The sequence below is a fragment of the Streptomyces sp. NPDC091271 genome (genome assembly GCF_044757505.1).
In the GTDB taxonomy this organism is placed as follows: domain Bacteria; phylum Actinomycetota; class Actinomycetes; order Streptomycetales; family Streptomycetaceae; genus Streptomyces.
This window is the reverse complement of sequence record NZ_JBIVVD010000002.1, coordinates 415,850-473,520: the sequence shown is the minus strand read 5'-3', so window position 1 is coordinate 473,520 and position 57,671 is coordinate 415,850. Positions and strand designations below refer to the sequence as shown.

43 protein-coding genes and 3 pseudogenes (1 of these 46 cut by a window edge) are annotated in these 57,671 nt (G+C 71.0%); 24 read left to right on the top strand and 22 right to left on the bottom strand.

Features of this window, described 5'->3' with window-relative positions:
• The 3 genes from ACIQM3_RS09540 to ACIQM3_RS09530 form a co-directional block, all read left to right on the top strand.
• Positions 1-7,102, top strand: the 3' portion of a protein-coding gene (locus ACIQM3_RS09540) for an amino acid adenylation domain-containing protein (RefSeq protein WP_401621174.1). Its footprint begins 2,873 nt before the window's first position; only the last 7,102 of its 9,975 coding nucleotides appear in the window; the start codon falls outside the window, past its left edge; its stop codon occupies positions 7,100-7,102.
• Positions 7,099-8,499: an MDR family MFS transporter gene (locus ACIQM3_RS09535; RefSeq protein ID WP_401621172.1), complete on the top strand. Its 1,401-nt coding sequence runs from the start codon at positions 7,099-7,101 to the stop codon at positions 8,497-8,499. Before ACIQM3_RS09540 ends, ACIQM3_RS09535 begins: the two co-directional genes overlap by 4 nt.
• 205 nt (positions 8,500-8,704) lie before the next feature.
• Complete coding sequence (locus ACIQM3_RS09530; RefSeq protein WP_401621169.1) at positions 8,705-11,713, top strand: family 16 glycoside hydrolase; 3,009 nt, start codon at positions 8,705-8,707, stop codon at positions 11,711-11,713.
• A 56-nt stretch (positions 11,714-11,769) separates the two neighbouring features.
• Here the strand turns inward: ACIQM3_RS09530 and ACIQM3_RS09525 are convergent, their stop codons facing one another.
• Positions 11,770-12,531: a hypothetical protein gene (locus ACIQM3_RS09525; RefSeq protein ID WP_401621166.1), complete on the bottom strand. Its 762-nt coding sequence runs from the start codon at positions 12,529-12,531 to the stop codon at positions 11,770-11,772.
• A 298-nt stretch (positions 12,532-12,829) separates the two neighbouring features.
• On the opposite strand from ACIQM3_RS09525, the gene ACIQM3_RS09520 reads away from it, so the two are divergent.
• Entirely contained in the window at positions 12,830-14,098 is a 1,269-nt protein-coding gene (locus tag ACIQM3_RS09520) for a family 16 glycosylhydrolase (RefSeq protein ID WP_401621163.1), read from the top strand.
• A gap of 74 nt (positions 14,099-14,172) precedes the next feature.
• On the opposite strand, the gene ACIQM3_RS09515 is transcribed toward ACIQM3_RS09520, so the two are convergent.
• The 4 genes from ACIQM3_RS09515 to ACIQM3_RS09500 form a co-directional block, all read right to left on the bottom strand.
• Positions 14,173-15,996 carry a glycoside hydrolase family 2 protein gene (locus ACIQM3_RS09515; protein WP_401621160.1) on the bottom strand — a complete coding sequence of 608 codons (1,824 nt, stop codon included), beginning with the start codon at positions 15,994-15,996 and terminating at the stop codon, positions 14,173-14,175.
• A 79-nt stretch (positions 15,997-16,075) separates the two neighbouring features.
• Positions 16,076-16,975, bottom strand: coding sequence for a carbohydrate ABC transporter permease (locus tag ACIQM3_RS09510; RefSeq protein ID WP_401621157.1), 900 nt, complete (start codon positions 16,973-16,975; stop codon positions 16,076-16,078).
• Between the two features lie 3 nt (positions 16,976-16,978).
• Positions 16,979-17,911, bottom strand: a complete 933-nt coding sequence (locus tag ACIQM3_RS09505; protein WP_401621154.1) for a carbohydrate ABC transporter permease — start codon at positions 17,909-17,911, stop codon at positions 16,979-16,981.
• A 22-nt stretch (positions 17,912-17,933) separates the two neighbouring features.
• Complete coding sequence (locus ACIQM3_RS09500; protein WP_401621151.1) at positions 17,934-19,304, bottom strand: extracellular solute-binding protein; 1,371 nt, start codon at positions 19,302-19,304, stop codon at positions 17,934-17,936.
• Between the two features lie 273 nt (positions 19,305-19,577).
• Here ACIQM3_RS09500 and ACIQM3_RS09495 point away from each other — a divergent pair, with 273 nt between their 5' ends.
• Positions 19,578-20,636, top strand: a complete 1,059-nt coding sequence (locus tag ACIQM3_RS09495; RefSeq protein ID WP_401621149.1) for a LacI family DNA-binding transcriptional regulator — start codon at positions 19,578-19,580, stop codon at positions 20,634-20,636.
• A gap of 147 nt (positions 20,637-20,783) precedes the next feature.
• On the opposite strand, the gene ACIQM3_RS09490 is transcribed toward ACIQM3_RS09495, so the two are convergent.
• Complete coding sequence (locus tag ACIQM3_RS09490) at positions 20,784-21,587, bottom strand: sulfite exporter TauE/SafE family protein (protein WP_401621146.1); 804 nt, start codon at positions 21,585-21,587, stop codon at positions 20,784-20,786.
• 85 nt (positions 21,588-21,672) lie between these two features.
• Here ACIQM3_RS09490 and ACIQM3_RS09485 point away from each other — a divergent pair.
• The 4 genes and pseudogenes from ACIQM3_RS09485 (at position 21,673) to ACIQM3_RS09470 (ending at position 25,159) form a co-directional block, all read left to right on the top strand.
• Positions 21,673-22,478: pseudogene (locus ACIQM3_RS09485) on the top strand (AraC family transcriptional regulator).
• Positions 22,479-22,637: 159 nt separating this feature from the next.
• Positions 22,638-23,558 carry an AEC family transporter gene (locus ACIQM3_RS09480; RefSeq protein ID WP_401621143.1) on the top strand — a complete coding sequence of 307 codons (921 nt, stop codon included), beginning with the start codon at positions 22,638-22,640 and terminating at the stop codon, positions 23,556-23,558.
• Between the two features lie 164 nt (positions 23,559-23,722).
• The gene (locus tag ACIQM3_RS09475) at positions 23,723-24,517 is read left to right on the top strand and encodes a MerR family transcriptional regulator (RefSeq protein WP_401621140.1); all 795 of its coding nucleotides are present in this window, start codon (positions 23,723-23,725) and stop codon (positions 24,515-24,517) included.
• Between the two features lie 76 nt (positions 24,518-24,593).
• Positions 24,594-25,159 (top strand): annotated as a pseudogene (locus ACIQM3_RS09470) (GNAT family N-acetyltransferase).
• A gap of 52 nt (positions 25,160-25,211) precedes the next feature.
• On the opposite strand, the gene ACIQM3_RS09465 reads toward ACIQM3_RS09470, so the two are convergent.
• From ACIQM3_RS09465 to ACIQM3_RS09455, 3 genes are all read right to left on the bottom strand, one after another.
• Complete coding sequence (locus ACIQM3_RS09465; RefSeq protein WP_401622379.1) at positions 25,212-26,285, bottom strand: polyprenyl synthetase family protein; 1,074 nt, start codon at positions 26,283-26,285, stop codon at positions 25,212-25,214.
• A gap of 47 nt (positions 26,286-26,332) precedes the next feature.
• Entirely contained in the window at positions 26,333-27,421 is a 1,089-nt protein-coding gene (locus tag ACIQM3_RS09460) for a tetratricopeptide repeat protein (protein WP_401621137.1), read from the bottom strand.
• 207 nt (positions 27,422-27,628) lie between these two features.
• Positions 27,629-28,174 (bottom strand): TetR/AcrR family transcriptional regulator, encoded by a 546-nt coding sequence (locus tag ACIQM3_RS09455; protein WP_401621134.1) that lies wholly within the window; start codon positions 28,172-28,174, stop codon positions 27,629-27,631.
• Positions 28,175-28,265: 91 nt separating this feature from the next.
• Between ACIQM3_RS09455 and ACIQM3_RS09450 the strand changes: the two genes are divergently transcribed.
• Together ACIQM3_RS09450 and ACIQM3_RS09445 are read left to right on the top strand one after the other, a co-directional pair.
• Positions 28,266-28,973, top strand: a complete 708-nt coding sequence (locus ACIQM3_RS09450; RefSeq protein WP_401621132.1) for an MBL fold metallo-hydrolase — start codon at positions 28,266-28,268, stop codon at positions 28,971-28,973.
• Positions 28,974-29,069: 96 nt separating this feature from the next.
• Positions 29,070-29,288 (top strand): MbtH family protein, encoded by a 219-nt coding sequence (locus ACIQM3_RS09445; RefSeq protein ID WP_401621129.1) that lies wholly within the window; start codon positions 29,070-29,072, stop codon positions 29,286-29,288.
• Positions 29,289-29,362: 74 nt separating this feature from the next.
• Here ACIQM3_RS09445 and ACIQM3_RS09440 read toward each other — a convergent pair whose 3' ends face one another.
• From ACIQM3_RS09440 to ACIQM3_RS09430, 3 genes are all read right to left on the bottom strand, one after another.
• A complete protein-coding gene (locus ACIQM3_RS09440; protein ID WP_401621126.1) occupies positions 29,363-30,433 on the bottom strand; it encodes a bile acid:sodium symporter family protein in 1,071 nt (356 codons plus the stop codon).
• A gap of 41 nt (positions 30,434-30,474) precedes the next feature.
• Complete coding sequence (locus ACIQM3_RS09435; RefSeq protein WP_401621123.1) at positions 30,475-32,097, bottom strand: ABC-F family ATP-binding cassette domain-containing protein; 1,623 nt, start codon at positions 32,095-32,097, stop codon at positions 30,475-30,477.
• 242 nt (positions 32,098-32,339) lie between these two features.
• Entirely contained in the window at positions 32,340-32,972 is a 633-nt protein-coding gene (locus ACIQM3_RS09430; protein ID WP_401621120.1) for a DUF4232 domain-containing protein, read from the bottom strand.
• A 228-nt stretch (positions 32,973-33,200) separates the two neighbouring features.
• Here ACIQM3_RS09430 and ACIQM3_RS09425 point away from each other — a divergent pair, with 228 nt between their 5' ends.
• The 7 genes and pseudogenes from ACIQM3_RS09425 to ACIQM3_RS09395 all read left to right on the top strand — a co-directional run bounded on the left by ACIQM3_RS09425 (position 33,201) and on the right by ACIQM3_RS09395 (position 40,421).
• Positions 33,201-34,334, top strand: coding sequence for a PP2C family protein-serine/threonine phosphatase (locus tag ACIQM3_RS09425; RefSeq protein WP_401621117.1), 1,134 nt, complete (start codon positions 33,201-33,203; stop codon positions 34,332-34,334).
• Positions 34,335-34,449: 115 nt separating this feature from the next.
• On the top strand, positions 34,450-36,081 hold the full coding sequence (locus tag ACIQM3_RS09420) for an MFS transporter (protein ID WP_401621115.1): 1,632 nt from the start codon (positions 34,450-34,452) through the stop codon (positions 36,079-36,081).
• A 71-nt stretch (positions 36,082-36,152) separates the two neighbouring features.
• Positions 36,153-37,082 (top strand): oxidoreductase, encoded by a 930-nt coding sequence (locus ACIQM3_RS09415; protein ID WP_401621113.1) that lies wholly within the window; start codon positions 36,153-36,155, stop codon positions 37,080-37,082.
• A 13-nt stretch (positions 37,083-37,095) separates the two neighbouring features.
• Positions 37,096-37,530: pseudogene (locus ACIQM3_RS09410) on the top strand (class II aldolase/adducin family protein); the annotation flags it as partial.
• 96 nt (positions 37,531-37,626) lie between these two features.
• Positions 37,627-38,193, top strand: coding sequence for a PadR family transcriptional regulator (locus ACIQM3_RS09405; protein WP_401621110.1), 567 nt, complete (start codon positions 37,627-37,629; stop codon positions 38,191-38,193).
• 47 nt (positions 38,194-38,240) lie between these two features.
• On the top strand, positions 38,241-39,959 hold the full coding sequence (locus ACIQM3_RS09400; protein WP_401621107.1) for an acyl-CoA dehydrogenase family protein: 1,719 nt from the start codon (positions 38,241-38,243) through the stop codon (positions 39,957-39,959).
• A 105-nt stretch (positions 39,960-40,064) separates the two neighbouring features.
• Entirely contained in the window at positions 40,065-40,421 is a 357-nt protein-coding gene (locus ACIQM3_RS09395) for a hypothetical protein (protein WP_401621105.1), read from the top strand.
• A 61-nt stretch (positions 40,422-40,482) separates the two neighbouring features.
• Here ACIQM3_RS09395 and ACIQM3_RS09390 read toward each other — a convergent pair whose 3' ends face one another.
• The gene (locus ACIQM3_RS09390) at positions 40,483-41,112 is read right to left on the bottom strand and encodes a TMEM175 family protein (protein WP_401621102.1); all 630 of its coding nucleotides are present in this window, start codon (positions 41,110-41,112) and stop codon (positions 40,483-40,485) included.
• Positions 41,113-41,215: 103 nt separating this feature from the next.
• Positions 41,216-41,479, bottom strand: coding sequence for a DUF5133 domain-containing protein (locus tag ACIQM3_RS09385; RefSeq protein ID WP_401621099.1), 264 nt, complete (start codon positions 41,477-41,479; stop codon positions 41,216-41,218).
• A gap of 203 nt (positions 41,480-41,682) precedes the next feature.
• Here ACIQM3_RS09385 and ACIQM3_RS09380 point away from each other — a divergent pair, with 203 nt between their 5' ends.
• Complete coding sequence (locus tag ACIQM3_RS09380; RefSeq protein ID WP_401621096.1) at positions 41,683-42,348, top strand: DUF998 domain-containing protein; 666 nt, start codon at positions 41,683-41,685, stop codon at positions 42,346-42,348.
• Positions 42,349-42,373: 25 nt separating this feature from the next.
• Here ACIQM3_RS09380 and ACIQM3_RS09375 read toward each other — a convergent pair whose 3' ends face one another.
• From ACIQM3_RS09375 to kdpF, 8 genes are all read right to left on the bottom strand, one after another.
• Positions 42,374-42,601, bottom strand: coding sequence for a ferredoxin (locus tag ACIQM3_RS09375; RefSeq protein ID WP_401622376.1), 228 nt, complete (start codon positions 42,599-42,601; stop codon positions 42,374-42,376).
• Complete coding sequence (locus tag ACIQM3_RS09370; protein ID WP_401621093.1) at positions 42,598-43,791, bottom strand: cytochrome P450; 1,194 nt, start codon at positions 43,789-43,791, stop codon at positions 42,598-42,600. Before ACIQM3_RS09370 ends, ACIQM3_RS09375 begins: the two co-directional genes overlap by 4 nt.
• Positions 43,792-43,930: 139 nt before the next feature.
• The gene (locus tag ACIQM3_RS09365) at positions 43,931-44,746 is read right to left on the bottom strand and encodes an SAM-dependent methyltransferase (RefSeq protein WP_401621090.1); all 816 of its coding nucleotides are present in this window, start codon (positions 44,744-44,746) and stop codon (positions 43,931-43,933) included.
• A 190-nt stretch (positions 44,747-44,936) separates the two neighbouring features.
• Entirely contained in the window at positions 44,937-45,923 is a 987-nt protein-coding gene (locus ACIQM3_RS09360; protein WP_401621088.1) for a glycoside hydrolase family 11 protein, read from the bottom strand.
• 529 nt (positions 45,924-46,452) lie between these two features.
• Positions 46,453-47,130 carry a potassium-transporting ATPase subunit C gene (locus ACIQM3_RS09355; protein ID WP_401621086.1) on the bottom strand — a complete coding sequence of 226 codons (678 nt, stop codon included), beginning with the start codon at positions 47,128-47,130 and terminating at the stop codon, positions 46,453-46,455.
• 21 nt (positions 47,131-47,151) lie between these two features.
• Positions 47,152-49,251 (bottom strand): potassium-transporting ATPase subunit KdpB, encoded by a 2,100-nt coding sequence (kdpB, locus tag ACIQM3_RS09350; protein ID WP_401621083.1) that lies wholly within the window; start codon positions 49,249-49,251, stop codon positions 47,152-47,154.
• On the bottom strand, positions 49,248-50,912 hold the full coding sequence (kdpA, locus tag ACIQM3_RS09345) for a potassium-transporting ATPase subunit KdpA (protein ID WP_401621080.1): 1,665 nt from the start codon (positions 50,910-50,912) through the stop codon (positions 49,248-49,250). Before kdpA ends, kdpB begins: the two co-directional genes overlap by 4 nt.
• 8 nt (positions 50,913-50,920) lie before the next feature.
• Positions 50,921-51,010 carry a K(+)-transporting ATPase subunit F gene (gene kdpF / locus ACIQM3_RS09340; protein ID WP_351274347.1) on the bottom strand — a complete coding sequence of 30 codons (90 nt, stop codon included), beginning with the start codon at positions 51,008-51,010 and terminating at the stop codon, positions 50,921-50,923.
• A gap of 390 nt (positions 51,011-51,400) precedes the next feature.
• Here kdpF and ACIQM3_RS09335 point away from each other — a divergent pair, with 390 nt between their 5' ends.
• From ACIQM3_RS09335 to ACIQM3_RS09315, 5 genes are all read left to right on the top strand, one after another.
• Positions 51,401-51,949, top strand: coding sequence for an AAA family ATPase (locus ACIQM3_RS09335; RefSeq protein WP_401621076.1), 549 nt, complete (start codon positions 51,401-51,403; stop codon positions 51,947-51,949).
• A 108-nt stretch (positions 51,950-52,057) separates the two neighbouring features.
• On the top strand, positions 52,058-52,627 hold the full coding sequence (locus ACIQM3_RS09330) for a TetR/AcrR family transcriptional regulator (protein ID WP_401621074.1): 570 nt from the start codon (positions 52,058-52,060) through the stop codon (positions 52,625-52,627).
• A gap of 51 nt (positions 52,628-52,678) precedes the next feature.
• A complete protein-coding gene (locus ACIQM3_RS09325) occupies positions 52,679-53,863 on the top strand; it encodes a GDSL-type esterase/lipase family protein (RefSeq protein WP_401621071.1) in 1,185 nt (394 codons plus the stop codon).
• 126 nt (positions 53,864-53,989) lie between these two features.
• Complete coding sequence (locus tag ACIQM3_RS09320) at positions 53,990-56,155, top strand: SpoIIE family protein phosphatase (RefSeq protein ID WP_401621068.1); 2,166 nt, start codon at positions 53,990-53,992, stop codon at positions 56,153-56,155.
• 274 nt (positions 56,156-56,429) lie between these two features.
• Entirely contained in the window at positions 56,430-57,449 is a 1,020-nt protein-coding gene (locus tag ACIQM3_RS09315; protein ID WP_401621065.1) for an alpha/beta hydrolase, read from the top strand.
• Positions 57,450-57,671 lie beyond the last annotated feature (222 nt).

Sequence of the window (57,671 nt, the reverse complement as noted above, 5' to 3'; positions counted from 1 at the left end):
GCAGGAGCGCCTGCTCTGCGCCGTGCTCGCCGACGCGCTCGACGTCGAACGGGTCGGCGTGGACGACGACTTCTTCGCCCTCGGCGGGGACAGCATCACCGCGATCACCGTCAGCAGCAGGCTGCGCGCCGTGGGCCTCGGTCTGCGGCCGCGAGACCTGCTGGCGCGCCGCAGCTTCGCCGCCCTGGCCGCCTCCGCCGAGCTGCTGCAGGACGTCCCCGAGCCGGTGGACGACCCGGCCGGAGCCGTGCCCGCGCCGCCGATCGTACGCGGCCTGCTCGACCCGCATCCCGATGTGGACGTCGTCGCCGGATACGCCCAGTGGACCGCGCTGAGCGTCGACGAACTGGACCGCGACGCCCTGGTCACCGGCGTGCAGGCCGTGCTCGACCACCACGACGCCCTGCGTCTTCGGGTGGCCGACGGTCTGGAGGTGCTGCCCCGGGGCACGGTACGGGCCGTCGTGGACGAGGTGCGTGGCGAGGACACGACCGCTCTGGCCCGGCGACTGGCGGGAGAACTCGACCCCAGGACGGGCGACCTCCTGCGGGCGGCCCTGCTCCGCACCGGTGACGACACCGCGGACCGCCTCGTCGTCGTCGTGCACCACCTCGCCATGGACGGCGTGTCCTGGCGCGTCCTCCTGCCCGACCTGCACACGGCGTGCACGGGCGGCGCCCTCGACCCGGTCGGAGCCTCGTGGCGGCGGCACTCCCTGCTGCTCGCCGAACAGGGGGCGACCGGCGCGCGACGTGGCGAACTGGACCACTGGCGCACCGCGCTCGCCACCTCGTCCCGGCTCGGCACCCGGCCGCTGGACCCGGCGCGTGACACGGTCTCGACCGCCCACAGCTCGGTCACCGTGGCCTCGCCCGAGGCCACCGAGGCACTGCTGACGACGCTGCCCGCCGCCTACCGCGCCGGAGTGGACGAGGTGCTGCTGGCGGCGCTCACGCTCGCCCTGCGGAGCTGGGGCCTGCCCGGCGACGACATCACGGTCTCCATGGAGGGCCACGGCCGCGAACACCTCGACCTCTCCCGCACGGTCGGCTGGTTCACCAGCGAGTACCCCGTGCGCGTCCCCGCCTCCGACGACGCGGGCCGTGCCCTGCGCGCCGCCAAGGAGGCCCGGCGCCACGTCCCCGACGCCGGCATCGGATACGGCGTCCTGCGGCACCTCGACCCGGAGGCAGGAGCCGAGCTCTCGGCCACCCCGCCCCCGGACGTGCTGCTGAACTACCTGGGCCGGTTCGCCCCACTGTCCGCGACCGGATGGCGTCTGCCGGAACACGACGCCTTCTCGGTGATCGAGCCCGGCGCCAAGGCCCTGGAACAGGTCCTGGTCCTCAACTGCTTCGTCCACGAGGGAGACGTGCCCCGCCTCGCCGTCGAGTGGACCGCGGCGACCGAGGTGCTCGGCACCGACGTCGTGGCGGCCCTGCAGACAGCCTGGGCCGCGGCCCTGGACACCCTGACCGAGCACGCGCTCCACACCCGGGGCGGGCTCACCCCGTCCGACCTCCCCCTGGTCGACCTCGACCAGGCAGCCATCGACGCCCTCGAACGCACCGGCCGCATCGCCGACGTACTGCCCGCCACACCGCTCCAGGTCGGGCTGTCCTTCCACACCCTGGTCCGCGACGAGGACGAGACCGACGTCTACGTCGTGCAGGCCGTGACCACCCTGGTCGGCGAGCTGATCCCGGAGCGCATGGCGGAGGCCGCACGCGAACTGCTGCGCCGGTACCCCGCTCTGCGCGTGTACCTGGGCACGGCCGGCGACGACGTGGTGCAGGTGATCCCCGCCGACGTCACCCTGGACTGGCGGCAGGACGACCGGTTTCCCGAGGCCGCTCGCACCGATCTGGAGCGCCCGTTCGACCCGAGCAGGCCACCGCTGGTCCGCTTCCTGCTGTCCCGTGTCGGGCCCGCCGAGCACAAGCTGGTGATCACCAACCACCATTCCCTGCTCGACGGCTGGTCGATGCCGCTCGTCGGCCGGGGCCTCCTCGCCATCTACGCCGAGCTCGGCGGGGGGCCCGCCGCCCCCGCCGGTCAGCCGCTGTCGGAGTACTTCCGGTGGCTGGCGGGCCGGGACCGGGACGCGTCGCTCGCCGCGTGGCAGGACGCCCTGGCCGGCGTCGACGACGCGACCCGGCTGGCACCCGCGCGCACCGAGACCGGCATCGAGCGCCCGGGCCGCGAAACCATCGGACTGGGCCGCGACTTCAGCGACCGGCTGCGCGCGTTCGCCCGTGACGAGGGCGTCACCCTGACCACGGTCCTCCAGACCGCGTGGGGACTGCTGCTGGGCAGGCTCACCGGACGCCTCGACGTCGTGTTCGGCTGCCCCGTCTCCGGACGGCCCGCCGAGGTCGACGGAGTCGAGTCGATGATCGGCCAGCTCGGCACCACGATCCCCGTACGCGTCCGGCACAGCAGGGACATGACGGCCCGTGAGCTCATGGCCCAGGTGCACTCCGAGAGCGTCGCCCTGGCCGAGCACCACCACCTCGGTCTCCCCGAGATCCAGCGGGCCACGGGCATCGGCGAACTGTTCGACACGATGCTCGTGATGGAGAACTTCCCGCTGTCCAGCCGGAAGCGCACCCCGCTCACCCCCGGACTCGACCTGGCCGGGGTGGACATCACCGACGCCACGCACTACGCGCTGACCGTCATCGTGATCCCCGACGACGAGATCACCATCGGCCTCGGCCACCAGCCACGCGCCTTCGAGGCGTCGGCCGTACGCGACTACGGCCGCTGGCTGCGCAACCTCCTGCGGGAGATCGTCGACGACCCCGCACGGCCCGCGATCCGGCTGCCCGCGCTCGACACCGACGAGCGGGCGCGGATGCTCCGCACCGGAACCGAGATCACCGCCGCCGGGGCCCGCGGCCACTGGCTGGACGAGTTCGCCGCCTGGGTCGACCGCAAGCCCGGCGCCGAGGCGCTGGTCTGCCGGGACCGAAGTCTCAGCTACGCCGAACTGGACGCACAGGCCAACAGGCTCGCCCACGCGCTGATCGCGCGCGGCGTACGGCCCCAGGACCCGGTGGCGGTCCTGCTCGGACGCGACATCGAGATGACCGTGGCGCTGTTCGGCGTGGCCAAGGCCGGCGCCGTGTACGTACCGATGGACGCGAGTTACCCGCGCGAGCGGCTGGCCTACATGTTCGACGACATAGCACCGGCCGCCGTCGTGACGACCGGCGCCGAACTGCCCGTCGCACGCGAGCTCCCGGTGCTGCGGCTCGACGACCCGGCCACGCTCGCGTCGGCGCCGGACACCGACCCGGCCGAGGCACGCGCCGCGCTCACCGACGACGCGCTCGCCTACGTCATCTACACCTCCGGCACCACCGGGCGCCCCAAGGGCGTAGGTGTGACCCACCGGGGCGTGCCCGACCTGATCGCGCTCCAGGAGGAGGTCGTCGGCGTCACCGAGCACGACCGGTACCTGCACTTCGCGTCGACCAGCTTCGACGTCGCGTTCTGGCAGACCATGGTGCCCCTGCTCTCGGGCGGCACGTCCGTGATCGCACCCGAGGAGGTGCGCGTCCCCGGCGACGAACTCCTCGACTACATCGCCGAGCACCGGGTGACGGGAGTGAACCTGCTCCCCTCGTTCCTGGCCGCCATGCCCGACGACCGCACCGTCGATCCCGACGTGTTCTTCGTCGTCGGCGCCGAGCGCCTCGACCCCGAGCTGGCGCGGCGCTGGGGCGAGGGCCGCAGGGCACTGTTCAACGCCTACGGGCCGACCGAGGTCACGATCAACTCCACGACCTGGCGGTACGACCCGCAGGACACCGGACCCCTCCCGATCGGACGCCCGGACCCCGACGTCCGCGCCTACGTCCTCGACGGCGGGCTCCAGCCGGTCGGCGTCGGCGTGACGGGCGAGCTGTACCTCGGCGGGCCGAGCCTGGCGCGCGGCTACCTCGGCCGTCCCGGCCTGACCGCCGCGACGTTCGTGGCCTCCCCGTTCGGCCCGCCGGGGGAGCGGATCTACCGCACGGGCGACCTGGTGCGATGGCGGCCGGACGGGCAGCTGGTGTTCCTCGGCCGCGCCGACCACCAGGTCAAGATCCGCGGATTCCGCGTCGAACTGGGCGAGATCGAGACCACCCTCACCGGTCATCCCGATGTCCGCGCCTGCGCCGTGATCATGCGGGAGGGCAGGCTCGTCGGCTACGTCATCCCCACCGACGACGCCGACCTCGACACCGCGCGACTGCGCGAGTACCTGGCCGGGGAACTGCCCGACCACATGGTGCCGACGGCGCTCGTGCCGATCGGCCGGCTGCCGCTGAGCCCCAGCGGCAAGCTCGACACCTCGGCACTGCCTGCCCCCGAGATCACGTCCGCGGCACGGCGTGAACCCGCCACCGAAGCCGAAGCGCTGCTGCTCGCGGTGTTCCGGGACGTCCTGGGCACCGACGACGTCGGCCTCGACGACGACTTCTTCGCCGTCGGCGGAGACAGCATCGTCGCGCTGCAATTGGTCTCGCGCGCCCGGCGCCAAGGGCTCGGACTCGCCGCGCGCGACGTGTTCGAGGGGGAGACCGTCGCCGGCATCGCGGCGCGGGCCCGGGACCTCGACACCGGCGACGCACCCGCGGTCGGGGACGCGCCGCTGACCCCGGTCATGCGGGACCTGCTGCGCCGTGCGGGGGCCGCCGCGGACGGGTTCTGCCAGTGGGTGGAGATCTGCGTCCCGCCCGGCGGCGACGAGACGACCTGGCGGGGCGTGCTCGACACGCTCCTGGCCCGGCACGACGTGCTGCGCGCCCGTCTGGCCGGGGACGTGCTGCGCATCCCACCCGTCGGCACGGTCACCGGAGCCGACGTACTGACCCGCGTGACGGCGGCGGACGACCCGCGGGCCGCGTGCGACTCCGGGACCGAGGCGGCCCGGGGCACGATGGACCCGCGCAACGGTCCGCTGCTGCGCGCCGTATGGGTGGACGCCGGGCCGGCCAGGCCGGGCCGACTCGTCCTGATCGCCCACCACCTGGTCGTCGACGGAGTGTCCTGGCGTGTCCTGCTGGACGACGTGGAACACGCCTACTCCGGTGGAGCACTGGCCCGGCACGGCGAGTCGTTCCTCGGCTGGGCGCGTTCACTGCACGACGCCGACCGGCGCGCCGAACTGCCGCACTGGCAGCGGATGAGCGCCGCACAGGCCCTCACCCGCCCGCTCGACCCCGCCCGGGACACCGTGGCCACGGCGACGCACCACGAGATCCGGCTCGACGCCGCATCGACGCGCGCCCTGATCACGACCCTGCCCGCCGCCTACCGCACCACCCCGGACGCCGTGCTGCTGACGGCGCTCGCCCGGGCGGTACGGGACTGGCGCGGGACGCGGAGGCTCCTGGTCGCGCTGGAGAGCCACGGCCGCCCCCGGCAGATCGACCTGTCGCAGACCGTCGGCTGGTTCACCGCAGTCCACCCCGTGCTGCTCGACCCGGACGACGACGTCAAGGCCGTCAGGGAGCGGCTGCGCGCGCAGGGCGACGGCCTCGGCCACGGCATCCTCACCGCGGCGGGCCTGCTGGACCCCGTGGAACCGGAGGTCGCCTGGAACTACCTCGGCCAGTACCCCGGCGCCCCGGAGGACGAGACGCCGTGGCAGGCACCCCCGGACGCCGACCCGCTCGGCTCGGGCGGCTCCGACGCCATGCCCCTTCCGCACAGCCTGATGGTCAACGCCCTCGTACGCGACGACACGCTCGGAGTACGGATCACCTGGCCGTCCGCGCTCTTCACCGCCGCCGAGATCGAGGATCTGGGTCAACATCTGCGGACCGCGCTCCTGCGCACCGCGGCCGCGCCGGAGATCAGCGCGCTCGGCCCCGACCGTCCGGTCGCCGGCATACAGCCGCTCACCCCGTTGCAGGAGGTGATGCTGCGGCACTCGCGCACCGAGCACCCCGACCCGTACACCGTGCAGTCGGCGTTCTCCCTCGCCGGCCCGCTCGACACCGACGCCCTGCGCACCGCGGGTGACGAACTGCTGGCCCGCCACCCGAACCTGGGCGCCGTGTTCCCCGCCGCCCTGGCGGTGATCCCCATGTCACCCAGGCCGGACTTCCGGGTGACCGACGAGCCGGCCGAGGAGGTGCTGGCCGGGGACCTGGCCGAGCCCTTCGACCTCACGGCCGGCCCGCTGGTGCGCCTGACCGTGATCAGGCGCGGCCCCGAGCGCTCCGACCTGGTCCTGACCACCCATCACGTCCTCTCCGACGGCTGGTCGGCCCCGCGCATCCTCATCGAGCTGTTCGCCCTCTACACGGCGCGGGTCCGAGGCGTGGCCCCGGAGTTGCCCGCCCCCGTACCGTTCGCCGACTACCTGAGCTGGTGCGCCGACCACGAGCCCGACCTCGGGCTCTGGAAGGCAGAGCTCGACGGCCTGCCCGAGGGCGACCACCTCGGCGACGGCGTGCCGGGCCCGGCATGGCAGGCACCCGAGGTCATCGACTTCGACGCCGCCCTGGTGGCGGATCTCAGCCGCCTCGCCGCGGGCCGCGGTCTGACACGCAACACGCTGGTCCAGGGCGCGTGGTCGGTGCTGCTCGCCAGGCGCTCCGGCCGGACGGACGTCTGCTTCGGGGCCATGGTCGCCTGCCGTCCCCCGGAGCTGGACGGTGTCGAGGAGATCATCGGGCTGCTGGCCAACACCGTCCCCGTACGGGCGCGGCTCGCCGGAACACTCGCCGACACCCTGGCCGACATCCAGACCCGGCAGCGGGCCCTGGTGGAGCACCAGCACGTCGCCCTGTCCGATCTTGAACGGCTGACCGGGCGGAACCGGCTGTTCGACAGCATGGTGGTGTTCGAGAACTACCCCGTCGACCCGGAACGCCTCCGTGAACCCGCCCCGGGGCTCACGGTCGTCGGGACCCGCTTCCGCGAGGCCACGCACCACCCGGCGACCCTGACGGTCATGCCGGACGGCGACGGCTGGACCGGCGTGCTCGCCCACCGGGCGGGCGTGGACGTCGACGGGCTCGCCGAGGAGCTGCTCGACCTGCTCCGGAACCTGGACAAGCACCTCGACGCCGACGTGCTCGATCTCCTGGAGGGCCGATGAGCAAGGACGTCGCGCCTCCCGTCGAGCGGGTGGACCGACAGCTGCTGCGGGTCGCGTTCATCCTGGTGCTCGGCACCTTCATGGCCACGCTGGACGCCACGATCGTCAGCGTCGGAATCGACGCCCTGACCGATGAGTTCGGCGCGTCGGTCGCGGAGATCCAATGGGTCAGCACGGCCTACCTCCTGGCCGTGGTCGCCGCCGTGCCCGCGTCCGGCTGGCTGGCCGACCGGTTCGGCGGCAAGCGGACATGGCTCGCCGCCGTGGGCGTCTTCCTGCTCGGCTCGCTTCTGTGCGCGCTGGCATGGTCGGTGACCAGCCTGATCGTCTTCCGGGTGATCCAGGGCCTCGGCGGCGGGCTGCTGCCCGCGACCGGGCAGGCACTGCTGGCCCGCGTCGCGGGACCGAACCGTACCGGCCGGGTGATCAGCGTCGTCGCGGTCGTCCCGCTGCTCTCACCGGTCTTCGGTCCGCTCGCGGGCGGCACCGTCCTCAGCGTGGCGCCCTGGCCGTGGCTGTTTCTGGTCAACCTGCCGATCGGGGCGGTCGCCGCTCTGCTCGCCCGCCGTCACGTACCCACGGTGCCGCCCTCGCCGCGGCGGACGCCGTTCGACCTGCGGGGTGCCGTGCTGCTCTCGCCCGGCCTGGCCGTGCTGGTGTATGGGCTGACGGAGGTGGCCAACGACCACACCCTTCCGGCCACGGTCGGAGTGACCGCCGGCCTCGCGATGCTGGCCGGTTTTACGGTGCACGGGCTACGCACCCGCGCCACACCGCTGGTCGACCCCCGGCTCTTCGCCCGGCCGCCCTTCGGCGCGGCCGCCCTCGCACTGGTCGTACTGGGCGCTTCGGTCTTCGGCACGACGTTCCTGCTGCCGCTGTACTTCCAGACCGGCCGCGGCCTCTCGGCATGGGAGGCCGGGCTGCTCCTGGCCCCCCAGGGGCTGGGCGCGGCCGCCGGTTCGGTCCTGGTCAACCGCACCATCGACAAGGTCGCGCCGCGGACCCTGGTGGTGACCGGCATCGTCCTGGTCCTCGTGGGCACCGTTCCGTTCACCCAGCTCGGCCACGGCATCCCGGACGCCGTGATCGCCACGGCGCTCGCGGTACGCGGCCTCGGGATGGCGATGGTCGGAGCGCCGGTGATGAACATCGTCTACAGCCGGATCGAGCCGGCACAGCTGCCCCGCGCGTCCGGGGCGCTTAACCTGCTCAACACCGTGGGCGGTTCAGTGGGTACCGCCGCGCTCGCCGTGGTCCTGCAGAGCCGGCTCTCCGCCCGTGGCCAGGACATCTCCTCGGCGTTCGCCGACACGTTCTGGTGGGTGCTCGGCTTCTGCCTGCTGGCCGTTGCAGGGGCCACACGGCTGCCCCGTACGCAGGCCAGGACACCATGACAGCCTCTGCGACAGGCTCCTGACGCGACGTCAGCAGTGGACCCTCCGGGGTCGCGGAGGCGCGGGCGAAACTTTGAACTCGCAGATGACAAAGTATGGACTTCCCCGGCAGAAGTCCCCTAGCGTGGCGGCGCCACCGTAGGCGTAGTGCTAATTCGCGGATCAGTACAGCCCGACCGGAGTGCCACCCCCTGCTGGAGGACCGATGCATCCACGGCTGTTGTCACGTGCCCGAAGACGGCTCACCACACTGCTCGTCGGCGCCTTCCTCGCGGGAGGCGTCTGGGCCGGCCACCCGGCCGCCGCCGCGCCCGACGACATCCCGCCCCAGGAACCCGGCGTCACCCTGCGCGTCTTCGACACCCAGGTGCCACTCAGCAAGCTGTGCACACTCAAGCCGGGCCAGACGCCCAACCACGACAAGCTGATGCCCACCGTGGACTGGTCCACGGTCGACGACTTCGGCGGCTACGCCGACAACTTCGTGGCGGAGGCGTCCGGATACCTGGTCGTCCCGGCCGACGGGACGTACTCCTTCCGGCTCAACAGCGACGACGGCTCCCGGCTGACCGTCGACGACCGGGAGGTCATCGACCACGACGGTCTGCACGGCGCCGAGCCCAAGGACGGATCCGTCCAACTCACCGCGGGCTCCCACCCGTTCCGCGTCGACTACTTCGAGCGCGGGGGCGATCAGCAGCTGACCCTCGCGTGGAAGCCGCCGGGCGCGGCAGACTTCGGCGTCATTCCGAGCGAGTCCCTGAGCACCGACGCGGGGGTCGTCCGGGTCACCGCGCCGGGCCGCAAGGAGTGCGAATCCGGCGCGGACAGCCCCGGTGACGGACTTCCGCTCACCGATGTGCGCCCCGACCTCGACCTCACCGATCTGCGCCCGGACGGCTTCGAACCACAGGTCACCGGAATGGACTGGCTGCCCGACGGCCGTCTGGCGCTCTCCACCTGGGGTGGCTCCGAGAACGTGACGGGCGAGGTGTACCTCCTCGACCACGTCACCGGTGACGCCAGCCGCGACAAGGTGACGGTGACGAAGGTCGCCGAGGGGCTGCGCGAGCCGATGGGCATCAAGTACGTCGACGGCTCGCTGTACGTCTCGCAGAAACACGAACTGACGCAACTCGTCGACACCGACAAGGACTTCGTCACCGACGAGTACCGCACGGTCGCCACCTGGCCGTACGGCGGGAACTTCCACGAGTTCGCGTTCGGGCTGCTCTACCGTGACGGCTACTTCTACGTGAACCTGTCCGTCGCCATCAACTACGGCGGCGCGACCACCACCCCGCAGCCGGCGCAGGGCCGCGGCACGACGTACAAGGTCAGCAAGAAGACGGGCAGGATCCATGCGATCGCGGGCGGGCTGCGGACCCCGAACGGCATCGGATGGGGCCCCGGCAACTCCATCTTCACCACCGACAACCAGGGCGGCTGGCTGCCCGCGTCGAAGCTCGTGCAGATCAAGCAGGACCGCTTCTTCAACCACTACACCCAGCCGACGGGCACGTTCGACAACCAGCCCGTGACCCAGCCGGTGCTCTGGCTGCCGCAGAACGAGATCGCCAACTCTCCCAGTACGCCGCTGTATCTGACGGAGGGCCGCTTCGCCGGCCAGATGCTGTTCGGCGATGTCACCTACGGAGGGCTCCAGCGCGGTTACCTGGAGAAGGTGAAGGGCCAGTACCAGGGCGCCGTGTTCCGTTACACGCAGGGCCTCGAAGCCGGCGTCAACCGCATCACCATGGGTCCCGACGGCGCCATATACACGGGCGGTCTCGGCGCGGACGGCAACTGGGGCCAGGAAGGGAAGCTGAAGTTCGGCCTGCAGAAACTCACACCGAACGGGGGCAACACCTTCGACATCAAGGAGATGCGTGCCGTTCCCGGCGGTTTCGACCTGGAATACACCCAGCCCCTGTCGGAGGCCACCGCCGCGGAGCTGACGTCGCGCTACCAGGCGGAGCAGTGGCGCTACACGCCCACGTCCGACTACGGCGGCCCGAAGATCGCCGAGGAGCAGCTCGCCGTGAGCTCGGCGACCCTCTCCGAGGACGGCCGTACCGTGCGGCTGCGTCTCCACGGGCTCAAGCCCGACCGCGTCGTACACCTCCGCTCACCGCGCCCCTTCGCCGCCGAGTCCGGCGAGACCCTGTGGAGCACGGAGGCCTGGTACACGCTCAACGCCCTGCCGGGGAAGCAGCCGCCGCCGGCCACGCTGTACGAGGCCGAGGAGGCACGGCTCACCGGCACCGCAGGCATCCACACCGACCACACCGGTTACTCGGGCAGCGGCTTTGTCGACCGCTACGCCACCGAGGGCCAGGCCGCAACGACCTTCGACGTGACAGCCCCCAAGGTCGGCGACTACGACGTGAACCTGCGCTACTCCAACGGCCCCAACCCCTTCCAGGGCACCAAGTCCCTCTCCCTCCACGTCAACGGGAAGAAGGTGAGACAGACGGAACTCGCCTCCACCGGCACCTGGGACGCCTGGTCGACGCAGACCGAGCGGGTCCGCCTGCACGCGGGGCCGAACACCGTCTCGTACCGCTTCGACCCGGGTGACACCGGTCATGTCAACCTCGACCTGATCACCGTGCGCCCGCGCGGAGCTCCTGTCGCCCTCTTCGACGGGACCACCGCCTCCCAGGCTCAGTGGCAGCACACGGACGGCCGGACGGTCGAATGGCCGCAGGCCGCCGAGCAGTCCATGGAGGTGTGCTGCGGTGACATCCGCACCAAGGACGCCTACCAGGACTTCAGGCTGCGGCTGGAGTTCCGGGTGCCGCTGCTGCCGGACGAGGTGACGGGCCAGGACCGGGGCAACAGCGGGATCTACCTCCAGGACCGCTACGAGCTGCAGATCCTCGATTCGTACGGTGACACCACCCTCGACACGAGCGAGGCCGGTGCGATCTACGAGAAGAGGGCGCCGGACGTCAACGCGGCCACCGCCCCGGAGACATGGCAGAAGTACGACATCACCTTCCGTGCGGCACGCTTCGACGACAGCGGCCGCAAGACCGCCGACGCGCGCGTCACGGTGGTGTGGAACGGCAAGAAGGTCCACGACGACGTCGCGATCGACGGACCGACCGGTGCCGGCGCGCCGGAGGGCCCCTCGGCCGGCGCGATCCGTCTCCAGGACCACGGCAACAAGGTGCGGTTCCGTGACATCCGCATCGAACCGCTGAGCTGACGCCTTTCGTTCGGATCAGGCAGCGGGGCACCTGCGGACCACGCGGGTGCCCCGTGTCAGCCGGCCGGGGCCTCCGACGCGCGCCAAGCGGTCGCGAGTCCCTCCAGCCACGCCGGCGGGAGCTCCGCCCGCTCCCACTCCGCCCGGAGCGCCTCCGGCGCGCCGACGAGGCGTTCGAGCACGGCGATGCTCGTGGGGGAGTGGAGGAGGGAGTAACGGCCGTGGACGGCGATGTGGCTGCCCGGTCCGAACCGCGCGTACAGCCGGTCCAGCCGCTGCCGGTGGGGCTCGGTGAATCGCTCCAGCTGCCCGGCGTACCCGACCCGGCCCACGACGCTCATCGTGCCGAGCACCGCGGTGAGGACCTCGTCCGACACCTCGGGGTCGAGGTCCGAGGTGCCGCTGAACACGAGGTAGAGCGGTGTCACCGCGACCTTCGCGCGCTCCACGTCCACCCGTCCGACGAGGTGATGGCCCTGGGCTGCGCTCCTTGCCGAGCCGGATGCCGGGCCGATGGCACGCTCGAGTGCCCGCTCGGCGACGCGGAGGAGTTCGTCCCCGACCGCCCGGGCGCCGTCGTGCCAGCCGGCGCCGTACGGCCCCTCGGAGTCGGCCGGGGCGCTCCGCGCCTTCCCGGCCTCGTCATACGCGTCCACGACGGCGCCGGCCTCCACGAGCGCGATCAGTTCTTCCGCCTCGCCCCGGAACACTCCCGCGCGGCCGAGGAGCTCGAAGAGGGTGTTCTTCGCGTTCAGGACGCTGGCGGGGTCCAGCGGGGGCCGGCCCATTTCGGCGGTGTCGATCGTGTCCCTCCTCATACGTCCGTGCTCGGTGTTCACCATAGTTCGGGAGGGCGGTGTGCGGCGGGTGTCGTGGGGGCGTTGCCGTGCTGATCTCCGGAGCCGCTCCGGCGTACGTATCTCCGGTCTATACCAAACCCTTGACACGCTCCGTGTTCCCTCCTTACATCAAGGGGTGAACTAAGTGTTTCCCCCTTCGCCCGCCCTTCCGCTCGGTTCGGGGGGCGTACGGGGAGTGTTCGATGTGGTGCCTGCCCGACTCGCCCGGATCTGACATGCGCGCGTCAGTCCATCACGCTCCCCGAAGGGAGAAGGCATGAGTTCCCCGCGTTCGCCTCGGCGTCTGGTTCTGTCCCTCGTCATGGCGCTCGGCCTCGCCTCGCTGGTCGCCGTCCCGGCGCAGAGCGCACCGGCGCCGGTGACCCCGGCCGCCGCCCCTGCAGCCGCCGCCCTTACGTTCTCGGACGACTTCGACGGTCCGGCCGGGTCCGCCGTCAACGGCTCCAAGTGGCAGATCGAGACCGGCGACAACGTCAGCAACCACGAACGGCAGTACTACACGGCGGGCAGCAACAACGCCGCCCTCGACGGCCAGGGCAACCTGGTCATCACCGCGCGCAAGGAGAACCCCGGCAACTACCAGTGCTGGTACGGGCGGTGCGAGTACACCTCCGCCCGGCTGAACACGGCCGGCAAGTTCACCACCACGTACGGCCGGGTGGAGGCCCGGATGAAGATCCCGCGCGGGCAGGGCATATGGCCCGCCTTCTGGATGCTCGGCAACGACATCGGCCAGGTGGGCTGGCCCAACAGCGGTGAGATCGACATCATGGAGAACGTCGGCTTCGAGCCCGGCACCGTCCACGGCACGCTGCACGGCCCCGGCTACTCCGGCAGCGGCGGCATAGGCGCCGGCTACACCCTGCCCGGAGGACAGGCGTTCGCCGACGCGTTCCACACCTTCGCCGTCGACTGGAGCCCGAACTCCATCACCTGGACCGTCGACGGCACCGTCTACCAGCGACGCACCCCCGCCGACCTCGGCGGACGGCAGTGGGTCTTCGACAAGCCGTTCTTCGTGATCCTCAACCTGGCGGTCGGCGGCTACTGGCCCGGCGACCCCGACGCGAGCACGTCCTTCCCGCAGCAGCTCCTCGTCGACTACGTCCGGGTCAGCTCAGACAGCGGCCAGCCGGGCGGCGGCGGAGGACCCATCACCGGTCTGGCGGGGAAGTGTGTGGATGTGGCGGCCGGCTCGGCTGTGAACGGTACGGCGGTGCAGTTGTACGACTGCAACGGTACGGCAGCGCAGCAGTGGACCGTCGGTGGCGACGGCACGATCCGGGCGTTGGGCAAGTGCCTGGACGTGACGTCCGGGGGCACGGCGGACGGAACCCCGGTGCAGCTGTACGACTGCAACGGTTCGGCGGCACAGCAGTGGGCGACACCGGCGGCCAGGGACATCGTGAACCCCCAGGCGGACAAGTGCCTCGACGTGAGCGGAGCCAACACCGCCAACGGCACCCGGCTGCAGATCGCGACCTGCACAGGTGTCCCTGCACAGAAGTGGACGGTGACCCGCTGACCCTGGGCCCTCGCCGGAGCTGTCACCGGTGCTCTCGCGGCGCGCACCGCCGCGAGAGCACCGGTCTCCGTGCGCTAGTGGCCGTCCTGCTCCTCGATGGCGGCGGGGCGTGACTGGGCTGCCCGGATGCGCTCCACGTCGAGCTTGGCGGAGCGGTCGAAGCGGTAGACGCCGTTCTCCTCCTGGAAGACGTCGGTCAGCTGTGTGTAGCAGTAACCGAACATCGCGGGGTCCTGCAGCAGCACGCCGGTGAGGCCGCTGAAGCGCTCGTGGAACTCCTCCTCGTTGCGCACCCGCTCGCCGTAGCCCCAGGAGACGGTGCGATCCTCGCCGGACAGCTCGGCGGCCGCCTCGGGGTTCCACCAGATGCCGCCGAACTCACTCACGAAGTAGGGCTGCCCCCGGTAGGGCTGGGAGTAGGCGGCCCCGTTCTCGTAGGCGTTGACGAACGGCTCGCCCTTGGCCAGGCCTGCCATCAGCTGCCGGAAGGTCTCCGGATCCTGCTCGTAGTTGTGGGCGTCGTAGATGTCGGTCTCCGCGACCCGGTGGGCGTAGCCGGACGCGTCGATCACGGGTCGTGTGGTGTCCAGCGCCTTGGTGGCGAGGAACATGGCCCGGGTGACGTCGTCGAGCCCGGTGATGCGGTCGTGCAGTTTCTGGTACGTCTCGTTGAGCGGGCACCAGCCGACGATCGAGGGGTGCGAGTAGTCGCGTTCCACGGCCTCCAGCCACTGGCTGACGTAGGAGGCGTCGGGCTGCTGGTTGTTCCCCGACGAACCGCCCGTCTCGCAGCCCCAGTCGCCGAACTCGCCCCAGACCAGATACCCGAGACGGTCCGCGTGGTACAGGAAGCGCTCCTCGAAGACCTTCTGGTGGAGCCGGGCACCGTTGAAGCCCGCGTCCATCGCGAGCACGATGTCGCGGACCAGCGCCTCGTCGGTCGGCGCGGTCATCAGCCCGTCCGGGTACCAGCCCTGGTCGAGGACGAGCCGCTGGAAGAGCGGGCGCCCGTTGAGAGTGACCGCCTTGCCCCGTACGCCGACGGCGCGCAGCCCGGCGTAACTCTCCACCGAGTCGAGCACCTCTCCCCGCTCGTCGGTGAGTTCGAGCCGGAGGCCGTACAGGTGCGGGTCGTCCGGGCCCCATTCGCGCCGCCGCTCCTCCGGGACCGGGAGGTGGAGGCGGGGTGCGAGGTCCAGGTCGGCGCGTGCCTCGGCCCGGCACACCTCTCCGTCCCCGTCGCTCAGGACGGCCCGCACGCGGTGGCCCGGCAGGTTGCCGGACAGCGGGAGTTCCAGGTGGAAGGCGGAACCGGCCAGGTCCGGGGTGATGCGCGGACGCCTCAGATGCACGTCATGGACGGGCTCCAGCCAGACGGTCTGCCAGATACCGGTCACACGCGTGTAGTTGCAGTCGTGGTTGGCGTACTTGATCGCTTGTTTGCCACGGGCCTGCGGGCCCGAGCGGGGGTCGCGGGCCCGGACGGTGACGACCACGTCCTCCCCGGCGCCGGCGATGTCGCCGAGATCGGCGGAGAACGGGGTGAAGCCGCCGCGATGACGTGCGACCTCGGTGCCGTTCGCCCAGACGGTCGTGTCGTGGTCGACGGCCCCGAAGTGCAGCAGGACCCGGCGCCCCGCCCACGCGGCGGGCAGCGAGAGAACCCGTCGGTACCAGACGGCCTCCAGGAAGTCGGTGTCGCCGATCCCTGACAGCTCGGACTCCGGCGGGAAGGGTACGAGAATCTCCCCGTCCAGCTCACGGGTGAGGAGACCACGCTCGAGACCGCTGTCGCCTCTGTCGGTCTCGAACTGCCAGAGGCCGTTCAGGTTGAGCCAGTCGCGACGGACGAACTGCGGTCGCGGGTACTCCGGGCGGGGTACGGAGTGAGTGGGCACACATGCTCCAGTGAGTCGTCGGACCGGCGGCGGAACGGCCGGCCCCGGGGTGGTACGGAGGGAAGGGGTGCAGGGCGGATCAGGATCCGCCGAGCCCGGTGGTGGCGACCGAGCTGACGATGCGGCGCTGGAAGAGCAGGAACACCACGACCAGCGGAAGTGCCGCCAGCAGGGCCGATGCCATGGCCTGGGCGTACTGGATCCCGAAGGCGTCCTTGACGGTGGCCAGCCCCACCGGGAGCGTCATCAGGTCGGGATCGTTGATGACGATGAACGGCCACAGGAAGTTGTTCCACGCACCGATGAACACGAAGATCGATACGGCCGCCACGATCGGCCGGGACAGCGGCAGCACGACCGACCGGAAGACACGCACCTCTGACGCGCCGTCGAGCCGGGCCGCGTCCTCCAGTTCCCGGGGTATGCCGTCGAAGAACCGCTTCAGGATGAACACCATCATGGGGGCCACGACCTGGGGCAGGATCATCGCCGCGTAGGTGTCCACGAGGTTGAACATCAGCATCTGCTCGAACAGGGGCACGACGAGCAGCTGCGGCGGGACCATCACGGCTGCGACGGTCACGGCCATCAGTCCACGGCGGCCGCGGAACGTCCCCCGCGAGAAGCCGTAGGCGGCCAGGGTGGAGATCGCGACGGTGATCAGGGTGACCAGTCCGGCCACCAGGAAGCTGTTCGCCGCCCAGAGGACCACGTTGCCGCGTTCGAGGATCTGCTCGTAGGCGGACAGGGTGAAGGCGCCCTTGAACGGGGACAGCCCCGGCTTCGACACGTCCTGCTCACTCTGGAGAGAGGTGGCCACCGCCCAGAGGAAGGGCAGCAGCCAGACGGCTGCCAGCACGGTGAGCGCGGTACCGGCCAGGACGCGCGGCAGCCGGCCGTGGCCGAGGAGCAGGGGGGATCCGGCCGACTCCCTGGGTGGGCGGCGCCGGGTCCGCAGGGTGGTTGCGGTGGTGGACATCGGTCAGTCCTCCTGGCGGAAGAGACGGAGCTGCGCGAGCGAGACGACGATCACGAGGGCGAAGAAGACGTAGGAGACCGCGGAGGCGTAGCCCAGCCGGTAGCCGGTGAACCCGACGTCGTAGACGTACTCGAGGATGGGGCGGGTCGAGCCGTTCGGGCCGCCCTTGGTGAGGATGTAGATCTGGTCGAACACCTTCAGCGACGCGAGGATCTGGAGCATGGAGACCAGGACAGTGGTCCTGCGCAGCTGCGGGAGGGTGACGGACCACAGGCGGCGCCAGGCACCGGCGCCGTCGAGCGCGGCGGCCTCGTCGTACGTCGTGGGCAGGGACTGCAGAGCGGCGAGGTAGAGCAGGAAGTTGAAGCCGACCGTCCACCACACCGTGAGCGCGGCCACCGACCACATCGCGACGGCCTCGTCGGAGAGCCAGCCGACCGGTTCGAAGCCGAGTGTCTTGAGCAGTTCGTTGCCGAGGCCGATGTCCGGCTGGTAGAGCCAGGTCCAGATCAGGGTCACGACGGTCACCGGCAGCAGGTACGGCACGAAGAAGGACAGCCGCCACACCCACTGGCCGGCCAGCCCGCTGTGCACCAGGAGCGCCATGGCCAGGGCGACCAGTACCAGGGGGATGCTGGAGAGCGCGGTGAAGAGGACCGTGTTGCCGAGACTGCTCCAGACGTCCGGGTCGCCGAAGGCCTCGGCGTAGTTGTCGAACCCGACGAACGACGTGTCGCGCAGCGCGAGGGAACTGTCGGTGAAACTCATCCAGATGCCCTGGACCACGGGCCACACCAGGAAGAGCACGAAGGGGATCGCGAAGGGCAGGACGAAGAGCAGGCCCGGCCCGCGCCGGCGGGAGCCGCGTCGGGGAGGCGGGGAGAGGGGCCGTTCGCCGGTGGGCGCGGGGGCGGCGAGGGGCGTGGTGGTGGTCACGTCGGTAACTCCTTCTGCTCGGTCAGGCCACCGGATTGGGCTGCCTCAGCAGCGTGTTCGCCTCACGGACCATCTGCCGCACCGCCTTCTCGGCGGAGGTGTTGCCGAGCAACGCCGACTGGAGGGGCTGGCACATGCGGTTCTGGAAGTTCGACGCCGCCCCGGCGAACCAGTTCGGCGGATCGAGGACCGCCACCTCCCCGGCGTCGGCGTACGAGGACTGCGGCTTCAGCGCCGCGTACTCCGGCTCGGCGAGCACCGGCTGGTACGCCGGGATGTGCCCCGCGCTCGCCCAGGTCAGGCTCTGCTTGAGTATCTGGGCGACGTATCGGTGCGCTTCCCTGCGGCGGGCCGGGTCCGGGCTGTTCTGGTGCGGCAGGACGAAGCTGTGGGAGTCGGTGTAGACGGCGGGCCGGCCGAACACCTGCGGGAAGGGCGCGGCTCCGAGCGGGATCCCGGACTTCTGGAGCGTCGGCAGCTCCCACTCCCCGAGCATGGCCATGCCTCCGCGACCGCCCAGGAAGCCGGCCAGGGCGCTGTTGTAGTCCAGGTTGTTGGGATTCGTCTTACCGTCGAAGAGCTGCTGCATGAACGACACGACCTGTACCGCCGCGTCGGTGTCGATCTCGGCCGGGCCGCCGTCCGGCAGGGTGAAGGCGGCCCCGGTCTGCGCGTAGAGCGCGGCGAACTGCCGCCAGCTCTGGGCGGTGTCGGTGACATGGCCGAAGAGGATGCCGGATTTCCCCGTGACGGCGGCCAGGGCCTTGCCCGCCTCCAGGAGCGCCTTCGGTGAACCCATGGGGGCGAGTTCGCCCTTCGGGTCGAGGAGGCCGGCCTCGCCCGCGGCCTTCCGGTCGTAGAAGACGATGAACGGGTGTACGTCCAGAGGGATGGCGTAGACACGCCCCTGATGCTTCGTACGGGACCAGACCGCCGGTGTGAAGTCCTTCTCGGTGACGCCGAACTCGGCCAGCAGATCGAGGTCGAAGGGGTCCAGCAGTCCGCCGGGCGCGTAACCGGCCAGTCGGGACAGGTGCAGGACCGCCACGTCGGAGGCGCGTCCGCCTGCGGCGGACATGGCGAGCTTCGTGTAGTACGACGGCCCCCAGTCGAGGATCGTGCGGTCGATCCGGAAGCCCTCGGGACCCTGGGAGACGGCCTTGATCATGTCGTTCATCAGCATGCCGTCACCGCCCTGGAACAGGTCCCAGACGCTGAGCGCCGAAGCATCGGAGGCGGAGGCCGGTGAGGAGCACCCGGCCAGGGGGCCCATGGCGAGCAGCGCGCCCGCCCCGGCTGTTCCGTGACGCAGGAACCGGCGTCGGCCGATCCCGGGTGCCGGGCCGGAGCCGGGCACGGCCGGCGCCTCGTGGGCGGAGGACGAAAAACTCATCGCGGACCTTTCGACGGCCGGACGCTCATGCCGGATCGGCGGTGGACCCGCCCGTGCGGGCGGGTCCACCGCACACGACAGGTGGGTGGCCGCACTGGCTGAAACGGTGCGGTCACATGTTTTTACATCGATGTACATTGGCTGTAAAGAGTTCGAGCGGTACGGGTGCTCGAGACCTGCGTGGGCGCGCCTCGTACCGTGTCCGACGCCACCGCCGGCCCCCGGAACGCCGGGACATAGAATCGGCAGCGTTCGATGGCAGGGAGGTCGGCCGTGGCACGGCCCAGGATCAAGGACGTCGCACGGCACGCGGGGGTGTCGGAGAAGACGGTCTCCAACGTGATCAACGACTACGTCCATGTCTCCGAACGGACCCGGCGCGTGGTCCGCGAGTCCATCGAGCACCTCGGGTACCGGGTGAACCTGGCGGGCCGCCATCTGCGGAAGGGGCGCACCGGCATCATCGCCCTCGTCGTCCCGGAGCTGGACGTCCCGTACTTCGCGGAGCTCGCCCGGCATGTGATCCGTGAGGCGGAGCAGCTCTCCCTGACGGTGCTGATCCATCAGAGCGGAGCGGACCGCGAGCACGAGCTGGCCGCACTCGCCGGCTTCGGCTCCGATTTCGTCGACGGGATCATCCTCAGCCCGCTCGCCCTCACCGCGGACGACGTACGCCGACGGGCGGGTGTTCCGCCGACGGTGCTGCTGGGGGAGCTGCTGGAGGAAGGGGCCGACCATGTCGCCATCGACAACGAGAAGGCCGCGCGTCAGGCCACCGAGCATCTGATCGCCCTCGGGCGCCGGAACATCGTCGCGGTCGGTGGACACGAGGCCCCCGGACTCGGGACCGCGGAGGCCCGCACGCGTGGCTACCTCGCGGCCCTGGCCGAGGAGGGCCTCAGCCGGCACCCGGACGCGCTGCTGGCGGTGGACGACTTCAGGATGCCCGCCGGGGCCCGGGCGGTGAGCCGGGCACTCGACGCCGGTCTACGGCCGGACGGACTGCTGTGTCTCAACGACCAGCTCGCCCTGGGGGCGTTGCGCGCGCTCCACGAACACGGCCTCCGTGTGCCCGAGGACGTGGCGGTGATCGGTTTCGACGATGTGGAGGGAGGCCGGTTCAGCGTGCCGACGCTGAGCACCGTGGCGCCCGACAAGGCGGCGGTGGCCAGGGTCGCCGTCCAGCTCCTGAACCACCGCATCGAGGAAGCAGCCGCGCCGACCCCGCGGACGGACGCCCCCGGGGGTTCCGGTGTCCAGGCACCTCAGGACCGCGTGGTGGCTCACCGCCTCGTCCTGCGTGAGAGCACGGAGGGCCCCGAGGCCCGCTGAGGGGCGGCACAGGCCGGTCCCGCCCGGCTCGAAACCGGGTGCCGACGCGGCCGGTGCGCGGAATACTGCCCGACCACCGGGCCCCCGTCACCGCCGCTCTCGCGCGGGCCCTCGACCTGCCCGCGCCCGCCGTGGGGGGCTGCTCCTCTACGCCGACCCCAGCATCGTCGCCGTCACGGCGATGAGCAGCCCGATGTAGGCCCATGCGTGGGCGCGGTCGGGGATCCGCGGTGGGTGGCGTCGCAGTACCGCGATCACCGGCAGAGCCCCGAGGAGCAGCGCCGAGGCGGCTCGGACGTCGATGAGCCCTACCAGGCGGACGTGCGCGTCGACGGCGGCGGGGACAGCGGCGGCACCCAGGGACACCGCGGTGGCCGGCAGCGCGATGGCGAGGGTCAGAGGGTTGGCCAGCGCGGTTGCCGTGTGCATGGTGTGTCCGGCCCGACGCATGGCGGGGACGGTCATGACGCTGCCGCCCACCCCGAGGAACGCCGCGACGGCACCGACCGGCGCGCCGAGAGCGGCGGGCAGGGGCCGTGGAACGTCCGGGGCAGTCCGGGCCCGGACTGCCGTACGCAGGAAGCCGGGGCGCAGAAGCAGGTCGGCGACGGTGAGAGCGACATAGGCGACGAACGCCCAGCGGGTCGGGCCGGCCGGGGCGAGGCGCGTGGCGAGCGCGCCGGCCACGGCGCCGGCCGACAGGAGGAGAAGCAGCGAACGGCTGCCCCGGAGGGCGACGAGTACCCGCCGCGGTGTGACGGCTGTGGCGAATCCCGCGTTCACCACCATCACCAGGGCCGAGGTGGCCGTCGCCACCCGCATCGCATCCCCGCCGAGTGCGGCGTCGGCCCACACCACGACCGGCACCGCGACGAAGCCGCCGCCGAACCCGAACAGCACGGTCGTCACCCCGGTGAGGAGCCCGATCCCTGTCAGCATCACCACGTCCATGCGCCCTACTCCACCAGCCGCAGAGGGTGTCCCGCATGCGATGGTCGGCGCACTTCTTTCGCGTTCCAGCCAGTACGGTGGAGGGGTGAAGAACGTCCCACTGACCGAGGTCGACCACGTCGACCGGGTCGTCCTGCCGATCGGCACCGACTACCCGCCCGGTCACGTACTGGAGTGGCACGAACACCGCCGCGCGCAGTTCCTCTACGGAGCCACAGGGGTCATGGTCGTGGACACCGCCGACGGGACCTGGACCGTCCCGTCCGAGCGTGCGGTGCTCATTCCGGCCGTTACCGGCACCGTGTCCGCATGCTCGGGGTGAGCACCCGGAGCCTGTATATCGAGCCGGACGCCGTCCCCTGGTGGCCCGCCACCTGCACGGTCGTGGACGTTCCGCCCCTCCTGCGCGAACTGCTTTTGGCCGCCGTGGAGTTCGAGCCCGGCTACAGCCTTTCGGGGCGCGAGGGGGCCATCGCCGCGCTCCTCCTGCATGAGATCTCCGAGCGCGCCCCCCTGCCGTTCCATGTGGGGATCCCGGCTTCCGCCGATCTCGCGAGGCTCTGCCGCGCGTACCTGGCCGCCCCGGACGCCGGCGTCACCAACGCCGTCTGGGCTGCCGGAACGAACATGAGTGAGCGGGCCTTCACCCGGCGTTTCCGCTTGGAGACCGGTGACAGCCCGGCCGTCTGGCGGGCCCGTGCCCGTCTGCTCGCGGCTGTGCCGCTCCTGCGCGCCACGTCGGTCAGCGAGGTCGGCGGCCGTCTCGGCTATGCCTCGCCCGCCGCGTTCACCGCGGCTTTCACGCGTGCCTTCGGCGTGCCGCCGTCCCGCTTCGCGGCCGCCGGGGCCGGGGGCGCGCGCAGATCCCCGCTCCGGGCGACCGGTCGCTGAGCACCGCGCCGCGGTGACCGTAGGCTAAGCCCTGGTCAACGCATCGGCGGGCGGCTTCCGGGCGGAAGCGAGGGGGCCTGAGCCCTGCGTGGTTCCGGCACAGGGCGGCCCTCGCCGGCCCGCTGACCGGACGCATACGACCCATCAGCAAGGAAGTCCATGCAGGGAGTTCTCACCGGGTTCGCGGTGATCGCCGTCGTCATCGGCATCGGCTACGTCCTCGGGCGCCGTGGACACCTGGGAGACGAAGGCCGGACGGTCCTGACCAGGCTCGCCTTCAACGTGGCGACCCCCGCCCTGCTCTTCACGACCCTGGCGGGCGCGGACCTGTCGGTCATCTTCTCCCGACGGCTCCTCGTCACCGCGGCGGGAACCGCCTCCGCAGCCGCCCTCTTCATCACCGTAGGACTCGTACGACGATGGGGCACGGGACAGATCACCATCGGCGCCCTGTGCTCCAGCTATGTCAACGCCGGCAACCTCGGAATCCCGATCGCCGTCTACGTGCTGGGAGATGCCTCACTCGTCGCCCCCGTCCTGCTCTTCCAGCAGATCGTCGTCACGCCGTTGGCCCTGACCATCCTCGACCTGAACCGGCCCGGCGAGCCCCGCCCCCTCTTCCAGCGCCTGACCACACCGCTCCGCAATCCGATGGCCGTCGGCTCACTCTCGGGCGTCCTCGTGGCCGCCACCGGATGGACCGTCCCGTCGCCGGCCCTCGAACCCCTCACCCTCATCGGCAACATGTCCGTCCCCGCGGTCCTGCTGGCCTTCGGGATCTCCCTGCGCGGCAGTGGCATACCCGCCCGGGGGGACAGCCGGTCCGCCATCGTCCTGTCCGCCACCCTCAAGACGACCGTCCAGCCGCTCATCGCCTGGAGCATCGGCGCGGGTGTCTTCCATCTGCAGGGTGCCGCTCTCCTCGACGTCGTCGTGACCTCCGCGCTGCCCGCGGCGCAGAACCTCTACACCTACGCCTCGCAGTACCGGGTCGGCGAACAACTCGCCCGGGAGTCCATCCTGCTGTCCACCGTGGCCTCGATCCCCGTGCTGATCACCGTCGCCGCGCTCCTGGGATAGCCGGCGCGGAGAACGCGATGTCGTGAGCGGTGGCTGCCGCGCGCGGGACCGGTCGGCGGAGAGCACCCGACGCATGCTTCAGTGACTCGGAGCAGGTCTCGGTCGGGGACCAGCTGAGGAACGGCCTTGAGTCTCCAGTGACTGGAGACAGCAGAGTGGGGGACATGGACGTTACGACCCTCTACTCGATCGGGGAGCTTTCCCGGCGGACCGGCCTGTCCGTGAGGACCATCCGGTTCTACTCCGATTCGGGGGTGGTAGCGCCGACCACCCGTAGCCCCGCCGGTTACCGGCTCTACGACCTCGACGCACTGCTTCGTCCGGATCTCCTGCGTACACTGCGCGAGCTGGGCATGGACGTGGCCACGATTCGACGGGTACTGGACCGCGAGCTCTCGGTGGCAGACGTCGCCGCGGCGCACGCCGACGCCGTGGACGTCCAGATCCAGGTGCTGCAACTGCGTCGGAGCGTTCTGCGAGTCGTGGCCGGACGCGGGTCCAGTCCCGAGGAGACCAAGCTCATGCACAGGCTCACGCAGTTGTCCGGCGAGGAACGCCGGCGTTTGACCGACGATTTCCTGGACGGCACCTTCGGCACAGCGGATACCGCCCCGGCCGCGGTGGCCATAATTCGCGCTGCCACTCCCGACCTTCCCGATGATCCGTCCGGCGAGCAGGTCGCCGCGTGGGTGGAACTCGTCGAGCTGGTCGGCGACGAGGACTTCCGAGCCCGGATGCGCCGGACGGCCAGGTGGCAGGCCACCGGGCGCACGCTCGACATCGAGAGCGATGCCGGCGAGGAGCTGGTCGAGTTCACCCGTATGAAGGTCGCCGAAGCGATGGAGTCGGGTATCGACCCACTCAGTGCCCTGACACGGAATTCCGGGACTGGACGGCCGAACAGTTCGGGGAGGCGCACGATCCACGGGTGGACCATGCTGAGTCGGGTCCGCCCGTAGGGCACCCTTGGTGCCCTTGTGGAGCGGGCCCGTCAGCGCCTGCGGCGAACCGACCGACACCGAACTGGTAGGCACGATGAGCGACATGTGGACCGGCGGAAAGGTACGCCTGCGAGGTGTCGAGCCCGAGGACTGGGAAGGTTTTCGCGACCTGGCCCTGAACACCCTCGACGTCCGCGACGCCGACTCGGTCGAGCCTCCGCGCTCCGCCGAGAGTTTCCGTTCCTGGACCGCTGAACGTGCTGGGCGCCCGCCGGGAGGTGAAGCCTTCCGTCTGGTGGTCGAGGGCTGGCGGACCGGGCATTCGCGGGATCGGTGACAGTCGGAGAGACCGACAGCCGTGCGGGGCGGTTCAAGACCGGTGTCGAGATCAGCCGCGACCACCGCCGCAAGGGGTACGCGGCCGAGGCGACAGAACTCGTCCTCACCTACATGTTCGCCGAGCAGCGCTACAACAAGTGCGAGGTGGAGGTCTACGCCTTCAACGACAGCTCACTCGCGCTCTACCGGGGGCTGGGCTTCGTCGAGGAGGGCCGGCTCCGCGAGCACGAGTTCTTCGCCGGCGGCTACCACGACGTCGTGCTGCTCGGTATCACCGCGGCCGAGTTCTGGGCCGCACATCCCCTCCCCTCGGTACGGTGACCCTCGCGTCACCACCTCCGGCCGGCCGGGCCCCGCCGGCCGGCCGCCGTATTCACACTTTGCGGTGCAGCAGGAACCCCAGCAGCGCCTCGATCTCGCGCGCCGCTCGCGGGACGAGGGGCACACTCCGCAGGCAGGCGCGGGCGGCTTCGAGGTGACGGCGGGCCTCGTCCAGGGTGGCGGCGCGGCCGCCGCATGCCTCGACGAGTGCCGCCGCGCGGACGGCGCCGGCGTCGTCGAGGGGGAGCGGTGCGTTCAGGAGAGCGGCGAGCTCCCCGGAGCGTGGACCGTCCCCGGCGAGGGCGGCGAGCACGGGGTAGGTCTTCTTCCGCTGCCGCAGATCGCTGTGCACCGGTTTGCCCGTCACCGCCGGGTCACCCCAGACGCCGAGCAGGTCGTCGACGGCCTGGAAGGCAACCCCGAGGTGGCGTCCGGCCCGGTCCAGCGCGGCGACGGTCGGGGCGGGCGCCCCGCCCAGCAGGCCGCCGAGCGCCGCCGCACAGCCCAGCAGGGCGCCGGTCTTGAGCTCCGCCATGGAGCGGTACTCGTCCGTCCGTACGGCGTCGGGCCCCGTCCAGGACCGGGCCGCGAAGAGCAGGTCCTCCGCCTGGCCGCGTACGAGATCGCTCAGTGTCCCGGACAGCCGGCTCACGGCCGCGGCCCCGTGCGGGCCCGGTGTCTCGGCGAGGGTCTGCACGGCCAGGGCGAAGAGGGCGTCACCCGCGAGCACGGCCGGCCCGGTGCCGTAGGCCTTCCACACGGTCTCGCGCTGCCGCCGCGTTCCGTCCCCGTCCATGATGTCGTCGTGCAGCAGCGAGAAGGTGTGGACCAGCTCGACCGCGACCGCCCCGGGCACGGCGCTCTCCCCGGGAGCCCCCACCGCCTCGGCGCACAGCACGGCGAGGGTCTGGCGCAGTCCCTTGCCCTCGAAGGACCCGTCGGCGGGCGCCCCGCCGACGTCGCACCAGCCGAGCGAGAACGCGGCCATCTCTCCCGGCCACGGGTGGAGGCGCTCTATCGCGGCGGACAGGGAGGGACGCACCAGGTCGCGGCAGCGGGCCAGCACACGGGGGAGGCCGGCCGCGGTTACCGGCTGCGGGGCGGACGCGGCTCCCCCGGCGGTCATGGTTTCCCCGGCGGTCGTGGTGACGGGGGAGACGGTCGTGGGGATGGTCATCGCGTCGCCGGCTCCTCGGCACGGTGGCCCACGGCGGGCAGGGGCCCTATCCCCAGCTCGGCCGCGGCCTTGTCGACCATGTCCCGGGCGTGCCGCAGACCGATCCGGTCCAGGGTCCGGTGGAGCTCCGCCAGTTCGACGGCAGTCCCCGCCGGGTTCCGCCCCAGCCGGGCCAGCGACTTGGCGAGCCCCAGCCGGGACAGGGCCGTGCCCCGCGGCTCGTTCATCTCCTCGAATTCGGCGAGCGCCCGCGCATACGTGTCGCGGGCCTGCGCGTACTGCCCGGCCCGGTAGTGGACATTGCCGCGCATCTTGTGGTTGTACGCCAGCGCGCTGGACAACTGCATGTCGCGGCAGGCCTCTTCGGCCTCGGTGAGCAGCGCCAGAGCGCGCTCCACATCGCCGTCGCGTACGGACACCACGTCCGCGATGCCGCGCAGCGCCCAGGCGCGGCCCCGCCGGTCATCGGCGGCGCCCGCGGTTTCGGCCGCTTCCTCGAACAGGGCGAGCGCCTTGTCGTACGAGCCGGTGTTCCGGTGCATCTGGGCTATGCCCTCCAGTGCCCACACCGTGTGCCGGGCCTCTCCGCGCCTGCGGGCCTCGGCGAGCAGCTGTTCGTGCAGTTCGCCGACCGCCTGGTAGTCGCCCTGGATGCGCCCGGTCTCCGCGAGTCCGGCGAGCGAGTAACCCCGTACCACCACGTCGCCCCCTCGCTCGCCCATGTCGGCCGCGAGCCCGAGCAGCCGGTACGCCAGTGCCAGCGAGCCCCGCTGGCGCGCGAGCGTGCCACCGCTCCACAGCGCCCACGCCATCCCCCCGACGTCCCCCGCCGTACGCGCGGCACGGTAGCTCGACTTCCAGGCGGCGTCGGCCTCCGTCACCCGGCCCAGCCGACGGTACGCCTCGGCGACCGCGAGCTCGCAGCGCGCCATCTCCCGGTGCCGCCCCGCACGTTCCGCCGCCCGCAGCTCCTCGATCCCCTTCGCGAGCACCTCGGTGAGGGAGGAGTTCACCGACAACGAGCCGAGCGCTCCCTGGTACTCGGGAGCGAACGCCTTGTCCTTCGGCCGATCCTGCTGTGTCACCGTGCCACCCGCTCACTGTCTCGTCCGTCTGTGGAACCGTCGTCCCGGCGGTCGGTCGGCCGCCGTCCCTGGTCAAGACGGTACGGGCGGGCCGGGGTTCCACGAATCCCTCTCCGTGTTGGTCGTGGGTCGTACCTGAGAGCCAGGGGAGCCGGGCCGTGGTCCTCCGTGGGAGGGACGGCCGGGCGGGCCCCGGCCGTCCCGCCGTCAGGCCGGCGGGGCCGGGTGGCCGGCCGTGAGGGCCCGGCGCATCCCGCGCAGGCCGTACTCGAAGGCGCGGTCGACGTCGCCCCCGAGCCGGAAGGCGCCGTTGAGCTCCATCTCGATGAAGCCGGTGAGCCACGCAGTCAACAGGCGTGCGCCGTCGAGCGCGTCCCGCTCGCCCACGAGCTCCCTCGCGGTGTGCAGGACGGGGCGGGCCGCGTGTTCGAGGGACCGGGGCGGCGCGTGCGTGGAGTGCATCAGCCGGAATCCCTCGGGCCGGGCCCCGGCGAACCGCCTGTAGCAGCGCGCCAGTTCCTCGAGCGAGCCGTCGGTCGCCGCCAGCCGGGAGGCCAGGTCGTCGACGGTGGCCTCGGCCACGGCCGCCAGCAGGGCGGCGCGGTTGTCGACATGCTTGTACAGCGACGGCGCCCTCACCCCCACCCGCTCGGCGACGCCCTGCATCGTCAGTCCGTGCTGGCCGCCCGCCTCCAGCAGGTCGCGGCCTGCCGCGACGATCCCGCTCAAGGAGGTCTTCTCGGGAGTCGGCATGGTCCACCTTCCGCGCTCATGGCTATTGACGATAGCCATCATAGCTAAGTAACTTAGCCATCACATTCCGATCCTGACTCCAGGAGACCTCATGAGACTCGCGCCCCACCTGCACCGCCTCGGCAACGATCTGGTGGCGTGCTACCTCGTGGACACCCCCGGCGGCATCACGCTCATCGACGCGGGCCTGCCCGGCCACTGGCGGGACCTGCAGCGCGAACTCCGCTCCCTGGGCAAGTCGGCCGACGACATCCGCGGACTCGTGCTGACCCACGGCGACTCCGACCACATCGGCTTCGCCGAACGTCTGCGGAGGGAGCACGGCGTGCCGGTGTACGTGCATGCCGCCGATGCCGCCCGTGCCCGCACGGGTGACAAGCCCAAGGTCGCGGTCGGCCCGATGCGCCTGGGTGCGACGCTCGGGTTCTTCGGGTACTCCCTCCGCAAGGACGGTCTGCGCACCCGCTACGTCGGCGATGTGACGGAGATCGGCGACGGTGACGTCCTGGACCTGCCCGGGAGGCCCGAGATCGTGGGGATGCCCGGCCACTCCCCGGGAAGCGTGGCTGTCCATGTCCCGGTCGCCGACGCGGTCTTCGTCGGTGACGCGCTCACCACCCGGCACGTCCTCACCGGGCGTACCGGACCGCAGCCGGCGCCCTTCACGGACGACCCGGCCGAAGCGCTGACCTCCCTCGACCGGATCGCCGGGCTGTCGGCGTCGTGGGTGCTGCCGGGGCACGGCGCGCCCTGGCGCGTCTCGCCGGGAGAGGTCGGCGGGGCGGTCAGGAAGGGCTGAGGCGAGTTACCGCACGCGGAGCGTCAACCGGGAGGGATCTGGGTAAGGTGGCACCGATCAAGTGAAGATAGCCTTACCTAACTTAAAGGAGTACCGGTGACCAACCCCTTCGAGGACGAGAACGGCACCTATCTGGTGCTCGTCAACGACGAGGGACAGCACTCGCTGTGGCCTGCCTTCGCCGAGGTGCCCGGCGGCTGGACCGTGGCCCACCAGGAGGACACCCGCCAGGCCTGTCTCGACTACGTGGAGCAGAACTGGACCGACCTGCGGCCCAAGAGCCTGATACGGAGCATGGCGTCCGGGTCCGCGTGAGCTCTGTGCAACGCCCGAAGGCGTTCGTCCGGAACCCCGGACGAACGCCTTCGGTGGTGAACTGCGGGGTGAGGTCAGGACTCCCCGGCGGCCGCGGTGCTCGCCGCAGGGCCGGCGACCGCCGGTGCCGACTCGTCACGCCGTGACCGGTGGGCCATCCAGGCGGCGACCAGTGCGCCCGAGATGTTGTGCCACACGGAGAACACCGCGGCCGGCAGGGCGGCCAGCGGGCTGAAGTGAGCGGTCGCCAGTGAGGCGGCGAGCCCGGAGTTCTGCATGCCGACCTCGAAGGCCATGGCGCGGCTCGCGGGCCGGCCGAGCCCCGAGAGCTTGCCCGCGCCGTAACCGAGCGCGAGTCCGAGCCCGTTGTGCAGCACGACGGCGATCAGCACGGTCACGGCGGCCGACTTGATGGTGCCGGCGCTGCCCGCCACGACGGCGCAGACGATCGCGGCGATGGCCAGCGACGACAGCCAGGGCATGAGACCCAGCACCCTGTCGACGAACTTCCCCGCGACGAGCCGCACCACGAGGCCGCCGAGGACCGGAAGCAGCACCGTCTTGAGGATGTCCGTGATCATCGAACCGGCGTCCACCGGCAGGTACGCACCCGCGAGCAGCAGCGTCAGCGGTGGCGTCACCAGAGGGGCCACCAGGGTGGAGACGGTGGCCACGGAGACCGACAGCGCCACGTCGCCACGGGCCAGGAAGGTCACGACGTTGGACGCCGTACCGCTCGGCGCGCAGCCCACCAGGATGAGTCCGGCGGCCAGTTGCGGCGGCAGCCCCAGCAGATGGGCGATGGCCCAGCCGAGCCCCGGCATGATCACGTAGTGCGCGACCAGCCCGATGGCCACCGCCCACGGGCGCTTCGCCACGCCCCTGAAGTCGAGCGGAGTCATCGTCAGGCCCATGCAGAACATGACGATCCCCAGCAGGTACGGAACCGATTCCGTCCAGCCGTCGAACGTGCCGGGGGTGACGAGACCGGCTACACCCGCCGCAAGCACGAGGACGGGGAACACCGTGACGGCGCGCCTCGCCGCCTTGTCGTCGGAGGCCGGTTGATCAGGGGATATCTGTTCGGTTTGCACAGGCGCGATGAGACGCCGCAAGCGCGGGCCTTCGCAAACGCGTCTCACCATGCGGACGCGATGTCCAGGATGCGTCCACCTGAAGACCCCGCCTACCAGGGGCCGAGGCGCAGCTCGCGCCCCTGCCAGCGCCTTCGCAGCCAGCGGTCGTGACCGGCCAGGACGATCGCTCCGGGGCCCGCGCCCATCGCTGCCTCGAGTTCGTCGCAGAGCCGGGGGGACAGATGGTTCGTGGGCTCGTCGAGCAGCAGCAACTCGGGCGGATGCGCCACCAGGAGGGCCAGCGCGAGCCTGCGGCGCTGGCCGACGGAGAGGCGCCCGACCTGCTTGCCCAGGTCCGCCTCGCTCATCAGCCCCAGCGAACCCAGCGGCACGGCCTCCGCACGCTCGCTCCCGAGAGCGTGCGCGTAGGTGTCCCGGACGGTGCGGTCCGGCCGTGCGAACACGGTGTCCTGGGCCAGCACCCCCACCGAGAGGCCGCCCTTGCGCCGCACGTCGCCGTCCGCCACGAGACTCCCGGCGAGCACGGCCAGGAGCGTCGACTTCCCCGCCCCGTTGTCGCCCGTCACGAGCAGCCGCTCGGTCGCCGACACGTCCAGGCGGTCGACGGCGAGGCGGCCCCGCACCCGCACGTCCCGAAGCGAGACGAGGAGCCCGTCCGCCGAAGGCCCGGCGAGGGCGGTGCGCCGGAACCGCAGCGGCTGCGGAGGCTCGGCGATCCGATGGCGTTCGAGTTCGTCCAGCCTGCGAGCGGCGTTGCGCGCCCGTCGCGAGATCTGGCTCTGCACCCGGTTGGCCCGGACGCCGTAACCCATCTTCTCGTTGTCGCGCGGTCCGCGGTCCGGGGCCACCCGATGCGTGGTCGTGCCGATCGACCGGTGCAGTGCCTCCAGCTCCTCCTGTTCCTCGGCGTAACGCCGTTCCCAGCGCTCCCGTTCGGCCCGCTTCTCGGACTGGTAGGCGGTGTAGTTGCCGCCGTACCGCACCGGTCCGTCCATGGCGGGGTCGAGGTCGATCAGGTCCGTGCACACGGCGTCGAGGAAGGCCCGGTCATGGCTCGCCACGACGACTGCGCCGGGCAGGCCGCAGACCTGCTCCTCGAGGAACTCGGCGGCACGGTCGTCGAGGTGGTTGGTCGGCTCGTCCAACAACAGCGCAGAAGGCCTCCGGACCAGCAGGGAAGCCAGGGCCAGACGCCCGCGCTGCCCGCCGGACAGGGAGCCGAGCGTCCGGTCCCGCCGGATCCCGCCGAGGCCGAGGCCTTCCAGCACCATCGTGGCGCGCCGGTCGGCGTCCCACGCCTCCTGCTCCTGGGCGCGCTCCAGCCGCCGGCCGTAGGCGTCGAGCAGCGCGGCGTATCCGGGGGAGTCCTCGTCGGCACGGGCGACTTCTCCGGAGAGGCGCTCGACCTCGGCGAGATCGTCGCGGACCTCGCGCAGTGCCTCGTCCAGCACGTCGGCGATGGTGGCGGCGGTGGCGAACGGCATCTCCTGGTGCAGGAAGCCCAGATCGGCCGGGCGGGTGATGCTTCCCGCGTCAGGTTCGTCGGCCCCGGCGAGCAGACGGAGCAACGTCGACTTGCCGACGCCGTTCTCCCCGATCAGCCCGATGCGGTGGCCGGGGGGAGCCGTGAGGGAGAAGCCGTCGACCACGCGCCCGTCGCCGAAGGAACGGACGATGTCGCGTGCGAGCAGGGCCGCGGAGGCGTCGGGCATGGGAGATGACCTCGTGTGCATGCGGGCGGACAGGTTTCCGCCCGGGGCGGGCAGGGGGGAACGGGAACGACACAGGGCCTCGCGGCAGCGGCGCTGTCGCGCACCTGCCCACGGGCGATCACATCCGGGTGTCACCCGGAGATGTCGTCGTCTCCCACCATGTCCGGTCTCCTCACCGAGAGAGCGCTGTCCACGGGGAGCCTAGCAGCCGGCCTCTGACCGGTGCTGAGGCGTCGTCATGCCTACTTGCCCGAGCCGACCGGGGTCACCGTGATGCGGGAGGCGGAGCCGGAGCCCGCGGGGATGCTCACGTCGAGGGGCATGCTGTGCGAGTGGGTCTCGTTCGGCGGCGTCACGACGGCCGAGGTGAACGCGACGCCCGAGCCGCCGCTCGTGTTCGGCGGGAAGTACAGGGAGAAGTCGGTGCGTTCCCCGGGCGCCAGTGTGACCGTCGGCACCGACCTGCCGCTGTTGCGCTCGGCGCTCACGGTGCCGTCCTTGCCCTTGAGGTCCAGGCCGGGGAATCCGTGCATGGAGCAGGACGCGGAGCCGGTGTTCTCCAGATTGATCAGCACCTCGCCCTCCGCCATGCCGCCGGAACTGCTGAACGAGAGGTCCGTCGTCCGGCAGATGCCTCCGGCCGAGGATGCGGACGGGACCGCGGAGCCCGGGGCCGAGGCGGATGTCGAGGCCCGACCGCCCCCTTCGCCGGAACCCTCCGGAGCGGCCGTGGCACCGGCACCGCTCGGGCTGCCGGAGACGGCGGACGGCTCCGCCGCGCCCGTGTCGCTGCCGTTCTCACCGTTGCAGGCGGTGAGGGAGAAGGCCGCCGCCGCTGCGGCGGCGATGACGGCGGATGTTTTCCGAAGGCGCATGACGTCCCCTGCGATGAGGCACCGGCTGCTCCGTACGAGCACTTACGTGGGCGATGCACGCGCTTGTCCCGCGAACGGGTGCGCGCCGGACCGAAGATCATCACGTCGGGAGGAACACCGGCCCGCCCCGCGACCACAAGAGGCTCATGCCCGTCAGAAGCCCCGCCATGTACGCCGGCCGTCGCCGCCGGGGATGCGGAGGGCCGTGCTTGCGGGCAGCGTGGGGGAGTGCCGCAGCTGCTGAGAACCCAGTGGATCCCCGTAGGCCTCATCGTGCTGGCCGTGGTGGTCGACCTGGCCACCCCGCACGACGTGACGTCCGCGCCGCTGCTCATGGCGGCACCCGTCGCAGCCGCGCCGCTCTGTGGCGTCCGCGGCATCATCGGCGTCGGAATCACGGCGATGGTCGTCCACGCGTTCCTCGCACGGCTCGACGGAACCTTCGGCTGGCGCGCGGGCATCGCCAACCAGATCACCCTTGCGGCAGTCACCGCGCTCGCCGTCCTGATCCACCGCACGCTGCGCCGACAGGACGCCCGCGCCCGGCGCGCCCAGCACGTCGCGGCCGTCGCCCAGCGGGCCGTGCTGCCCAGGCCTCCCTCGCGCCTGGGGGACCTGCACATCGACGCGCGGTACGTGCCCGCCGAGAGCGAGGCGCTGATCGGCGGTGACCTGTACGTGGTGCAGAGCACCCCGTACGGGATCCGGGTCATGGTCGGGGACGTACGGGGGAAGGGGCTCGGGGCGGTCAGCGCCGTCAGCGCCGACCTCGGCGCCTTCCGGTACGCGGCGGACGAGGCCGAGGACCTCCCGCGGCTCGTGACCCGGCTTGAGAGAGCCCTCCTGCGCGAGGGCGGCCGGCGTGGCGGCCAGCAGCAGTCGGAGGGCTTCACGACAGCGCTCATCGCCGAGTTCTCCTCGGACCTGGAGACCGTACGCCTGGTCAACCGGGGCCATCCGCCCCCGGTACTCCTGGACGCACAGGGCGGCACCACCCTTCTCGAGGCGTCCGAGGAGGCGCCTCCGCTGGGGATGAGCGATCTGGGCGCGTGGTCGTCCCCGGTCGACAGCTTCCCCTTCCCCGCCGGCTCCACCCTTCTCTGCTTCACCGACGGCGTCACCGAGTCGCGCGATGCCGCAGGGCGCTTCTACGACCCCGTCGCACGCCTGCCGCTCGTCCTCGGCAGACGGGCGCGCTCCGGCGGACGCCTCACACCGGGGCAGATCCTGGACACGCTGATCCAGGACGTCCGGCGCCACGTCGGCGGCCGGCCACAGGACGACCAGGCCATGCTGGCCCTGCACCGCTCCCGCGCCGAGGACGAACCCGCTCCGCGGGCCAGGGCCGGCCCTCCGAGCTGACGGCCGGTCCGGCCGCGCAAGAGCGGAGCACGGAGGAGCTGAGGCTCCGCCATCCGCCGTACGACGGCCGCCACCTGGATGTGCGAGCCTCTCCCATCCGGTTCACACTCGGATCATGCGCACCGACACTCCCGGCCCGGGCACGGCCGGCCCTCCTGCCGAAGGGGGAGCCGCCAACCAGACACTGGCCCTCGCGGCGATGCTCTTCGCCGTGTCGATGACGTTCATCGACCAGACGATCGTCGCCGTCGCCGCTCCGAGCATCGTCGACGAACTCGGTCTCTCGTCCTCCGGGATGCAGTGGGTCGTCAACGCGTACCTGCTCGCGCTGGCCGCCTTCTTCGCGCTCGGCGGGCGGCTGTCCGACATCTTCGGTCACCGTCGGGTGATGCTGATCGGCACGCTCCTGTTCGTCGTCTCCTCCGTGCTGTGCGGCTGCGTCCCGGAGGGTGATTTCGCACAGGCCTGGCTGATCATCTTCCGCGCCACCCAGGGACTCGGCGCGGCGCTCATGTTCCCCGCCGCGCTCGCCGTGGTCATCGCCGTCTTCCCCGTGGGGAAGCGCGGCCGTGCGCTCGCGCTGTTCTTCGGTCTCTCCGGTGCCCTCACCGCGGTCGGGCCACTGCTCGGCGGCTGGCTGACGGCCTGGACCTGGCGGGCGATCTTCTGGGTGAACGTGCCGATCGCCGTCATCGCCCTGGTCCTGGCCGTCATGGCCCACATCCCCGAGACCCGCAGGCGCGAGAAGCTCGACGTGCCCGGTGCCGTCCTGGTCGCCGTGGGCATGGGGCTGAGCGTGCTCGGGTTCCAGCAGGCGTCCGCGTGGGGCTGGAGCAGCATCGCCACATGGGCGTGCATCGTGGGCGGGCTCGCCGTCCTGGTGGTGTTCTGCCGCTACGAACTCGGGGTGGCGGAACCGCTCATCAGGCTGCGTGTCTTCCGCGACCGGGCGTTCATCGTCGACATGCTCGTCCTCTTCTTCGCGATGCTGGCCTTCGTCCCGGTGTTCTTCTTCGCGTCCGTCTACGCACAGGTCTCGCTGAGCGCCTCGCCGAACCAGGCCGCCCTGTACCTGCTCTACTTCTTCATCGGGTTCGGGATCGCGTCCCAGTGGGGCGGCCGCATCCTGGACCGGCGCGGAGCCCGTCCGGCGATGCGGCTCGGGACTGCGCTCGGCGCCGTCGGGTTCGCCCTGTGGGCGAACAAGCTGACGGACCTGTCGATGCACGACCAGTGGCCGTACGCCGCACTCGCCGGCGCGGGCATCGGCTTCCTCCTCGCCCCCGCGTCCACCGACGCGGTCAACCGGTCGATCGGCGCCTCGTACGGCGAGGTCACCGGCATCACCCAGACCGTGCGCAACTACGCGGCGAGCATCGGGATCGCCGTCTTCGGGACGATCCTCACCCACGTCACCACCGACAGGGTCGTGGAGACCCTCACGTCCAGGGGAGTGCCGGCAGGCGCGGCGAACGACGCCGCCAGATCGGTCGCGGAGGCCGTCACCGGAAATCCGGACGCACAGGAGCCGTCCGGCGGAGGCCGGGTCGCCACCCTCATGAGGGACTCGATGGACGCGGTCAGAATGGACTTCGCCGAGGCGAACCAGTGGGTGTTCTACGGGATGGCCATCGCGCTCGGTATCGGGTACCTGTGCGCGCTCCGGCATCCCGGGACACGGGTGACCGGAGACTCGCCCACCGAGCCTCCCGAGCAGCCGGGGCGGGGCCGACGGGAAGCCGGCTGACGGTGCCTGCCTCACCCGTACGGCCCTGCGCCCACGGGTGTGGAGCGGCGCTCTCCGGGGAGGCGTGACGTATGCACTCATGGACCCTCGACGACATGCCCGATCTCTCCGGCACCACCGCGGTGGTCACGGGAGCCAACAGCGGGATCGGAGCCGTGACAGCGCTCGCCCTGGCCCGCTCAGGGGCCCGGACGGTCCTGGCGTGCCGTGACCCCGAGCGTGGCAGGCGCGCGCTGGACGCCGTCCGCCGTGCTGCTCCGGGCTCGGACACCCGGCTCGTCGGTCTCGACCTGGCGGACCTGTCCGCCGTGGCCGAGGCAGCCGAGCGCATCGCGAAGGAGACCGACGGCAAGCTCGACCTCCTCGTCAACAACGCCGGAGTGATGGCCCTGCCCCTGCTGCGTACGGCCGACGGATTCGAGATGCAGTTCGGCACCAACCACCTCGGCCACTTCGCACTCACGCACCACCTGCGGCCCCTCCTCGGGGCCGGTGGCCTGTCGCGGGTCGTGACGGTGTCGTCCCTGGCGCACCGGATCGGGCGTATCGACTTCGACAACCTCAACGCCGAGCGGGGTTACGAGAAGTGGCGTGCGTACGCGCAGTCGAAGCTCGCCAACCTGCTCTTCACCGCGGAACTCCAGCGCAGGGCGGACGCGGCCGGCAAGCGGGTGCTCGCACTCGCGGCCCATCCCGGCCTGTTCTCGACGGAGCTCGGACAGGCGGGCCCGCGGATTACCGGACGGACCTGGGCGGCGAGGCTGGAACGGGTGACGCGCGTCTACACGCAGCCCGCGTCCGCCGGCGCGCTGCCCACGCTGTACGCGGCCACCCTGCCCGCGGCGCTCGGCGGGAGCTACTACGGACCCCGGCTGCTGGGTGAGACCAGGGGAGGCCCCGCGCCCGCACACCTGTCGGCCCGGGCTCAGGACATGAACACGGCGCGGGTTCTGTGGGACGAATCGGCGCGCCTCACCGGGACAACCGCAGCCGCCCTCTGAGCCCATCAGCTCCCCGGAGACCCAGGGAGCCCTGCACAGCGCCTTCTACCGGCGCGATACCGGTAACCGTGCCGTCGTACATCTGCATGCCCGCAACGCCACCGCGGTGTCCTGCCTCCCCCCGTGGCCGGTGCGGAGCGCGGTGCCGCCGCTGACCCCGTACTTCGTGATGCGCGTCGGCCAGGCCCCGCTCGTCCCGTACGCACCGCCCGGCGACGCGGACCAGGCCGAGTGCCTGGCCCGGCTGCCCTTCCCGCTCCGCGCCGCGCTCCTCCAGAACCACGGGCCCGTCCTGGCCGGACCCACGATGGCCCGCGCCGTCGACGCGGCGGTGGAACTGGAGGAGGTTTCCGCCCTGCTCCTCGCCCTGGGGGAGCGGTCCCCGCGGCTGCTGACGCCCGAAGAGGCGGGCGCGCTCGGTGCGACGTACGACTCGCCCTGGAGCGAGCACGGAGGTCGTCCCACGCGGCAGCGGGCGGGTGAGGAGCGTCTCACCGGCCCGCCGCCGCTTGCTATGCAACCAGTTGCATAGAACGATCGGGGCATGGCGCTCGAACACGCGATCCTCGTCTCCCTGCTGGAACAGCCGGGCTCGGGCTATGAGCTCGCCCGGAGGTTCGAGCGGTCCATCGGATACTTCTGGACCGCCACGCACCAGCAGATCTACCGCGTCCTCAAGCGTATGGAGAGCGACGGACTGCTCGACGTCCGCGACATCCCGCAGGAGCGCCGGCCGGACAAGAAGGAGTACTCCGTCGCAGGCCCGGGCCTCGCCGCCCTCTCCGGCTGGCTGCACGAACCGATCGAACCCGAGAGCCTCCGCCACGACCTCGCAGTGAAGATCCGTGGTGCGGCCTTCGACGACCCGGCCGCGCTGCTCCACGAGGTCGAGCGGCACCACCGGGTGCACAGCGACCGGCTCGCGCACTACCTCGCCGGGGAGCTGCGTGACTTCACCGGCCCCGGCGCTCCCGCACCGCTCGACGCGGGGCAGGAGCTGCAGCACGTCGTGCTGCGCGGCGGCATCGCCTACGAGCGCATGACGGTCGCCTGGCTCGACGACGTACTCGCCACTCTCCACCGGCTCGGCGCGGACCACCCGCGTAGCTGAACCGTCCCGCATCCCCCCGCCCACAACCTCCCGGAAGGCGTGCCACCATGGCCGACCCGCTGCTGTTCAATCCGCGTACCTACGACCCGGCGCACTTCGACCCCGAGACCCGCAGGCTGCTGCGCGCCACCATCGACTGGTTCGAGGCCCGCGGCAAGCGCCGGCTGATCGAGGACTACCGGTCACGCGCCTGGCTGGGCGACTTCCTCGAATTCGCCGCGAAGGAAGGCCTGTTCGCCACCTTCCTCACCCCCGCCTCCGCCGCGGAGTGGGACGACCAGCGCTGGGACACGGCCCGGATCGCCGCGCTCAACGAGATCTTCGGGTTCTACGGACTCGACTACTGGTACGCCTGGCAGGTGACGATCCTCGGACTCGGCCCGGTCTGGCAGAGCGACAACGCCGCCGCCCGCAGCCGCGCGGCACAACTCCTCTCCCAGGGCGAGGTGTTCGCCTTCGGCCTCTCGGAGAAGGCACACGGCGCCGACATCTACTCCACCGACATGCTCCTGGAGCCGGACGGTGACGGAGGCTTCCTGGCGACCGGTTCCAAGTACTACATAGGCAACGGCAACGCCGCCGGGCTCGTCTCCGTCTTCGGCAGGCGCACCGACGTCGAGGGCCCGGAGGGCTACGTCTTCTTCGCGGCAGACAGCCGCCACCCCGCCTACCACCTGGTGAAGAACGTCGTCGACTCCTCCAAGTACGTCAGCGAGTTCCGCCTCGACGGCTACCCGGTCGGCCCCGACGACGTCCTGCACACCGGCCGCGCCGCCTTCGACGCCGCCCTCAACACCGTCAACGTGGGCAAGTTCAACCTCTGCACCGCCTCGATCGGTATCTGCGAGCACGCGATGTACGAGGCCGTCACCCACGCGCAGAACCGCATCCTCTACGGCCGCCCCGTCACCGCCTTCCCGCACGTCCGCCGTGAGCTGGCCGACGCCTACGTCCGGCTCGTCGGCATGAAGCTGTTCAGCGACCGCGCCGTCGACTACTTCCGCTCGGCCGGCCCCGACGACCGCCGCTACCTGCTGTTCAACCCGATGACGAAGATGAAGGTCACCACTGAGGGCGAGAAGGTCATCGACCTGATGTGGGACGTCATCGCCGCCAAGGGCTTCGAGAAGGACACGTACTTCGCCCAGGCGGCCGTCGAGATCCGCAGCCTGCCCAAGCTGGAGGGCACCGTCCACGTCAACCTCGCGCTCATCCTGAAGTTCATGCGCAACCACCTTCTGGACCCCGCCGGGTACGAACCCGTGACGACGCGTCTGGACGCAGCGGACGACGCGTTCCTCTTCCGGCAGGGACCGGCCCGCGGCCTCGGCTCCGTGCGCTTCCACGACTGGCGTCCGGCCTACGACGCCTACGCCGCGCTGCCCAACGTCGCCCGCTTCCGGGAGCAGGCGGACGCGCTGTGCGACTTCGTGTCCGACTCCGCGCCCGACGAGGAGCAGAGCCGCGACCTCGACTTCCTGCTGTCCGTCGGCCAGCTCTTCGCCCTGGTGGTGCACGGGCAGCTGATCCTGGAGCAGGCGAGGCTGACCGGACTGGACGAGGACGTGCTCGACGAGCTGTTCTCCGTACTCGTCCGCGACTTCTCCGCGAACGCCGTCGAGCTGCACGGCAAGGACTCCGCGACCGAGGGACAGCAGCGCTGGGCCATCGGCGCGGTGCGGCGTCCCGTCGTGGACGACGCCCGGTCGGCACGGGTCTGGGACCGGGTGGAGGCCCTGTCCGGGGCGTACGAGATGGCTTTGTGACGCCGACCGGGTATCAGGCCCGGCCGGCCCGCATCGCCCGCGCTCGCAGGGGCATATGGAAGGTCCGGCGGCCGGAACGGCCGGCCGCGGGAAAAGGAGGTCACCATGGAAATGGTCTGGGCGGGGCGGGCACAGGAGGACGGCGCACTGGGTGACGGTGTCATCGGGTACGACGTCGAAGCACCGGACGGAAGCGTGGGCACCGTCATCAGGCTCTCGCCGGTACCGGGGTTCGACCATCTGGTGATCGACGCGGGAGTCTGGAAGTTCGGAAGAAGCGTCGTCGTGCCCGCCGGCATGGTGACCGGCGTCGACGACGCCGAGCGTGTGATCAAGGTCGGGTGCACCAAGGAGCAGATCAAGGACGCCCCGCGCTTCGAGCGTGACCAGGACACCGGGGACCTCTTCTATCTGCGTCAGCTCGGTGCGTACTACGAATCGCTGACGGCTGCCCACGGGTGAGCGGGTCCGGCGCCGTCGACGTACGCCGACGGCGCCGGACCGCTGTCCGGCCGGGCCCGCGTCAGGAGGACCGAGCGCGGCGGTACCGGCGGCCGAGCGTCACTTTGAGCGGCAGGAGCGCCAGCCAGGACAGCATGGCGGCCAAGGGCGAGACGGCGTAGGCGAGCGGGGCGGTGGCGCCGAAGACCAGGGCGGTGTTCCCCAGATCGGCGGCCACGAAGCGGGCAGTCCTCTCCGTGGCGGGATCGGAGGGCCATGTCCCGTGCAGTCCTGTCCGCAGCACTGCCAGTTCCAGCAGATTGGTGAGGCATACCGTGCCCGCGTAGACGGCGACCGCCAGGGGCTCGGATGCGTACTCCGACAGCAAGGTGGTCGGGAAGGGGATGAGCGCGATGGTGCCGAGCCAGGCGAGCGCGAGTTTCAGCGACCGCCCCTCGAACCGCGGGACCAGCTCCACGATCCGGCGGTGATCCCGCCAGAAGCCCGCCAGGATCGTGAAGCTCAACGCGTAGGCGCCGAGATCCGGCACCACCTCGCGGACGGCTTCCCGGAAGCCGTCCGCGGTCAGTCCCGGCGGCACCCGGACATCGAGCACCAGCAGGGTCATGGCGATGGCGAAGATTCCGTCGGACAGGGCGGTCAGCCGTTCCGCGTTCCTCTCCTCGCCCGTTCCCGCTCGGCTGTCGTCCACCCGACCAGCGTCGCGGGGGTGAGGCGATGCCGGGCGGGATTAGGCCGACGGCGGGCACGGCGGGCGAGGAGCAACGCGGGGCGAGCCGGAGTGCAGCCGCGGGTCAGACGGCCTGGAGGTTGTCGTCCCGCTGCGTACCGACAGTCCGGCGGAGGGCGGGGGAGACCGCTGTCCGCATGCCGAGCATGGTGTCGGCGACATGGAGGGCGTGCGGAACCGTCTGGGTGCCGGTCATCACACACAGGGTGTAGGCGGCGTCCTCCGCGGCACGGGCGGTGGCGTCCGTGGAGCGGCGCGCGTCCTCGATCCGTGCGTCGGCGTAGCGGGCCAGAGCGACTCTCAGGTCCTGAGGACTGGGTGTCAGCACAGCAGTTCTCCTCTGTTCTGTTCAGATCCACGTCCGGTGCGGGGCGCCGGGACACGGGGGCCGTCGTCCGGCCCGGCCGAGCGGTGCGGTTGCACACGCCGTCGTGTGACCCGCCGTCACGCGTGTACCCCCTCGCGAGCGGAGTACGCCCTCTCCTGCGTGTACACCGCCCGTCGCCGGTCCGGACGTTCTACCGTTCACCGATGCGGTCTGTCTCCTGGTGGGTCCTGTTCTCCTCGGTGTGCGCCCCGATCCTCCTCGTCGGCGGCTGGGCGGTCTCCGCGGAGCTCCAGGGGCCCGGCTACGATCCCGCGTCGGCGACGATCAGTGTCCTGGCCGCCGACGGCGCCGCCGGTTACTGGGTGATGACGTCGGCTCTGCTCGCCCTCGGAGCCTGCCACGTGGTGACCGCGTGCGGACTACGACCCGCCGCGCCGTTCGGACGGGTGGCCCTGGCCGGCGGTGGGGTCTCGGCGATGCTGCTGGCCCTGTTCCCGGCTCCGAGCAGTGGTGGCTCGTTCTCCCACGGCGTCGTCGTGGCCGTGGCCTTCTCGCTGCTCGCGGTGTGGCCGGTCCTGGCCGTGCGTCGCTCCACCGCCGGCCCACGGACCCCGGCCGGCCCAGGTGCGGCCGACGTACCGCGTGCGGCTCCGCCCTGGGGGCTGCGGCCCGGGCCGTCCACCATGGCGGCCACGCTGATATGGCTCGGCGGTGCCTGGTTCCTGGTCGCCCTCTTCGTACTGGACACCGCGGGCGCGGCCGAGCGTGTCCTCACGTTCGCGCAGTCGTTCTGGCCTCTCGTCGTGGTCCTGTCCTGCGTCCGGGCGCGGGGCGAGCGGTTGGAGGCAGGGGGCCGGGCCGACGGCTGACCCGGGCAGCCCGGGGTCCCCTCTCTCAGGGGCGCGGCCCGATCGCCCGGTCCCCGTCGCGGACCATGATCGCCGCCGCGGGGCACGAGTCGGCGGCGTCCAGCGCGCGTTCGTCAGGAGCTATCCGCTCCCGGACGGGCCTGGCCCTGTCCTCGTCGTCCAGGGCGTACAGATCGGACGCCATACCCGCGCACATGCCCGAGCCCATGCACAGTTCGCGATCCACCTCGGTCGTCCACGCCACGGCGGTCACCACCCCACCGGCATCTCACGCGGCCCGCGCACGAGCATCTGGTTCTTCCATTTCAGGTCTCCCGCCACATGCAGGGCGGGGAAACGCCCGAGCAGCGCCTCCAGCGCCTCCTGAAGCTCCAGCCTGGCGAGCGGCGCGCCGAGACAGTGGTGGACCCCGTGCCCGAACCCCAGATGCTGGACGCCGGTCCGGGCCACGTCGAGGCGTCCGGGGCCCTCGAACTTCAGGGCGTCGCGGTTGGCGGCACCGACCGCGACGAGCACGGGCTCACCGGCCCGGACGAGCGTGCCGCCGACCTCCACGTCCTCCGTCGCGTACCGGGGGAAGCCGGCACCGCTGCCGAGCGGGACGAACCGCATCAGCTCCTCGACCGCGCCGCGGATCAGCTCGGGGCGCTCCCGCAGCAGCTTCAGCTGATCAGGGTGTTCGAGCAGCGCGTACACGAAGTTCGGGATCTGGGTCGCGGTGGTCTCATGGCCGGCGACGAGGATGCCGACGCAGAGGTCGACCAGTTCCAGTTCGGTGAGCCGGTCCCCGGTGTCGCGGGCCTCGATCAGCCCCGTCATCAGATCCTGCTGTGGGCTGCGCCGGTGCTCGTCGATCAGCGAACCCATGTACGCGCGCAGCTCCTCACGGCTGCGGAGGAACTCCTCGGCGGTCAGGGAGCTGGTGGACAGGGCGGCGTCGCTCCAGGCCCGGAACCTCGGGCGGTCCTCCTCCGGTACGCCGAGCATGCGGCAGATGACCGCGACGGGAATCGGAAGCGCGTAGTGCTCCACCAGGTCGGCCGGCTGCCCCTGGGCCTCCAGCTCGTCCAGCAGGCCGTGGGCCAGCTCCCGTACCCAGGGGCGTAACTTCTCCACCTGATGCACGGTGAACGCCTTCGCCACCAGGGTGCGCAGTCGGGTGTGTCCCGGCGGGTCCATACTCAGGATGCCGCTGTCCCGGCTCCCCTCCGACTGGCGCGGCTCGTCGTGGCGTAGGGCCTCGGCCCGGCTGAACCGGCGGTCGCCGAGGACCAGGCGCGCGTCGGCGTAGCGGGTGGCCAGCCACGCCGGGTCTCCGTACGTCATGCGTACGCGCACGAGGCCGGGCTGTTCCAGGGCTTCCTGGTACGCGTTCGCCAGACCGATCCCGTCCTGTTCGTTGAAGGGATAGGGAACGGGCGTCTCTCCGGCTGTGGCCGTCATCGTGTTGCCTCCCTGGTTCTCGGCGGATGAGCGGGCCCTCCGAGAATCAGGCGGCGCCGCCGGCGAGGTCAACAGCGCCTTGTCAGCCATCCCGGGCCGTCGCCCTCCGCGGAGCGACGGCCCGGCTCCATGGGACGGGTCACGGCTTGCGGCCGACCGCCACGTAGCCGGCGCTGACGATGTCGTCCTGGCCGGGGACGGGTTCACCGAGTCCGGGGTGCCAGGCTTCCGCCGCCACGATGCCCGGTTCGACGATGTCGAGTCCGTCGAAGAAGCGGGCGAACTGAACGCGTGTGCGGGGCGCCAGGGTGAGCGTGTTGGCCCTGTACATCTCGTTGACCTTGCCCGCCTCTGCCGGGTGGAAGTCGGCGGTGAGGTGCGAGATCACCAGATGGCTGCCCGGCGCGAGGACCTCGGTCAGCCGCTCCACCAGCTCGTAGGCGCCGTCCTCGTCGCTCACGAAGTGCAGCAACGAGATCAAGGAGAGCGCGACGGGACGGCTGAAGTCCAGGGTCTTGCCGGCGTGTTCGAGGATGGCGTCCACCTCGCGGGCATCCGCCTGCACATAGTCGATGGCGCCCTCCGGAGTTCCCTTGAGCAGGGCCTCGGCGTGCGCCAGGACGATGGGATCGTTGTCGCAGTAGACGATCCGTGCGGCCGGCGCCGCCTGCTGGGCCACCTGGTGCAGATTCGGCTCGGTGGGTATCCCCGTGCCGATGTCGAGGAACTGCCGGATCCCCTGCTCGGTGAGCCACCGGGTGGCGCGGTGCATGAAGGCCCGGTTCACCTTCGCCATGACCGGGACCGACGGTTCGACGGCAAGCATCTGCCGGCCCATGGCCTCGTCCACCGGGTAGTTGTCCTTGCCGCCGAGGAACCAGTCGTACATCCGGGCGGGATGGGGTCTGCTGGTGTCGATGCGCGGGGCGGGTGCATCGTTCTCCGGTCGGGACATTACGAACTCCTGGGTGTGCGCGGCAGCGGATGATCAGCTTGCGACCAGAATAGGCAACGGGAGTGCCTGACAAGTCGGATGGAGCACAACTCCACTGTCGAACAAGGCCGCTTCGCCGGTGATGTCCCCTACGTACCGGGTGAATCCGTGGTAGGCGGTCCGCAGGCGCGTCCGGGCCGGTGCCCGGGTGTCAGCCGGCGGTGCAGCTGACGGCGGGCCAGGTCCAGTTGCCGTTGGCCTGGATGGTGGCGCCCCAGGTGTTGCCGCTGCCGTTGGATCTGGCACTCAGCACCTGGGCGCCGGGATAACTGGCGCTGGTGTTCCAGGTGGAGAGGACCTTGGCGGGGGAGGGGACGTTCATCGTGACGGTCCAGTTGTTCGAGCCGGAGACCGAGACGTTGAGGTTGTAGCGGTCGCTCCACTTCTCGCCCGCGGTGACGGTGGCGGTGCAGCCTCCGCCTCCGCCTCCGCCGCCGGAGGTGCCGCCCACGGTGATGTTCGAGCTCCCGCTGCTCTGGTAGCCCTCGGTCGCCATGATCATGTAGTTGAAGGTGCCCAGGTTCATACGCTGCCGGGCCCACGCGTCGAAGTGGTTGCCGGTGGTGATGGTTCCGCCGGTCCGCTTCGACTGCCGGACGCTCCAGAACTGCTTGAACGTGCGAGTGCCCTCGATCGACGGGGCGTTGACGCGGGTCGTCTCGTAGATGTCGTACGTCCCGCCGTCGCTGGTGACGGTGCCCTTGAAGGTGCCTGTCGGTCGGTAGGTGCCCCAGTTGTCGACGATGTAGTACTCCACGAGCGGGTTCGTCGACCACCCGTAGAGGGTGAGGTAGGCGTTGCCGGACGGGTTGAAGGAGCCCGAGTACGTCACGCTCCTGCGTCCGCCGGTGCTCCATCCCTTGCCCGCGACGAAGTTGCCGGTGTTGCTCCAGGAGGTGCTGTAGCCCCCGCCGGACGACAGGTTCATCGAGACGGTGCCGGGGCTGTCGGTCCAGAAGGAGTAGTGGTAGCCGTTGTCGGTGCCGGTCCGGTTCGAGTTGACGACCGTGTCCGCGCTCGCGCTGCCCGGCAGGGCCAGCACGGCCACGGCGGCCATCGCCATGGCGAGGGCATTGCGGATGGACCGTCCGAACCGGCGGCGTGTGCGGCTCGTCGACTGCGCGGGTGCGTCGTTCATGTGCGTGCTTTCCTCCTCGTCCTCATGAGGCCGGGTGGGGGTTCCGGGCAGCGCGAGACGCCCTGGGTGGGGGGTGTCGGTGCACGGGCGATGACGCGATGGCGTGTGGATGTCGCGCGTCCCGGCCGGACTGGACCGGCCGTCGTGCTCGGCGACCGGCCTGGGGTGCCGGGCCGGGGTGGCCCGGATCGACAGTGATTGAGGTCTGTCGACGGCGAACAGTGTTGAACTGGCCTCGACGGGTGTCAATAGTTTCGACAAGGGTTACGAAACCGTCGATGAGGGGATTGGCTGCCCTGAGGGTTATTTTGCCAGTTCAGACGTAGTCATGCTTGATCGGCATGAAGTTATTCGTCGTGATCCATGAAAGGGTGCCTGGAATTCCCGCCCAAGGATTTCGAAAGTTTCGAAGCTGGGAGAGGAATCCGAGAATTGACCGAGCCGAACGGCGAAGCGGCCCGGCCGGGAGGGGGAACGCGAGCGGCGGCGGTTCCGGGCCGGAACCGCCGCCGCTGACCGCCGAGCTCTGTCAGCCCTCGCTCACGTCCTTGAGCGCGGTGTTGAGCTCCAGGACGTTGACCCGGGGCTCGCCCATGAACCCGAGGGTGCGGCCCTGGGTGTGATCGGCCACCAGCTTCGCGACCTGCTCGACGGGGAGGTTGTTCTTCTCGGCGACCCGGTGGACCTGAAGTTCGGCGTATGCCGGGGAGATGCCCGGGTCGAGCCCCGAGCCGGAGGAGGTGACCGCGTCGGCCGGCACGTCCCGGGGCCGCACCTCGTAGGACGGGGTCGAGTTGTCCGCCACGACCGCCGCCTTCGCCTCGGTGACCCACGTGACCAGGTCGGCGTTGTCCGCCGAGCGGTTGGTGGCACCTGAGAGGATCAGTGAGTACTGAAGGTTCACGCTGTTGCCGCCCAGGCCGTTCGACGGGCGCGGCTGGAACCACTTCAGGTCCGGCCTCGCCACCTCGTCCGGGTCGTCGGGGTTCTGCTTCGGCAGGTTGTACGTCTGCCCGATCAGGGACGACCCGACGGTCCGGCCGTCCCCGTCACTGATCTCGGAGCCGTTGGCCTTTTCGCTGAAGAGCGCCTGCGCGACACCCGTGACGGCGAGCGGGTAGAGGACGCCGCAGATGACGCTGAGGACGAGCAGGGCACGCAGCCCCGCCCCGACGAGGCGGGCGGTGTTCTTGAGAGAGGCGTTCATGGCTGATCAGCCGTTTCTGGTTCAGGAGAGCCCGGGAACGAGGGAGAGGAGCAGGTCGATGATCTTGATGCCGATGAAGGGGGCGACCAGGCCGCCGAGTCCGTAGATCCCGAGGTTGCGCCGCAGCATCCTGTCGGCGCCGGCCGGCCGGTACCGGACCCCCTTGAGGGCCAGCGGTACGAGGGCGATGATGATCAGCGCGTTGAAGATGACGGCGGACAGGATCGCGGACTCGGGTGACGCCAGACCCATGATGTTCAGCTTGTCCAGGCCCGGGTGGACCACCGCGAACATGGCCGGGATGATCGCGAAGTACTTCGCGACGTCGTTGGCGATGGAGAAGGTGGTCAGGGCGCCCCTCGTGATGAGGAGCTGCTTGCCGATCGCGACGATCTCGATGAGCTTGGTGGGGTCGGAGTCCAGGTCCACCATGTTCCCGGCCTCCTTGGCGGCCGAGGTGCCGGTGTTCATCGCCACGCCGACATCCGCCTGGGCGAGCGCCGGGGCGTCGTTGGTGCCGTCCCCCGTCATCGCGACGAGTTTGCCGCCCGCCTGCTCCCGCTTGATGAGGGCCATCTTGTCCTCGGGGGTGGCCTCGGCGAGGAAGTCGTCGACTCCCGCCTCGTCCGCGATGGCTTTGGCGGTCAGCGGGTTGTCACCCGTGATCATGACGGTCCTGATGCCCATACGTCGCAGTTCGTCGAACCGCTCCCGCATGCCGTCCTTGACGACGTCCTTCAGGTGGATGACGCCCAGGATCCGGGCGCCCTTCGCATCCTCGACGGCGACGAGCAGCGGGGTGCCGCCGGCCTCCGAGATCCGTCCGGCGAGCGCACCGGCGTCGTCGGCGACGTGGCCGCCCCGCTCCCGCACCCACGCGACGACCGAACCCGCCGCACCCTTGCGGGCCTTGAGGCCGTCCACGTCCACCCCCGACAAACGGGTCTGAGCCGTGAAGGCGACCCATGCGGCGTGGGTGAGCTCGCCCTGGTGGCGTTCGCGAAGACCGTACCTCTCCTTCGCGAGGACCACTATCGAGCGGCCTTCGGGAGTCTCGTCGGCCAGAGAGGACAGCTGCGCCGCACCGGCCAGCTCCGCCTCGTCTGCGCCCCTCACCGGTACGAACTCCGCTGCCTGCCGGTTCCCGAGCGTGATCGTTCCGGTCTTGTCGAGCAGCAGCGTCGAGACGTCACCCGCCGCCTCCACCGCGCGCCCCGACATGGCCAGCACGTTGCGCTGGACGAGACGGTCCATGCCCGCGATGCCGATCGCGGAGAGGAGGGCCCCGATGGTCGTCGGGATCAGACAGACCAGCAGCGCGGTGAGGACGATCATCGACTGCCTGGCGCCGGCGTGGATCGCGAACGGCTGGAGCGTCACGACGGCGAGCAGGAAGACTATGGTCAGCGAGGCCAGCAGGATGTTGAGCGCGATCTCGTTGGGGGTCTTCTGCCGGGCGGCGCCCTCGACCAGGGCGATCATCCGGTCGATGAAGGTCTTCCCCGGTTCGGTGGTGATCCTGACGACGATCCGGTCGGAGAGGACCTTCGTGCCGCCGGTGACGGCACTGCGGTCGCCGCCCGACTCCCTGATCACGGGGGCGGATTCGCCGGTGACGGCCGACTCGTCGACGGACGCCACGCCCTCGACGACGTCACCGTCGCCGGGGATGGTGTCACCTGCCTCGCAGACGACCAGGTCGCCCACGCGCAGCTCGGTGCCGGGCACCTCCACCTCGTCACGGCCGTTCAGCCGGCGGGCGACCGTGTCGGTCTTCGCCTTGCGCAGAGTGTCGGCCTGGGCCTTGCCGCGCCCCTCTGCGACGGCCTCGGCGAGGTTGGCGAAGACGGTGGTCAGCCACAGCCAGGCCGCGATGGCCCAGCCGAACCAGTCCCCCGGATCCTGTAGCGCCAGCAGCGTGGTGACCACCGAGCCGACGAGCACCACGAACATGACCGGGGACTTGATCATGACGCGCGGGTCCAGCTTCCTCACCGCGTCCGGGAAGGACCTGAGCAGCTGCTTCGGGTCGAAGAGACCCCCGCCGACACGGCCGGACGCGGCGGCGCCGTCGCCGGACAGGTCTTCGTGCGGGGCACGGGTGGGGGTGACGGTACTCATGAGGCGAGTCCTTCGGCGAGCGGCCCCAGCGCCAGGGCCGGGAAGTAGGTCAGACCGGTGAGGATGAGGATCGTGCCGACGAGCAGGCCCGCGTAGAGCGGCTTGTCGGTCCGCAGCGTGCCCGCTGTGGCGGGGACGGGGTGCTGCTCGGCGAGCGAGCCGGCCAGTGCCAGGACGAACACGATGGGCAGGAAACGGCCGAGCAGCATCGCGATACCGATGGTGGTGTTGAACCACTGGGTGTCGGCGTTGAGCCCGGCGAAGGCGGAGCCGTTGTTGTTGGCGCCGGAGGTGTAGGCGTAGAGGATCTCGGAGAACCCGTGCGCACCGCTGTTGGTCATCGAGTCGGCCGGAGTCGGCAGGGACATCGCCACCGCGGTGAAGCAGAGCACCAGCGCGGGCGTGATCAGGATGTAGCACGCCGCGAGCTTGATCTGACGGGTGCCTATCTTCTTTCCGAGGTACTCGGGTGTACGGCCGACCATGAGGCCGGCGATGAACACGGCGATGATCGCCATGACCAGCATGCCGTAGAGACCGGATCCGACACCGCCGGGCGCGATCTCTCCCAACTGCATTCCCAGCATGGTGATGCCGCCGCCCAGCCCCGTGTACGAGGAGTGGAAGGAGTTCACCGCACCGGTCGACGTGAGGGTGGTCGCCACGGCGAAGATCGACGATCCGCCGATGCCGAACCGTGTCTCCTTGCCCTCCATCGAACCGCCGGCGATGTCGAGAGCCGGGCCGTGGTGGGCGAACTCCGTCCACATCATCAGGGCCGTGAAGCCGATCCAGATGGTGGCCATCGTGGCGAGGATCGCGTAGCCCTGCCGCAGGTTGCCGACCATGCGGCCGAAGGTGCGGGTCAGCGCGAACGGGATCAGGAGGATCAGGAAGATCTCGAACAGGTTGGAGAAGGGGGTCGGATTCTCGAAGGGATGGGCGGAGTTGGCGTTGAAATAGCCGCCACCGTTCGTACCCAGCTCCTTGATGACCTCCTGCGAGGCGACCGCGCCGCCGTTCCACTGCTGCGTGCCGCCCGTGAACTGCCCGACCTCGTGGATGCCGGAGAAGTTCTGGATGACACCGCACGCCACCAGTACGACCGCGCCGATCACGGCGATCGGCAGCAGGATGCGTACGGTGCCGCGTACCAGGTCCGTCCAGAAGTTCCCGAGCTCGCCGGTGCGGGAGCGCGAGAACCCGCGCACGAGGGCCACGGCCACGGCCATACCGACAGCGGCCGAGACGAAGTTCTGCACCGCGAGACCGCCGGTCTGCACGACGTGGCCCATGGCCTGTTCGCCGTAGTACGACTGCCAGTTGGTGTTCGCCACGAAGGACGCCGCGGTGTTGAACGCCTGGTCCGGGTCGATCGACACGAAGCCGAGCGAACCGGGCAGAGCCCCCTGGAGGCGCTGGAGCGCGTAGAGGAAGAGGACGCTCACCGCGGAGAAAGCGAGCACGCCGCGCAGATAGGCGGGCCAGCGCATCGAGGCCGACGGATCGGCTCCGACAGCACGGTAAATCCACTTCTCCGGCCGGTAATGCTTTTCCGAGGAGTAGACCCGGGCCATGTGGTCACCGAGAGGACGGTATGCGAGGGCAAGCGCGGAAATCAGCGCGAGCAGCTGAAGCACACCAGCTGTTACAGGGCTCATATCGAGCTTCAGAACCTCTCCGGGTACACGAGCGCAAGGACGAGGTACACCAGCAGGGAGACGGCTACGACCAGGCCGGCGATGGTCTCTGCGGTCACAGCTTCGTCACCCCCCTTGCTATGAGAGCCACCAGTGCGAAAACCGAGATCGTGGTGGCGACGAAGGCCAGATCGGCCATCGTGAGCTCCTGTATGAAGTGAAAGGAATGGAATCGGCCGGTGCGGCCGAAGAAAAGCAAACCGCACCGCCGGCCGGGTGTTGAGCGCCGTTGACGGGCTCCATACGGGCGGGGCGCATTTCTTGACGCGGTCCGTACGTGCGGGCGGCTGTACGGGCTGCAATTCCGGGCCGCGCCCTGCCCTGATGCCCCGGCTGCGTAAACCGTCGAGTGCTTTCCGGAGCTGTCCCTTCAGCGGGCCCGGTCGGCCCCTCCCCGGGCGGGTACGCTCTCGCGTCAGCGTGTCGCGTATGCGAGCGAGAGGAGTCGTGTGGACATCGAACCCGGCCCGTCCGTCGTCCTGATCACCGGTGTGATGGCATCGGGGAAGTCGACCGTGGCCCAGCTCCTGGCCGAGCGTCTGCCCCGCGCGGCGCATGTGCGAGGTGACGTGTTCCGCCGCATGACCGTCTCCGGCCGGGAGGACCTCATGCCGGAGGAGACCGCGGAGGCCAGGGCCCAACTGGAGCTCCGCCAACGGCTCTCCGCGCTCGTGGCCGACGAGTACGCGCGCGACGGGTGGACCGCGATCGTCCAGGACGTCGTCCTCGGCACGGACCTGGAGCGCTACGTCGCGAGGGTGCGCACACGCCCCCTGTACGTCGTCGTGCTGGCTCCCTCCACCGAGGTCGTGCGGGACAGGGAGGCGGCGCGTCCGAAGACCGGCTACGGCGCCTGGACGGTCGAAGCGCTCGACCGCAGTCTGCGGGAGGAGACGCCCGGCATCGGCCTCAGGCTGGACACCTCGCGGCAGACAGCGGACGAGACGGCAGGGGCGATCCTGGCCGGTCTGCCCGCGGCTCGTGTCCACGGCGGCTGAGCCACCGGGGTCCGAACGGCTCCGTGGAACCCGTCCCTAGGCAGGTCGATGATTTGCCTAATACTACTAGGTAAATGCATAATCGAATCCGGTGGAGGAAGGGTGACCATGGCACGAGCAGGACTGACCGCAGAACGCCTGACGCAGGCCGGAGCGGACATGGCCGACGAGGTCGGCTTCGACAACGTGACCGTCGCGGCACTCGCCCGGCAGTTCGGCGTCAAGGACGCGAGCCTCTACTCGCATCTGAAGAACTCCCAGGACCTCAGGACGAGGATCGCCCTGCTGGCCCTGGCGGAACTCGCGGACCGCGTCGCCGCCGCTCTGGCCGGGCGAGCCGGCAAGGACGCGCTCGAGGCATTCGCGAACGCCTACCGCGACTACGCCCGGGAGCACCCCGGCCGCTACGCCGCGGCGCAGCTCAGGCTCGACCCGGAGGCGGCCGCCACCAGTGCCGGCGTGAGGCACGCCCAGATGACGCGGGCGATCCTGCGCGGCTACGACCTCACGGAGCCCGACCAGACGCACGCGGTCCGGCTGCTCGGCAGCGTCTTCCACGGCTACATCAGCCTGGAATCGGGCGGAAGCTTCAGCCACAGCGCCCCCGGCACGCAGGAGACCTGGTCACGGGTCCTGGACGCCCTCGACGCCCTGCTGCGGAACTGGCCCACGCCCTGAATCCGGCCGGCCCTTCCCGCCGAGCCGACGCACAAGGAACAGGTACGAACAATGAGCACCCGGCCCCAGCTGATGACGACCCCCCTCACCGAGGACCTCCTGCGCGGCGCCCTGGACCTGGAGCGCACCGAGCACGGTCTGCTGCCGCATCGGCTGCCCGCCCGTGCGCGCGCCCAGAACACCGACGGGCAGCTGGCCATGGCGGAGGCCCAGCCCTCGGGCGTGCGCCTCGTCGTGCGTACGCGGGCGACCGTCGTGGAGCTGGACACCCTGCCCACCAAACGGGTGTACGTGGGCGCCCCGCCCCGGCCGGACGGCGTCTACGACCTGCTGGTCGACGGCCGTCTCGCGGACCAGGCCACTGTGACGGGTGGCAACACCCTGACCATCGACATGGCCACCGGATCGGCCGAGGTCCGGCCTGGGCCGGTGGGCACCCTCCGCTTCAGCGGTCTGTCCGCCGACCTGAAAGACCTCGAGATCTGGCTGCCGCACAACGAGACCACCGAGCTGGTCGCCCTGCGCACTGACGCCCCGGTCGAGCCGGTCCCGGACCGGGGCCGGACGGTCTGGCTCCATCACGGCAGCTCCATCAGTCACGGCTCCGACGCCGCGAGCCCCACCACCACATGGCCCGCGCTGGCCGCCGCCCACGGCGGGGTGGAGCTGGTCAACCTCGGTTTCGGCGGCAGCGCCCTGCTCGACCCGTTCACCGCCCGCGCCCTGCGCGACACACCCGCCGACCGCATCAGCGTCAAGGTCGGAATCAACCTGGTCAACACGGACGTGATGCGCCTGCGCGCCTTCACCCCCGCCGTCCACGGCTTCCTCGACACGATCCGCGAAGGCCACCCCACCACCCCGCTGCTGGTCGTCTCGCCCATCCTCTGCCCCATCCACGAGGAGACCCCCGGCCCCAGCGCGCCGGACCACAGCGCCCTCAGCGAGGGGAAGCTGAAGTTCAGCGCCGGGGGAGACCCGGCCGAAACGGCAGCCGGGAAGCTCACACTGACCGTCATCAGGGACGAACTCGCCCGCATCGTCGAGCAGCGTGCGGCCGAGGACCCCAATCTGCACCACCTCGACGGCCGCGAACTCTACGGCGAGGCCGACTCCGCGGAGCTGCCGCTCCCCGACGCCCTGCACCCCGACGCCGCCACGCACCGTCGCATCGGCGAACGCTTCGCGAAGCTGGCGTTCCACGCGGGCGGCCCGCTCGGCGTCGCGGGTCGCTGAGCCAATCGGCTGCGCCGGGGGAGTCGGCGGTTGAGAGCGGGAACCCGCACAGGCATTCTTGAACAAAGGTCGCAAATGGGCGTTCGTGGGCGACCTGCCTAGGCGGGGAGGACGAGTGATGAGCCCATGAGCATGGACGAGACGGGCCGAGCGGGTCCGTCGGCGGGCAGTGGTGAGCCCACACCGGATGCCGTGGGGGACAGGAGGCCCGCCTACGTGCCGTCCGACGAAGTGCGCTGTCAGATCCTGGAACAGCTGCCGGTGCCCGTGGCCTACTTCGGGCGGGACCAGGTGCTCGCCATGGCCAATGCGGCAGCGGCCGCTTCGGTCAGCAAGACCGAAGCGTCGCTGATCGGGCTCCTGCCCGGGGAGATCGAGCCCGGACTGTTCCTCGAAGGCGGGAAGGGACTCACCGAGGCCATCGACCGGGTGCTGAGGACGGGCGAGGGCGAGCCGTACGAGACACATCTCGTGGTGGCGGGCAGCGAGCACATCTGGCAGGCGGCGATGTCGCCCGTACGGAATGCCGCCGGTGAGGTCCAGGGAGTGTCCGTCGTGACACTCGATACGACCGACCAGTTCATGGCGCGCAGGCGGCTGACCGTGCTGAACAAGGCCAGCCGGCGCATCGGCAGCACGCTCGACGTGGGGCGCACAGCCGAGGAGCTGGCGGAGCTCGCCATCGAGGACTTCGCCGACTTCGTGACCGTCGACCTGCTCTCCGAGGTGCTGACGGGCGACGAGGCACGTTCGGTGCTCCACAGGGACACGATCAGCTTCCACCGGGTGGCCCAGCAGTCCGTGCTCGAAGGGTGCCCGGAGTCGGTCGTCCCGCTCGGTGAGATCCATGCGTACGACCGGGACTCCGAGGTGGGCCGGGCACTGGTCATCGGGGAACCGGCACGCTTCACCGTCGACGAGGAGGCGCTGCGGCGCTGGAGAATGGTCGATCCCGCACGGGCACGGAGCCTGCGTGAGAACAGGATCCACTCGATTCTGGTGGTTCCGCTGCGGGCCCGCGGCATCACTCTCGGCACATCCATGTTCTGCCGGCACCGGACTCCCGGCGGGTTCGGCGCCGCGGATCTGCAGCTCGCCGCCGAACTCGTCTCGCGTGCGGCCGTATGCGTGGACAACGCCCGCCGGTACACCCGCGAGCGGGCCACGGCGCTCGCCCTTCAGCGCAGCCTGCTGCCGCGCCGGGCCGCCCGGCAGCAGGCGGTCGAGGTCACGGCGCGCTACCTCCCGAACACCACCGGGGCGGGCATCGGAGGGGACTGGTTCGACGTGATCCCGCTCTCCGGGGCGCGGGTCGCGCTGGTGGTCGGCGACGTCGTCGGCCACGGTCTCCACGCCTCGGCCACCATGGGCAGGCTCCGCACCGCCGTACGGACCCTCGCGGACGTCGACCTCGCACCCGAGGAGCTCCTCACCCAGCTCGACGACCTGGTGCTCACGCTCGACCGTGAACAGCCGGCGGACAGCTCCGAGGGCGCGCAGGTCGCCGGTGCCACCTGCCTCTACGCCGTCTACGACCCCTCGACAGGGCTCTGCACGATGGCCAGGGCGGGTCACCCCGAGCCGATGCTGGCCTGCCCGGACGGCACCGTCAGACAGCTGCCGCTGCCCTCCGGGCCACCGCTCGGCGTGGGCGGCCTGACCTTCGAGGGGGCCGAGTTCGAGCTGCCCGAGGGCAGCCGGCTCGCCCTGTACACGGACGGCCTGATCGAGACGGCGGGCCGGGACGTCGATCTTGCCCTCGCCGAGCTCCGCGACCTGCTCGGCCGCTCGACGTACTCCCTCGAAGAAGCCTGCGACACCGTCATGGAGGCCTTGGTTCCCGAGCAGCCGAACGACGACGTCGCCCTGTTGGTGGCCCGTACCAGGCGTCTCGACGCGGGCCACTACGCCGCGTGGGACCTCCCCGCGGACCCGTCCGTCGTCTCGACCGCGCGTAAGCGTGCCTCCGCCCAGCTCACGGCGTGGGGCCTGGACGACGCGGTGTTCACCACCGAGCTGGTCGTCAGCGAACTGGTCACCAACGCCATCCGTTACGGCGCCGAGCCGATCCGGCTCCGCCTCATCCGGGACACCGCGCTGATCTGCGAGGTCTTCGACGGCAGCAGCACCGCCCCTCACCTGCGCCGCGCCCGGATCTTCGACGAAGGCGGGCGCGGCCTCCTGCTCGTCGCGAGTCTCACCGAGCGCTGGGGCACCCGCTACACCAGCACCGGCAAGACCATCTGGGCCGAACAGCCGCTGCCGGACGCGGAGGCGGCGGACCTGGTCTGAGTCCGGTCCACCACGCGCGCGGACACCGGTCCGGCGCTGCCCCTTCGTGGAGGCCCCCGCCGTCGCTCAGCAACCGGTCGATCGCCGCGTGCATGGCGTCGGGGCCGAACTCCTCGCGCAGGGGCACGGATTCGGCCAGTCGTCCCCACAACACGTCGGAACCTAACCCGGCGGTCCGGGTGTCCGGCCCCCCGGGCGAGCGGCGTCGTACGGACACGAGCCCGAGGGCGGCCCGGAGTTCAAGGCGGAGGGGCTGTCGGCCGAAGACTCAGGTATGTCGCACCCACACACACGCCGCACCGTACTGGCGGGCGGGGCCCTGCTGGGCGCCGGAGCCCTCCTCGGTGCCGCCCCCGTCGGCGCCGCCGGCGCCGCCGGCGCCGCCGGCGGAGCCGTCACCGAACGACGCCTCGACGAACGGCTGGTCGAACTGACCGTCGACTCCCCGGCTCTCGGCGGCCGGAGCACCGTGGCCCTGCTCACCCCACGCGGCTGGGACCGCCGCAGCCCCGCTGACCGCTGGCCCACCCTCTATCTGCTGGCAGGCGGAGACGGAGACCACACCGCCTGGACGACCCTTTTCAAGGTGCAGGAGCTGGACGAGCTGCGTGACGTCCTGGTGGTCATGCCGGGCATGCCGCTGTTCGGGTTCTGGACGGACTGGTGGAACCACGGCAAGGGAGGCGCACCCCGGGTACGCAAGTACTTTCTCCGGGAGGTCGTGCCGCTGGTGGAGCGGGACTACGGGGCCGGGCCGAACAGGGCAGCCGCGGGGGAGTCCCAGGGCGGATTCGGGGTCCTGGGGCTGGCGGCCCGCGTTACGGGCCTGTTCGGTGCCGTCGCCGCGTTCGGGGCTCCCGTGCATCCGGTCAGGCACCCGGAGATGTGGCTGTCCGGAGCGAAGTTGGTGGGTGTGGACGGCTACGCGATCTTCGGCGACCCGTGGAAGCAGTGGAAGACCTGGCTCGACTGGGATCCGTACCACCACGCCGCAGGACTGCGTCGTACGCCCGTCTACCTGGCCTCCGGTGACGGGAAGCCCGGTCCGCTCGACGGGGACGAGCCCGATCCCCACATCCCCGGGACCGAAAAATGGGTCGCCCTCGCCGACGACGGTGTCGTATCCGTCACCGAGGCCGTCTGCGGCGAGGAGACGAGGATGCTGAGCGACCGGCTCACCACTCTGGGCGCTCCTGTCACCACTCACCTCTACTCGGGCGGACACACGGGTACCTACGGGTACAGGGAACTGCGCCACGCCCTGCCGATGCTGACGGCGGCGTTGCGCCGGTGACGGCCGGTCCTTCGGCATGTCCCGCCTGACCGGCATCCGCAACATGGTGCGCCTGGTGGCCAGGGCACCTTGAACCGGCGCGGGGGGGGGGGGCGCCCCCCCCCGGGGCGCGGGGGGGGGGGGGGGGGGCCCGGGGGCGGGGGGGGGGGGGGGGCCCCCCCCCGCGGGGGGGGGGCGCCCCGCCGCGCCGGGGGGGTGTGGCGCGAACGGTGTTGGAGAACT

Bases quoted from the DNA above. Each gene is read 5' to 3' on its own strand.
- ACIQM3_RS09535 (WP_401621172.1), top strand. From the start codon at position 7,099: ATGAGCAAGGACGTCGCGCCTCCCGTCGAGCGGGTGGACCGACAGCTG.
- ACIQM3_RS09530 (WP_401621169.1), top strand. From the start codon at position 8,705: ATGCATCCACGGCTGTTGTCACGTGCCCGAAGACGGCTCACCACACTG.
- ACIQM3_RS09525 (WP_401621166.1), bottom strand. From the start codon at position 12,531: ATGAGGAGGGACACGATCGACACCGCCGAAATGGGCCGGCCCCCGCTG.
- ACIQM3_RS09520 (WP_401621163.1), top strand. From the start codon at position 12,830: ATGAGTTCCCCGCGTTCGCCTCGGCGTCTGGTTCTGTCCCTCGTCATG.
- ACIQM3_RS09510 (WP_401621157.1), bottom strand. From the start codon at position 16,975: ATGTCCACCACCGCAACCACCCTGCGGACCCGGCGCCGCCCACCCAGG.
- ACIQM3_RS09500 (WP_401621151.1), bottom strand. From the start codon at position 19,304: ATGAGTTTTTCGTCCTCCGCCCACGAGGCGCCGGCCGTGCCCGGCTCC.
- ACIQM3_RS09490 (WP_401621146.1), bottom strand. From the start codon at position 21,587: ATGGACGTGGTGATGCTGACAGGGATCGGGCTCCTCACCGGGGTGACG.
- ACIQM3_RS09480 (WP_401621143.1), top strand. From the start codon at position 22,638: ATGCAGGGAGTTCTCACCGGGTTCGCGGTGATCGCCGTCGTCATCGGC.
- ACIQM3_RS09475 (WP_401621140.1), top strand. From the start codon at position 23,723: ATGGACGTTACGACCCTCTACTCGATCGGGGAGCTTTCCCGGCGGACC.
- ACIQM3_RS09465 (WP_401622379.1), bottom strand. From the start codon at position 26,285: ATGACCGCCGGGGGAGCCGCGTCCGCCCCGCAGCCGGTAACCGCGGCC.
- ACIQM3_RS09455 (WP_401621134.1), bottom strand. From the start codon at position 28,174: ATGCCGACTCCCGAGAAGACCTCCTTGAGCGGGATCGTCGCGGCAGGC.
- ACIQM3_RS09450 (WP_401621132.1), top strand. From the start codon at position 28,266: ATGAGACTCGCGCCCCACCTGCACCGCCTCGGCAACGATCTGGTGGCG.
- ACIQM3_RS09440 (WP_401621126.1), bottom strand. From the start codon at position 30,433: ATGGTGAGACGCGTTTGCGAAGGCCCGCGCTTGCGGCGTCTCATCGCG.
- ACIQM3_RS09435 (WP_401621123.1), bottom strand. From the start codon at position 32,097: ATGCCCGACGCCTCCGCGGCCCTGCTCGCACGCGACATCGTCCGTTCC.
- ACIQM3_RS09430 (WP_401621120.1), bottom strand. From the start codon at position 32,972: ATGCGCCTTCGGAAAACATCCGCCGTCATCGCCGCCGCAGCGGCGGCG.
- ACIQM3_RS09420 (WP_401621115.1), top strand. From the start codon at position 34,450: ATGCGCACCGACACTCCCGGCCCGGGCACGGCCGGCCCTCCTGCCGAA.
- ACIQM3_RS09415 (WP_401621113.1), top strand. From the start codon at position 36,153: ATGCACTCATGGACCCTCGACGACATGCCCGATCTCTCCGGCACCACC.
- ACIQM3_RS09405 (WP_401621110.1), top strand. From the start codon at position 37,627: ATGGCGCTCGAACACGCGATCCTCGTCTCCCTGCTGGAACAGCCGGGC.
- ACIQM3_RS09400 (WP_401621107.1), top strand. From the start codon at position 38,241: ATGGCCGACCCGCTGCTGTTCAATCCGCGTACCTACGACCCGGCGCAC.
- ACIQM3_RS09395 (WP_401621105.1), top strand. From the start codon at position 40,065: ATGGAAATGGTCTGGGCGGGGCGGGCACAGGAGGACGGCGCACTGGGT.
- ACIQM3_RS09380 (WP_401621096.1), top strand. From the start codon at position 41,683: ATGCGGTCTGTCTCCTGGTGGGTCCTGTTCTCCTCGGTGTGCGCCCCG.
- ACIQM3_RS09370 (WP_401621093.1), bottom strand. From the start codon at position 43,791: ATGACGGCCACAGCCGGAGAGACGCCCGTTCCCTATCCCTTCAACGAA.
- ACIQM3_RS09365 (WP_401621090.1), bottom strand. From the start codon at position 44,746: ATGTCCCGACCGGAGAACGATGCACCCGCCCCGCGCATCGACACCAGC.
- ACIQM3_RS09360 (WP_401621088.1), bottom strand. From the start codon at position 45,923: ATGAACGACGCACCCGCGCAGTCGACGAGCCGCACACGCCGCCGGTTC.
- ACIQM3_RS09355 (WP_401621086.1), bottom strand. From the start codon at position 47,130: ATGAACGCCTCTCTCAAGAACACCGCCCGCCTCGTCGGGGCGGGGCTG.
- kdpB (WP_401621083.1), bottom strand. From the start codon at position 49,251: ATGAGTACCGTCACCCCCACCCGTGCCCCGCACGAAGACCTGTCCGGC.
- kdpA (WP_401621080.1), bottom strand. From the start codon at position 50,912: ATGAGCCCTGTAACAGCTGGTGTGCTTCAGCTGCTCGCGCTGATTTCC.
- ACIQM3_RS09330 (WP_401621074.1), top strand. From the start codon at position 52,058: ATGGCACGAGCAGGACTGACCGCAGAACGCCTGACGCAGGCCGGAGCG.
- ACIQM3_RS09325 (WP_401621071.1), top strand. From the start codon at position 52,679: ATGAGCACCCGGCCCCAGCTGATGACGACCCCCCTCACCGAGGACCTC.
- ACIQM3_RS09320 (WP_401621068.1), top strand. From the start codon at position 53,990: ATGAGCATGGACGAGACGGGCCGAGCGGGTCCGTCGGCGGGCAGTGGT.
- ACIQM3_RS09315 (WP_401621065.1), top strand. From the start codon at position 56,430: ATGTCGCACCCACACACACGCCGCACCGTACTGGCGGGCGGGGCCCTG.